Origin of the sequence: Amycolatopsis sp. cmx-4-61 (assembly GCF_046548775.1) — a bacterium.
Taxonomy (GTDB): domain Bacteria; phylum Actinomycetota; class Actinomycetes; order Mycobacteriales; family Pseudonocardiaceae; genus Amycolatopsis.
On sequence record NZ_JAEBEI010000009.1, the window covers coordinates 227108 to 283685 of the forward strand.

The window sequence follows — 56578 nt, forward strand, 5'->3', positions numbered from 1 at the left end:
CGCCGTTGCCCTGGCCCGGGGCGGTGGGTTCGCGCGAACTCTGGACCAGGGCCACGGCTGCGCCCGATGCACGTCCGCCCGCGCCGGGCGGGGGAGACAGGCCTCGCTGCGCTCGGTCGCTGCGCGATCCCGCCCGCCCGGGCGAGCGCGGCGCCCCAGCCGGTCCGTGGCCCTGGTCCTCCCCGCTCGCGCCCCACCTGCCGGCGGGGCAGGGCGACCCGGCGGGACACCGCGTCACTTGGTCGCCCTTCGACCGGCGCTCTTGCCAGGCAAGGGCTTGACAGAAGTGAGACGTCGATGAGCGAGCAGAGCGATGAGCAGTACATCGGAGGAATCGCCGCAGATGCGGCGGGGCAAGCGTCGGCCGGAGAGACCCGCAGGCCGCCGAGGGATCTGACCCCGGCGGTCGAGGGTCGCCGGCGGGCCCAGTCCGAGCTGGACGCGCGACGCGGGAACTGATCGCGCGGTGGAGGCCGGGCGCGCGGCACTGCGCGTGCTCGGCCCTTCGCGTGCTGACCGCGCTAGTCCCTCCTGGAAGGAGGCTTGTACCGTGATGCATGTCGTCCAGTACTCCGGCGGCATCGGCAGCTGGGCCACGGCCCGGCGCGTCGCCGCCCGCCACGGCATCGACAACCTGATTCTGCTGTTCAGCGACACGCTCGTCGAGGAGGACAGCCTCTACACGTTCCTCACCGAATCGGCCGCGCAGCTCGGCGCGCCGCTCGTGCGGGTCGCCGATGGCCGCACCCCGTTCGAGGTCTACTGGCACGCCCGGTTCCTCGGGAATGCGCGATTGGCGCCCTGTTCCAAAATTCTGAAGCAGCAGCCCGCGCGCCGCTGGCTGGACGCGAACGCCGACCCCGCTACCACCACCTTGTACGTCGGGATCGACGCCGGCGAGGCCCGGCGGATTCCCGGCATTCGCAAGGGTTGGGCGCCGTGGTCCGTGGAATTTCCGCTGACCGCGGAGCCGGACCTGACCAAGGACGCGATGCTCGGCGAGGCCCGTGCCCTCGGCCTGACTCCGCCCGCCGCGTACGAGGAGGGCTTCTCCCACGCCAATTGCTCGGGCTGCTGTGTTCGGGCCGGCCAGGCGCACTGGCTGCGCCTGCTGGAGCGTCATCCCGACCGGTACGCCGACTACGAGCGCCGCGAAGAGGCGTTCCGGGCCGAGTTCGGCAACGTCGCGATCCTCAAGCAACAGCGTGACGGCGTCGTGCGGCCACTCCCGCTCGCCGAACTGCGCCGTCGCACGCAGACCTCCGGCAGTCCACGAACGGAAGACGGTTCTGTCCCTGCCGGGCACCAAACGTTCAGTAACGAAGGGAAAGTCTCATGATCACCGTTGACCAGGAGAAGTTGGAAAACGTGCTCGCGGCCGAGGTGGGCCAGCACCGGGCCATGGAGCTGATCAGCCTCTTCGAGGCGGCGGGCGCCTTGCGAGCTATGCCGGACACCGCGCTCGTCACCGCCGAGCAGGCCGCGGAATGGGCAGGCCTGATCCTGACCGACGGCGACGTCGGCTGGCTCCGCCGCGAGATCCCGAAAACCCCCATTCCGGATGCCATCAGCCTGATGGCCGTCAGCCTCACGGTGCCAGACGACCCGGACACCGGTGGCACTGCCGACCTGGGCGACTGTCTTCGCCCGACCGGCGACCAAGGCGATCCCTCCTGGTATCCCTACTTTCCCGCTGTCCTGCAAGAGCTGTACGACAAAGCCACGGACACGGAAGCGTCCGCTCTCGACGCGCTGTCTGTCGCGCGGGTCTGATCTGGGTCTGCGGCGCCTGCAACTGGCGAAACCCGCATTGGTTCGATTCGTGCGCGGTAGCGCACTGACCGCACAGCGCGGCTTAGCGGCACTGCCGGCAACGCGAAGCGGTCGTCGTCATGTGGCGACTGGCTGACCGGTCCGAAGTGGACTCCCGAGAACAGCAGCCCGATCGGGACCGGGCAAGGGCGCGATGCGTCGCTTCGCGATGGCCGCAGGCGGCCACCCCTGCCCGGCCCCGGCCGTCCCACTGAACACAGCTCCGTCCACCGACAGCACCGACCAGCAGGAGCCCACGATGTTCACGTTCGACGGCCTCGACTTCCACACCGAGCCGATCACCCTCGCCCAGCTCTACTGCGGCTGCGAGAAGTTCTTTCTCGGTCACGACGTCTACGTCGACGGCCCCGCGCTGTGCCCGAACCCCGACACCTGCACCGGCCACCAGGACGGCGTCACCGCGGTCGAGGACCTGGTTCAGACCTTCGTTACCGCGTCGCGTGGCGTCCGCCAGGCGACCGAGCACGTCGCCTGACCGGCCACCGCGGGGCATTTGCGACCGCACCGGGCCGGTGCGCACACCGACTCGGAAATCTCGCAGCCCGCCGGCGGCCAGCCCGTAGCGGACTTCTGATCAGCGCCCCCGCGGTCCACGAGAGCAGGAAAGAAGACACAGATGAACTTGGAATACTTCATCATCTACTCCGAAGGCTCCGATGTCGCGGCGGCTTTCGATGCTGCCGTCGCGGAGGCGCAGTACGAACACGGTTATGGCGGCAACACCGGCAGTATCGCCGAGAAGGACTCCTTCGTCGTGATCGAGAGCAGCCCACGCTCGGAAACCGAGGCCGAAGGCCTCGCCAAAGAGCTGCTCGATGCCGAGGATGAGCGGATCGCCGACGAGTGGGGCCCGGCCGGCGCCATCGCGGTGTGCGGTCGGTACCGGACGCTGGAAGGTCTGCCTGTACCGGTCCGCGCCGAGGGTTACCCAAGCCAGAAAGCCGCGGCGCTTGCCGCGGCCGAGACGCACCTTGGCAACGGCGAGATCGTCACCAGCGCGACCCTCACCAACTACCGCCCCCGCGGCAACGAGGAACGCGTCTACGTCAACAGCCACACCACCGCCACCATCCTGACCACAGGATCGCTCGACCTGACCGGCTGGATCTTCGTCGGCTGGGCCGCGAGCTGACACCGTCGCTGTAGCCGGGTCCGGCCACGAGGAGCTATCCCGCGCGCCGCGCGCGAACGCCCGGAGCGCAGCAGTACCGCCCTGCGGGGGCAAGGCGAACCGCTTCGCGGCCGGCTTCGCCGGACCTTGCCCCCGCACCGCGGCCCCGCTGGAGATCTGCTCGTCCACGCACCACCGACAAGCAGAAGGACCCCTCGTGATGGACCTCGCCGACCAGCAGTCTCACACCGTCCGCGGCCTGTGGATCCCCGCCAGTGGGATCGACCCGGTCGAAGCCATCGACTTCGTTCGTGACGAGCGCGGCCATCTCCCGGCGCTGCGCGCTCTGCTCGGCGAGCAGATCACCTCGGTGACCGTGCTGACCACTGTGGACGTTGTTGGCGGCCGCCGGCACGCCAAGGACCGGATCAACACGCGCGCCCGCGGCGCCTGCGCGCTGCTGCAGGCCGACATCGCTTGCGGTCACGTTCCTGCCTCCGCTCTCGACCGGGCACGGGCGCGCCGCGTCCTAGCCGGTGAGCTGTCGATGCCCGATCCCCGCGGACCCGTGGTCCTGCTGGGCACCGATCTGGACTCCGGCAACTACGCCTCGTTGACGGAGGAGATGATCTCCGCCCTCGTCGCCGACACCCTCCAGCTGCTGTTGCTCGGCACCGAGCCCGGCACCGAGCTGGCCCGCGTCAGCTGATGGACCGCCACGCCGGGCACGACCGCGTGCCCGGTCCGCCAGCAGCACCGTCCGGCGCGCGTGTCGTGGACCGCGCAGCTCAGCAGCCCGCCCGGGCGGGCAAGGCCGTGCCGCTGCGCGGTCGGCTCCGCCGAGCCCTGCCCCGCCCTGACGTCGGCCTGCTCCGCCCGCGGTGTCCACGAACACCGCGACGAAGGAGCACCGTATGCCGCTCGACCGGAACGTCGTCAACAACGACGTCGTCGAATTCGCCCGCCTCGGCCAGAAGGTCTCGCTGAAGTTCCTCGTCCCGCTGCGCAACCGCGCGACCTTCGACAAGTGCATGGCCACGGTGCAGGGCGGAAACAGCTTCGACCCCGTCGAGGTCGCCCGCACGATCGGATTGCTGTTCGACGACGCGATGGACGTCGAGTTCGGCGCCGAAGGCTCCGCGGTGCTCTACATCACGACCGCGTTCTTCCCGAACCAGTGCATCGGCCCTCGCACGGACAAGCGCCACGAGCGCTACACCGACGCCGAACGGCAGGACTACGCCCAACGCGTCATCGACTGGGCCCGCACGATGGGCGCCAACGAGATCACCGTGCAGCAGCACCCCGCCACCGACCAGGACGTGGTCGGCAAGCCGGGAGAGCACCCGTACCGGATCCGCCTCTGGTGGGACTGACCGCCGACAGGCGAGGACGCCGGCCCGGTCGGCGTCCTCGCCCAGGCGCAACCACCCTCGTGTCGCCCGCTTACTTCCCGGTCGGCGCTGCGTGGACGTCCCGGAGCGCAGCAGAACCGCGGGGCAGGGGCAAGGCGAACCGCTTCGCGGCCGGCTGCGCCGGACCTTGCCCCCGCCCCACAGCCCCGCAGGGCGTGCGCCCGTCCACGCACCAGCACTCACCGGGAGAACCCGATGGCAGCTCGACGACCTTTGCGTTCGCTCCTCGCCGTCACCGCGGCCGGCCTGGCCGTCGGCCTCGCAGTGGCCGGGATAGTTCTGGCCAGTTGCGCGTCGACCTCAACACCCCGGCCGCGTCGCTCAACTTGATCGCGGCTGGACGCGACACCTGCGCCTCCCTCGGTAAGGGCACGACGGTGTCCGCGGCGGTGAAGACGGTGCTGAAGCGGTTCTACCCCGATCTCGCGAGCGTGGTCGTCGTCGCCGCGATCCACAGCTACTGCCCGCAGCATGCGGCACAGCTGAGTGTTCCGGCGCGGTAATCGCTCGGTCTCCGCGTCGCCCGCCGGGCGCGGAGATCCTCTCCGACCACCTGAATGAGCGGGACGGTGTGTCGCCCCACCGGCCCGCTCGAGGGCCCCGGCCGGCGCTGTCCACCCTCCGGCGCCGGACCGGGCCCTTGTCCATGCCAAAACCCTGGCAAGACAAGGACAATCATGTACCGCTCCGTTCGCCGACGGCTGCTTCGCACCCTGCAGCCCTACGCCCCGGGCCACACGTTCTGGCAGGCCACGGCGGTGCTGCTGCTGCCCGCGACCTACACCGCGGCCGAGCCCCCGCTGGTCGCCCGGTCCCGGGTTCGTCGAGCTCGCCACCGCTTCGAAGTGGGGCCGGCGGACACCTGATGGCCGGTTGCTCGCGGTGGTGCGCAGCACCGACCGTGACACCAGCCACCAGGTCCTCATTTCCGGCGCGCTCTCGGCCACCGATCTGCTCGGTTTCGGCGGCATCACCGACAAGCCGCACCGGCTGCGGTGGATGGCCGAACCGGGCACCGTGTCCGAGCAGCGGCTCACCGAGACGCACCCGGCGATGCTCTACGACCGCTGGACCTCGGCGCTGACCGAAGCAGCCGAGCACCGCCTGGCGCTGACCGGCCTGCCGCCGGAGTGCTGCGACCGCTTGAAGCTGACCCGCCGCCCGGACGGCCGCTACCAGCTGGTTCTCGCGCTGAGCGCGGAATCGCCGTACTTCGCCGCCGACGTTGACGACATCAGCCGGGCGCTCACCTCGATCGCCCGGTCCTACGGGCCAGGCGTGCGGCTGAGGCTGTATCGGTCGGACGTCGATTCGGTGGTCACCGACCCGCTCTACGCCGACACCTGGAACCGGCTGTACCCCAGTGCGAATGAACTCGGCGGCGGGACGTTCGTCGACCGACTGGCCGACCTGGTTCAGCGTGCCTCCGAAGCGGCACGTCCCGTGTCGTGAACCGCGGCGCCGCGGCGAGGACCGGTGTCCTGCCGCGGCGTTCGCTGACGCAGGAGGTCAGCACACCGCACGGGGTTCCGGTCAAGGCCCCGGCCAGCCCATCCCGGTGAGACAAACCCCTCGGGGTCGCGCTGGCGCGCGATCACGCCCGGATGGGCCAGCCGGCGTTCCCTTGCCCGCCCTACGGGCCCCGTCCGGCGCGCTGAGGCCAGGGCCCGTCAGCGCACCACCCGGACAGGAAGGCGGCCCGCAGCCGATGCACACGATCCGCGAACCGTACTCGTTCACCACCACCACGACACTGCGCGCCGGCCCGAAGCGGCCCTCCTCGCTGGTCATCCTCGACAGCAACGGTTTCCGGATCATCGACCACCCGATCGCCGGGGCACGCCACTCGATGCTGATGGTCGAGGAAGGCTGCGGCGACCTCGCGCGCAACAGGCCGAGGATCATGGCCACCCGGCTGCTGGGACTGCCGGAGGTCGTGCCGCCCGAACAGCGCGGCCGCGACCACGTCGAGGTGCCGCTGCTGCCCCCGGACGCCCCGGACTGCCCCGCTTACACGACGTGGACGATCGCCGGTGCGCCGCTGCTGGTCGACCAGTTCGACTCCGACAGGGCCCAGCTGACCTTCAAGCGCTCGCTGAACTCGCCCGACATCAAGACGCTCGAACTGCTGCCGGTGCAGTGGTGGCACCTGGTGCAGGTGCTGCTGTCTCTGGACTCCTGGATGCGGTATCTGAAGGGCGAGCTGGACAACGCCGCGCAGGCCGTGCGCCGGAGCGTGCAGACCGACAGCGAACTCTTCCGCGTCGTCGGCGCTTTCGTGGTGGAACGGGAGACCCGGCCGCGAGGCGGCGCGGGGAACTGACCCGGCACTGAGCGCGGCCCGCCCGGCGAAAGGCCGGGCGGGCCGTGTCCGCCGGGGCACCGACCGAAGTCGCCCTCCCGCGTGACCGGTTGGGTGCCAAATACCGCCGGCGGCGATGTTCCGGTCACCACGGGCCACCGAAGCGAGCCCTTCTCCCCGGAACGTGCACCAGATTAGCGGCACGCCGCGGTGCCCCTGGTCGCGCCCGCTTCCGCTCGGCGCAGCCCCGGTCGGGGCGGCACCACGCTGCCCGGCCGGCTGACGCCCGCCGAGGCACGCCTGGCCCGCACCGACGCGGGTGATCCGGCAGTGCCCGTCGCGCGCCGAACCCGGCCACCCGGATCACGCCGGTCGGGCGAGCGCGTGCCTGCGGACAGGCGCTGCGCCCCAGGCCGGGCGGTCGGCGGCGCCCCCGACCGGGGGAGCGCACCGACCGAAAGCGAGCGCGCATGACCACAACATCACCGGCGCCCCCGGCGCCGCCTCCCGAGCCGGACGTCTTCGAGACCGCGTGGACCGCGGGCCGGCAGATCCTCGCCACGGGTGCCGAGCACGACGAGTGGCTGGCCACCCGCCGCACCGGCATCGGCGCCTCCGACGTCTCCGGCGTGCTGAACGCCTCTCCGTGGACCTCCCCGCTACGGGTTTACCTGGACAAGCGCGGCCTCGTCGGCGAGCTGGAGCTCACCGACGAGATGGAGTGGGGGCACCGGCTCGAAGACGCCGTCGCCACGAAGTGGTCCGACGTCCACGGCATCCAGGTGCGCAAGACCGGCACCTGGCGCTCGAACGCGTGGCCGTGGCTGCTGGCCAATCCCGACCGGGTCGTGGCCAACGGTGAAGGGCTCGAGTGCAAGACCGCGGACAAGATGTTCGCCGACGAATGGGCCGAGCAGCCGCCACTGCACTACGTGATCCAGTGCGTCGCCTGCATGGCCGTCACCGGCGCACGCCGCTGGCACCTCGCGGCGCTGGTCGGCGGGAACAAGTACTTCGAGTTCGTCATCGACCGCGACGAAGACGACATCGCCGCGGTCGTCGAAAACACCCGGCAGTTCTGGGACCAGCACGTGCTCGCCGACGTGCCGCCGCGAGTACAGCGCGGAGGCGGGGAGCGCGAGGAGAAGTTGCTCGCCGTGCTCTACCCCACGCCGGACGGCACGCACATCCAGCTCACCGCGCAGCAGCAGCGGCTGGTCGCCCAGCACAAGGCCGCGATCACCGAACGCGGGAAGTGGGACCGCGTGGCCACCGACCTCTCCGCCCAGATCAAGCAGGAGCTCGGGTCCAAGAGCGCCGGCTACGTCGGCACCCGCGAGGTCATCACCTGGAACAAGACAAAAACCGGTCGGCGGTTGAACAACAAGTTGAAGGAGAACCTCTGATGGCAGGACGGATAGCCGCCCACGTCGCCCAGCGCACCGCGGACACAGCCGGCGAGCAGGACCACGAGCACGACGGCCACGCCACGGCGACGCTGCTGGACCAGATCGTGCAGTCGCGGGATCTGTTCGCGCAGGCGCTGCGCGGCTCGGACATCGATCCGGACCAGTTCGTGAGCAACGCGCTCAACCTGGTCCAGCAGGACCTGCTCGACCCGGACAAGAAGACCAAAATCATCGAGGCTCAGCCGGAGTCGGTGATCGGCGCGCTGCTCAACTGCGCGCAGTACGGGCTGCGGCCGGGCCCGTTCAAGGAGGCCTGGATCATCCCGAAGAGGAAGCGCGGCGGCATCGTGATGGCCGAGTTCCAGGCGCACTACCGCGGCCTGCAGCGCATGGCGCAGGCGCACCCGGAAGTCCTGCGGATTACCACGCGCGTGGTGTGCGAGCGGGACCGCTTCGCCGTCGAGGAGGGCACGATCAACCGGCTGACCTTCGAGCCGCTGATCGGCTCCGTGAAGGACCGCGGTAGCCGGGTCGCGTTCTTCTCGCTGGCCATGCTGGCCAACGCTGAGACGCCGTTCGTGTGGTGGCACGACAAGGACATGACGAACTTCCGCGACAAGTTCGTCAAGGCAGGGGAGCGGTCACCCTGGTTCGACGCATACGGCTACGACGCCATGGGCCGCAAGACCGTGCTGCTGCGGCTGCTCGACGAGATCCCCCGCCAGTCCCGGCTGGTCGACCTGATCGCCGTCGACGGGACCGTGCGCCGCGACCTCGACCCGGGCGCACCCGGCTACCAGGTAGGGGAGCGGCTGGAGGACCAGGAGGACGACGTCCCTCCTGAGCCCGAGCCGGTCGACCTGGACGCCGCCGCGAGCGGTGGCGCCAGCCAGGAGTCCTGACCGAGGTGGTGGGCCCGCCGGTCCGGTGGTCGCGGGCCCACCACCCTCCAGCGCCGGCCGGATTTGCTACGCCTGCGGACCGCCGTCGGCCAGCTCTGCGGCAAGGTCCTCGGCGGCGTGGCGGATGCCCTCGGGCAACGCGGTCAGCAACGCCGCCAGAGCCGTGGTGACCTCGGTGATCGTCGATCGTTCCGCGGCGGGGCGGTCCTCGAACAGGTCTGCGGGGTGGATCCGCAGCGCCAGCGCCGCCCGCAGCAGGGTGCGCAACTTGACGTTCCCGCCGGCCTCCAGCTCGTAGAGGCTGTTGCGGCTGATCCTCGCCTCGTCGGCGAGCGTGACGGGGCCGATCTCCGCGTCATTGCGCGCCTTGTTGAACCGGTCGCCAACAGCTTTCAGCAGCTGGTCGACCCGCCGGTCAAGATCGTCATCGCTGTCCGTCATCAACGGTTGAGCCTACGGGATGACACATTCGCCCATTTGCACTTCTGGCAGTACGTAACGTAGTCAGAAATGGACAGACGTGTACTTCCAGAAGTACATTCACAGGATGATCACCTCATCCTCGGCGGGCAGCGGGATGTGGTTGTCGTTGGCGATCGTGACCCGGCTCGCGGCGTATTTCGGCGATCACCAGCCGATGACCATCGATCGAACACCCGACACGGCTGTATCCGAAGCTGAGGTCAACCTCATGCAGGCGCACCTGCTGCACCGGGGCCGCGTCGTCGCCCTGATCAGTGACGAACAGCTGGCGATGGCCCTGGTCGCCTTGCTCGACAGCGTTCCCCGCGCCCTGCAGACGTTCGCCGAGACCTTCGTCGACCTGCTGCGCCAGCACACCGAAACCGACGACGCCGGTACCACCTGCCGCGAATGCGGCCAGCCTGCACCGTGTGCGACACGGCTTCTGCTGCAGGACAGAATCGGCGCGCTGAGCATCGCCGCTCAGCACCCGTGACACTGCAGTCCCCCGCGCTGATGGACTTCCACCTGCCGTTCCTTCGCGCAGGGTGAGAAGCACCGCGAGCCCCCGCCGCGGTGGATGGATGCCCCGGACCTACCAGTTCCTGGTCCGGGGCATTCGTCGTCTCTAGCCGAATTCGCTGCCTGACCCGTCGCGGTTCCGGCGGCCCGGGGCGGCGCGAACGATGACCCGACGCCGGCGTCCGGCCTGAATGCCCCGCTGGCCCGGCCCGCCGCGGGTGATCCGGCCGTGCCCGTATCCGCGGTTCCCTCCGAACCGGACCACACCGGGCGGGCGAGCGCGAGACCTTTCCCGCCGGACGCCGGCGTCGGTCCTGCGCGCGGATGCCCCGGGCCCGCCGGGGATCTTCCGCGCGCCGGTTTCGCATGGGCGCGCGCCCAGAGCAGGAAGGCATCGCCATGACAGCGGTTTCCCTCGCCCCCGAACCCATCCAGCCCGCCGCGCAGGCTCGTGCGGTGTTCACCTGCGACCAGACCGTCCTGGTTGACGCGCTCGCCACCGTCGAGCTGGCGCTGGACCCGCGACCGGCCGCACCGGAGCTGGGCGGTGTTCTGCTCGCCGCCGTCGACGGAGCCCTGTTGGTCGCCGCGGCAAGCTGGCACACCTCGATCGCCGTCCGCGTGCCCGACGCGGACGCCGACGGCGAGCTGCTGATCGACCACGCCGAGCTCAGCAACGTCCTCGCCGCGCTGGCGAAAGGCCGCTCGAAAGCCGAGATCAGCGCCATGTCCGTCACCGTCGTCGCCGACGACCCGCTGCAGCCTGTACTCGACCACGACGGCCTGCGCGTGCCGCTGATGGCCTACTCGCTGGAAGACTTCCAGCACGCTCGCGACGAACTGCCGCTGGTCGCCCAGCTCGACCACACCGGCTTCGCCGCCGCCGTCGCGCGCGTGACCAAAGCCGCGAGCACCGACGAGGTCCTGCCGGCCTTCTGCGGCATCAAGCTCGACGTCGGCGACGGCACTGTCACCGTCGCCGGCACTGACCGGTTTCGCCTGGCCGTGGCGCCGGTTCCCGCAATCACCATCCGGACTGCCAGCACCGACGGAGGCGGCGTGATCCCGGTCAAGCTGCTGGAAAAGCTCACCAAGCGGCTCACCGGTGACCGTCTGCGCATCGGCTGGGAACGCACTGACGACGCCACCTCGATCTCGTTGGCCTGCGGGCCAGTGACCGTCGTCACCCGCTCCACGACCGACTCGTTCGTCGACTACCGCGAACTGTTGCCCACCGCCGCCGTCGGCACGGTCGTGACGAACCGCGCCGAGCTCCGCGCGGTCGCAGCGCGCGCCGCGGCCATCGCCGCCGCGAAACGGCTCGGATATCAGCATCTCGAGCTGGTCGTTGGCCCGCTGTCCCTCACGGTGTTACCAGTGCTGGACGAGCGAGCCTCGGAGGTCGCCGCGCCCGGGCTGGACGCCGACGTCGACGGGCTCGGCGAGGAAGAGGACCTGGTGGTGCGGTTCAATGCCAAGTACTTCATCGAGGCCTTGGACACCTTCCCCGATGCGGATCAGATCACCCTGCACCTCGTCAGTTCCGTACGGCCCGCCGTCCTCGCCGACACCCCGGCCGCCATCCTCAACCCCGCCGCGTTCCGGCACCTGCTGATGCCGGTCCGGCGGCCCACGGGCTGACCGCTCGGGTGCCGGACCCCCCATCAGCCTCGGCCCGGCACCCGAGCTCCGCGCTGCGGACGTTTCCCGACACCTCTGTCCTACGGCGTCGACGCCCTCCGTCTTCCCCAGGCTGAGCCACCCGTGCCGCAGCTGTCGGCGCGACCGCGCCGCCGCGGTTCTCGCGGACCGGCCAGTCCAGCAGATCCGGGTGGACGGTCAAGCCCGCGCCGCTGCGCGGTCGGCTCCGCCGAACCTTGACCGTCCACACCGGACTTGCACGCCCCTTCCCGGTCCACGACAACCTCCGGACGGGAGCAACGATGAGCTACCTCACCATGATCGACGACGAAACGGCCGAGATCGACCGGCTCACCCGCCAGCGCGAGCACTACGACCCCACCGACGAGCAACAGGTGCTGGATCGGGACGCCGTTGACAGTCGGATCGCGGTGCTGACCGCGCGCCGGGACGCGCTGCGCGCCAGCATCCCCGCGCTGGAGGACCTGGACCGCGGCATCACCGCCGCCGTCGAGGAGCGTAAGGAATCGGCAGAAGACCTGCGCAACTACATCAGGGAGTCGTTGCGAAGCGACTGGCCTGCCTTCGTACTGCTCGCCGCGGTGATCACGGCTCAGGTGTACGGCGTGAACCTCTTTCCCACGAACTGGTGGGGAACTTTGGCGAGTTACCTTGCCGCTTTCGTCGGAGGGTGCTGCACCGCAGATGTGCTGTTCACCATCGTTTTCCTCGTCAAGTTCGTCAGTGTCGTCCGCGATCACCGAAGGCTGATCGCCGAACGCGACCGCACGATGACGGAGATCGACGCAGGTCGACCGGCGCAGGCCGTCAACTGGTGACGAGGTGAACGCGTCCGGCGGGTGCCCGTGCCCCGCCGGATTCGCCACCAGCCGGCGCCGAGCCGGGCACGGCGAAGTACGCAGGGGTCCGGTCTGCCCAAGCGTGTCACCGGCGAGCCGCACGAGCCTCCCCGGCCACCGGGCGTGGCAAGAGGCGAGAACAGCGAACCCGGGGGGAACGGTCAAGGCCGCGCCGCTGCGCGGTCGGCTCCGCCGAGCCCTGACCGTTCCCACCGGCCTCGCTCAGCGTGCTCCCGTCCACAGCACCGTCCGACCCGGGAGCCTCGATGTCCTATCGCCAGACCGTCGCCGAACAGACCGCCGAACTCGCGCGCCTCATCCAGCTGCGTGACCAGTGCGACGTCGCCGACTTCGACCAGTGGGTCGAATGGGGCAACTACCACTGGGAGATCAGCGATCTGACCGCCCGCCGGGACGCGCTGCTGACCAGCATCGACACGCTTGACGCTGCCGACCGAGCGATTACCGCGGCGGACGCGCGATGCACCGCGGCGTTCGCGCTGCTCACCGGCTTCGGTCGCCGCTCGCGGAGGCTCGCCCGCGTGGCCGTGCCCCTGCTGCTGGCCGTGCTCGCCGGTCACCTGCTGCTGCCCGACGCGTGGATGACCGCCGCGGTCTCGGTCGTGCTCGGGTTGTCGATCGGTGTCGGTGTTTGCCGCGTCCGCCGTCACGAGCAGCTCAGCGACGCCGCCTACGAGGCCGAAGGCGACTACGGCGACGCGCTGACCGAGCGCGAGCAGATGCTCGCCGACATCCAAGACGGCCGCCCCGCGAGCACACCAGGCCGCTGACCCGGCCGCTGCGGCGGCCGGGGAACCCGGTCCGGGCCCCGCCACGGTGATCGCCGCCGACGCTGCGCCCGATGCCCCATCGCCCCGCACCGGCCGGGTGATCCGGCAGCACCCCACGACCGGCAGCACCCGCAGGTCCGGAACACCCCGGCCGGGTGAGCGCGGCGCCCTGGCCTCCGCTGGCCGGCGGCGACCGAGCCGGCGGCGCCCCGGACCAGGGGCCTCCGCCCGCCGGACTTGTCCGGCCGCCAGCAGATCGGAGCCCGGCCATGGCCGTCATCCGCGCCAACCTCACCGTCCTGGACTTGCCGCCCACCACCTCGGAGCCCGGCTGGGCTCCTCGCGGACACCTGCGCGCCAGCTTCCGCGACCTCACGACCGTCCTGCACGCCCCGGACTTCGGGATCGACGCCACCGAGGACTCCACGATGTGGCTGCTCGACACCCCGGCCGGGCGCGCCCAGCTGTTCCACCAGCTCGACGGCACCTACCTGCTGCGCGCGCCCGCCACGCGCATCACCTGGACGATCCAAGCGCCCTCTCCCGACGTGCTGCCCTGGATCTTCGAACTGGCAGACTGCAGCACCGCCGGATTTCCGAACAGCGGGCAGGCACTACGCGTCGGCCCCGACCGCATCACCCTGATCCGCGCCTACCAACGGTTCCTCGAGCTGCGTGCGACTGACCTGCAGCAGCGGCTCGAGCTCGCGCGGCCGCCGCACCCGGCCTCGGGGAGCCGCTGGCAGCAGCTGACCTCGTACCACCAGGACCTCAGCCGGGCACTTCACCTCGCCGCCACCCCGGCCGACGTCATCGCGACCCTGCAACAGGCCGCGAACCGGTTCCCCGCCACAGCCGGACCCGACTTCGACCACGAACTGCACGACGAGTTCGTCGCGACGGTCCGCGCTCTCGCCACCGCCTCGGTCCCCGCCCAGTCGCCGCTGCCCGCCGGAGGCCCGCGATGACCGAGCTGCCGCTGGACCTCGGGCTCCCCGACGCGAGCGCGGCCGGCCGACCTGTTCACCTGGTCAGCTGGGGGCTCGGCGTCGAGTCCACCGCCTACCTGGTCGAGGTCTTGACCTCACCGCAGCGCTACGGGCTCGACCTGGCCGACATGATCGTGATCCACGCCGTGGTCGGCAGCGAGTGGCGCTCCACCCTCGCCGACGCCGAGCGGTTCGTCCTACCGATGCTTGCCGAGCGCGGGATCCGGACCGTCCAGGTGGCGCGCGGAGGCCCGTTCGAGGCGGACGGGATTGTCGTGCTCGACGACACCCGCACGCCGACTCGGCTGCATCGCCGCGGCCCCTGGACGCTGGAGGACGAGTCCATCCAGTCCGGCACCGTTCCTCAGCTGTCGCATCGTCGATGCTCGCTACGGTTCAAGGGTTGGGTGCTCGATCAGTGGATCACCCAGAACCTGCGCGGGCGCCCGTTCGAGCACGTGATCGGCTACTCGGCGGAGGAGACCAAGCGCGCCCAGCGTGACCTGGTCTACGCCACCACCACCCGCACGCCGGCGCACCCGCTGATCGACTGGGGCTGGACCCGCGCCGCGTGCTCGGCCCGGCTGCTGGCCGAGTTCGGTGTGATCTGGCACAAGTCGGCGTGCACGTTCTGTTGCTTCTCCGGCGGCCGGTCACTTCCGGCGACGCTGAAGCGGATGCGGGACAACCCCGAGGAGGCCGCGATCGCCCTCCTGCTGGAGGCCCCGGCGGTGATGTTCAACCCGAACAGCAAGCTCTATGGCACCCACAGCCTGCTCGAGCGGCTGATCGAGGACGGCAACACCTGCGCCGTCGAGCTGTTCCGCCACCGGCTGGAAAACCGGCCCTGGTCGGTCTACGACGTCCGGCGCATCTACTTCGCGGCCAAGGACGACTCGGCCCGTAAGGGCACGGCCTGGCGGTCGGTGAAGCCGCTGTTCACCGGCACCGCACCCGAGGCGCGCGCCTGGCTGGCCGCTGCCGCGCACGACCACCCGGTCGACGAGGACGGGCGGGTGTGGCTGCGCCCGCACAACGCAGCTGCCGGCTACCCGAAGGCGGAACGGTTCCTGCTGGCCACAGCGGCGGGCACGCAGGAGAAGGAGCGGGAGAACTTCTCCCGGCAGTGGCAGCGGATCACCGGCGAGGAGCCCGGCTTGTTCGAGGTCGAGTAGCTGACGACCAGCCGCTGAGCGCGCCACCAGTTCGCCGTCCTCGGTGCGTCCGGCCGGCGCGGCGGCGGAGGTGACGCCGCGGTGTCCGCGGTGTCCGGGGCGCCCGACGGTGGTCGCCGCGACCCCTGCGGCCGAGGAAGCCGGCAGCCCGGCCCGGCCGGGTGATCCGGACTCGCTCCGGACCTCCGCTGCTTGGCCCGGACCACACCGGCCGGGCGAGCGCGGCTTCCTCGGCCTTCGCCGGTCGCGGCGACCCGGCGGGTGGACGCCCCGGACCCGGGGCGTCCACCCGCCGGACATCGTCCGGCGCCAGCAGATCGGAATCCGGACATGGCCGTCCTCCGCGCCACCCTCACCGACCTGGCCCCACCACCCCTCATGTCGATGGGCGGCTGGCCCCCGCGTGCGCTCGCTGCCACCGAGTGGGCATCGCGGCAGGTCGCGTGATGGTCACCGTAAAGTTCACCCGTTTCGCCGGTGACGCGAACGCCCACGCGCTCGAGGTCGCCGAGCGCGTCGACGAGAAGTGGCACTCCTGGCACGGACACGGCGATCTCGAAGTTCCGGTCTCCGTGGTGGCAGTGCTGTCGCTCATCAACCCGCGGCTGAAGGACCGGGACAAGGTGGCGCTCAACCTGATCCGTTTATCGCCGGAGGAGTTCAGCGACACGGTTCGGCTGCTGTGGCGACGGTTCGTCCTGGCCCGCCCGGACCTGGTGAACCGGGCGTGGCCGTTGATCGAGCCGTGGCTGGGACAGCAGGAGATGACGCCCGAAACCACACGCGATGCGCACGCAGTCGCGGTGGAGGCCCTGCGCTGCGACCTGTTCGCGCTCACCGATGACCCCAAGTGGGAAGTCGATCTTCTCGGCACCGTGCTGACGTCGGTCCGCACGATGTCCGCGCAGCAGGCCCGTGGCCAGTACTACACGCCACCCGACGTCACCGACGTGATGGCACGGATGGCGCTCGACGTGCCGACACCCGGCTCGTCGATCAACGATCCGGCCTGCGGGACCGGCGGGATGTTCCGCGCGGCCGCGGCGTGGATGATCGGTGCCGGAATCGACCCGGGGACCGTACGGTGGGAAGGCAACGATGTCGACCATGTCGCGGTCGCGTGCTGCGCGATCAACGCTGTGCTGTGGGGGCTCGGCACGAACGTCTTGCTCGGCGTCGGCGACACACTGGCCGCCGACTGGCGGAAGCGCGCGATCGCCGAACGCGACGAACCGATCATCCTGATGCGCCGACTCACCGCGATGCGGTCGTTCCTCGATCTCGAGAATGCCACCGCCGCCGTCAGCGGCGCGGAAACATCTGACTCCTCGCCAACTGAAGGCTGACCCCCTCGTCGCGCCACCGGGCGGATCGGCGGCGCGCGCACTCGGCGGGCACCACCGCCGGCAGGGGGCAAGCCGCGAACCGCGTGCGGCTTGCCCCCTGCTCCCGGCGCCGGTGCCCGCCGAGTGCGCCCCGCCGACCCGGGCGGGGGACACAACGCGAAGGGAAGGTGAGCCGACGATGAGCACGTCAACCATCAAGGTCCACGCCTGGGAGCTGCACAAAACCGGCGACGGCAGCGACAAGTACTACCGGATCCTGCTGCTGAACCACGTGCTGCTGGTCAACTACGGCCGACGCAACACCCGTGGCCAGTTCTATGCCCACGTCAAATCCACCGCCGACGCCGCCCAACAGGTGGCTCGCGATCTGACCAACGAGAAGAACGACAAGGGCTACTCGCTGACCCGCGACATGACCGATTTCGAGGTTCCCACCGAACTGGCGCGCAACCTTACCGACCTGTCCCAGGGCAAGCACGTCGGCAATGTTGCTCCGGCATTCTGCAACCACCTCGTCGAAATCTTCAAGCAGACCGCAGACCAGCAGGCAACGGTTACGGGGGAGGCGTCGCGGTGAGCACCCTGGGCGACGAGATGCTCGACAAGATCGGACGTGCCCCTGCGAGTGCCGAGCCCGAACCCGCCTGGGAAGACGACGACGGTTCGGTCGTCGGCCCTTCCTCCGCTGTTCCGTCCACAGTGGACATGGTGGCCAGTCTCGCCCCACAAGGCACCCAGATCCGCCCCAACGGCGTCGCCTACCACCCGCGGTCGGTGGCAGGAGTGTTCGAGGACGTCGCTCTGCTGCGCTCGGCGCGCGAGCACCAGGAGCACGTCCTGTTCTACGGCCCGCCCGGTACCGGCAAGACCGCCCTGTGCGAGGCCGCCTTCGCCCAGGACGCCACCGACGGCCACGACGGGATGGAAACCATCGTCGGCACGGTCGACACCACGGCGATGGACTTCGTCGGCACCTTCCTCGAAGACCCAGTCACGAAAACGTGGAACTGGCAACCCGGTCCGCTGCACCTGTCGGTCCTGAACGACGTGCCGCTGCTCGTCGACGAGATCGCGCTGATCGACCCGCGCGTGCTCAGCGTCCTGTACCCGCTGATGGACGGCCGCGACGTGCTGCGCTTCCCGATGAATCCGCAGCTGGAGCCGTTGAAGGTAGGTCCGGGCTGGTTCGTCATCGCCGCGTTCAACCCCGACGTCCCCGGCGCCCGCATGTCGGAAGCGCTGCGGGACCGGTTCGAGCACCACATCGAGGTCGGCACCGACTGGGAACTGGCCGAGAACCTCGGCGTGGCCAAGGACATCGTCGCCGTCGCGCAGAACCTCGACAAGAGGCGCCGCAACGGCGATCTCACCTGGTCGCCGCAGCTGCGCAGCCTGCTCGCCTTCGCCCGGCACGAACAGCGCCGCGGCCGCGAATACGCGCTGGCGAACCTGCTGGGCAAGACCCCGCCCGAGGACCGCGACGAGATCCACGGCGTCCTGACCAAAACCCTCGGCGAAGAGATCGACCGGCTGCAGCTGGGAAAGCAGGTCGAGTCGTGAACAACGTCGACACCGCGGCGACCCCTGAGCAGGCCCGCCTCGTCGTCCGCCTCAACCGTGGGATCAACCTGCTCGCCGGCCGCGGCGACCTCATCGCGACCGTGCGCTGGAATCCGGACCCCGGCGACCCGCCCGCGTGGTTCACCCCGGCCGACGGCGAGGTCACCCTCAACGGCCCCATCGCCCTCGCCGGCGCCACCCCGGCGGAGATCAACCCGCTGACCCGGGAGGGACGACTGCGGCACCCGGTGATCGTCGGGCTGCTGTGCCACGAGGCCGGGCATGCCGCCCACAGCCAGTGGGACAGCCACTTCGCCGAGGACGTCGACGTCGTCGTCGCCCGCGCTGCCGTCCTGCTGGAGGAAATCCGCATCGAGCACCGCCAGCTGCAGCGCCGGCCCGGCGACCGGCTCTACCTGCGCGCTGCCAGCCGGCGCATCATCCTGCCCGGCGCGAGCTCCCCCTCGGCGGCCGCGACCCGCTGGCGCGCCGCCCAGGCGGCCCTGCTCACCGCCGGCCGGGCCGACGCCGGTGTGCTGACCTCCCGCGACGTGCGCAAGGTCGTCTCCGTGTGCCGCACAACGTTCGGGCGCACGGACTTCGACCGGCTACGCCGGGTGTGGCGCAAGGTGCTGACGGTGCCCGACGGTGACGTCGGTGCGCTGATGAGCCTGGCCGCCCGCTGGGTCGAGATCGTCGGCATCGAAAACCCGGCCGATGCGCCTGCGCCGCCGTGCGGCCACGGGGTGCTGCCCGACCCTGCGGCCCAGCCCAGCCCGAAGGCACCGGACAGCAGCCACGAGCAGGACCAGCCGTCCGCACCCGAGGACGCCGACGGAGCCGGCGATGAGCTCCAGGACGCACTCGCCGAGGTCTTTCAGGGCGCGATGGTGATCGTGGCCGCCTCCGGTGAGCAGGAAGCCGCAGCCGAACTGCGGCACGGGCAGCAGGGCGAGAACTCTGGCGACGACGGCCGCGAGCACGGGCGGGCGCGCGAGGCCGCGGACCAGAATGCCGCCGAACGGGAAGCTGAGAAGGTCTTCCACGGCAACCGGCGCACCGGCGCCGGCGACCCGCGCAGCAAGACGCGGCCGCCGACCGCGGCCGAACGCACTCTGGCCCGACGAACCGCAAAGGCGTTGCGGCGCGCGAAATTCCGCGAACGCGGCAAGATCGTCGTGGATTCCGCGGTACCGCCCGGCCGACTGCAGGCAAGAGAAGCCATGCTCGGCGCAGCCCAGCGCAGCATGGGCATGCCGGTCACGGCCAAGCCGTACCGGCGTGTCATCCGCAAGGACACCCCGGAGCCACCGCTGACAGTCGGCATCGCCGTCGACATCTCCAGGTCGATGGCCTGGGCGACGCCGATCCTGGCCAGCGTGGCGTGGATCGTGGCGCACGCGGCTGGCGACGTCGACGGCAGTTCGGCGACCGTCGCCTTCGGCGAGCGCGTCACCGCCATCACCCAACCCGGGGTTCCCCCGGCCGTGGTGCAGGAGTTCGACGCGCGCGACGGCTACCACGAGTTCGTCCCGGCCATGCGTGCGCTCGACGGCGCGCTGCGGCTCACGGCCGGCCAGGGCGCCCGGCTGGTGTTCGTCGTCAGCGACGGGCGCTACGGCTCCCACATCGAGCGGCAGGCCGCCGAAATCGTCGACCGGTTCACCCGCCACGGCGTCCGCGTCCTGTGGCTGGATCTGGCATCCGAACACGCCACCACGATCGTCCCAACTGGCGCGATTCCGATCCGGATCGCCGACATCGACGAGGTTCCGCGGCAGGTCGAGCACGCGCTCGTCGACGCCTTGCGCCGGGCCTGACCTCGCGACAGGGCAGCGGGGCGCGCTCCCACGGTGAAGCCCGGCTGCTGACCGACAACCAGCGCAGCAGCCGGGCCCGGGCAGCCAGCAAGGGCGCAAGGCGCCGCTGACGCGGAAACCCTTGCCCCGCCCCGAGCCCGGCTGCTGGGCGTTCGCCCGTCACCGCCTATCACCGATCGGAGCGCGCCCATGCCCGACCTCGTCAACGGCTTCGCCGGCGACCACCTGTTCCTCAGCAACTTCTACGAGCACCCGCTGACCTGGGATGGCGACGTCTACCCGAGTGGCGAGGCCGCCTATAACGCCGGCAAGACCCTCGACCCGCAGCGGCGCGCCTGGATCGCCGCGGCACCATCCCCCCGGGAGGCGAAGCGCCGCGGCCGCCGGGTGCCGCTGCGCCGGGGCTGGGACGATTTGCACCGCTACGTCGTCATGCAGCAGGTGCTCGAGGCGAAGTTCGGCGACCCCGTGCTGGCTGAGCGGCTGCTGGCCACCGGCACCGCCTGCCTGATCGAGCGCAACACGTGGCACGACCAGACTTGGGGTTGCTGCTCCTGCCCGCGGCACCAGCCTGCGCCCGGGAAGAACCTGCTGGGCCGGTACCTGATGCGCCGCCGTGCTCAGCTCGACCCGCGTCTGGCCGGCCGGTGGACCCGGGTCGCCTGCACTGGGTTCTCTCCGCTTAGTTGACGTGTCTCTTTTCTAGACCCGGATTCCTGTCCTAGGTCTTCTAACTCTTCGCGCCCTTCTGCGTCTCGTTTAGGAGAGGCGATACCTCATGTTTTTGGAGTTCTTTGATGCGCGTGGCTGGGAGGAGTGGGACCTTGCCTTCCGACCAGCGCTGCCGGACGGGATGCCGGTGCTCATCGACGATGACCTGCTGTTCGAGGACGGTCCCGGGCAGCCGCGTCCGACGGTCGTGGTGAACCAGTGGCTTCGGGAGCTGCCGAGCAGCGGCGGGCCGTCACCGCGGACGTGGGCGGTTTATGCGCGCATTGTCCGCGACTGGATGGTGTTTCTTGCCGAGCGCGGCATTCGCCTTTTCGATTCGCGCGAGCGACTTCGTTCGGGGCTGAGCGGATACGCGGCGTACCGCGCGGTCGGCCCGCTGACGGCCCGGTTCGAGGCGTCGACCTGGAACCAGCACGTGACGGTGCTGGCGAGCTTCTACCGCTGGGCCGAAGCGGAGGGTCACGCCGAGTCGCAGCCGTTCACGTACCGCACTGCTGTGACGTACTTCACGGACCAGGTGAAGGTTCAACAGGTCAATCAGGCGGTCCGGCGGACGCCGAAGGCGCACGTCACGATCAAGTACCTGGAGCGGGAGTTCGCCGACCTGTTCGTCAACGGGCTGCGGGGGCTGACGCCGGACGGGGCGGAGGACCCGACGTTCCGCGGGTGGGAGCTGGCGCGCAACGGCGCGGTCGGCGAGCTGGCGCTGGCGACCGGGCTGCGGATGCAGGAGTTCTCGAACCTGCTGGTTCACGAGATCCCGGCGCTGCCGCCGCAGCGGACGGAGCTGCCGATCCCGTTCCCGGTGCCGGAGGGCGTGACCAAGGGCCGCAAGTTCCGGACGACGTGGATCTCCTACGACGCGCTGGCCGCGGTGCATCGCTACATCGAGCTGGACCGGGCGATGGCGGTCGAGGGGTCGTCGTGGCGGCCGGCCGAGAAGCGGGGCGGGGCGCTGGTCGTGTCGGAGGCGGACGCGCGCGGCGGCCGGATCGACGGCGACAAGGTCGCATGGCCGTCGATCCGGCCCGCCGAGCGACGTCGGCTCGTCTCCGCTGGAGGCGGGTCGTTGCTGCTGGCGGTCCGGTCCGACGGTGGCCCGTTCACGGCGTGGAACACGGTGTTCGAGCGGACCTCGGCGCGGATCAAGAAGAGGTTCGAGCCGCGGTTCCCGCACGTCTGGCCCCATCGCCTGCGGCACACGTTCGCGATCCAGACGATCGAGCGCCTGGTCAGCGGCTACTACGTCGAGGTCGCGAAGACCGAGCTGGCGACCAGGGCCGATGACGCGCTGGCGCTGTATCTGACCAAGGCGGACCCGCTGATGGTCCTGCGGGACCTGCTGGGTCATTCGAGCGTGATGACCACCGAGGCGTACCTGCGTCGGCTGGACATGACGCGGGTCTACCGCGACGCCTACGAGCGGGCCACGGCCGAGGTCGGACAAGCCGCTGCTGCGGCGGCGGACCGGGAGGCGGCCGACGAATTTACCGATGACGAGGAGGAGTTGTAATGCCCGCCGAACTGGTGGAAGCCCCATTGGGCATCGCGTGCGTGTTCAGCAACGGCATGCACCGCAGCGTCGAGGTCGGCGAGACCCCGAACCCGGTCCTGGCCCGCGAGCTGCTGCTCGGCCTGGTCGGGCTGGTGCACCCGCACGGCAAGATCGACGCCGCGCAGACGGTGCAGGTGTACGTGTACAACCTGCGCAAGCTGGTGGACCACCTCCACGAGAAGGGGTTCACCGGGTCCGCGGCCGAGCTGACCCGCCCGCAGCTGGCCGGGTACTGGCTGGGCTGCGGCCACAACATCGAGCAGACGACCCGGCGGATGCTGGCCTCGCTGCACGCGCAAACCCCGGTGCTGGCCCCGGCGACGCTGGGCATGGTCCAGGGCCGGTCGTTCAACCCGCGCCGCAAGCGTGACCGGGGCTCGCTGCAGCCCTACTCCGCAGGCGAGTGGGAGCGGCTGGAGCAGGCGTGCCGCCGGACGGTGAACGCCTCGTTCGCCGAGCACCGGCGGGCATTGGAGGCGGCCGAGGCCGGGCAGCGTCCCGAGGGTGGCCGGCGGACGTGGACGCCGGAGAACGTGCGGTGGCTGCTGCGCGAGTACGGCCCGCTGACCAACGCCCAGGCGGCCGAGTTCATGGGCGTGTCACCGTTCACGATCCAGTGGAAGTGGGGCAGCGTCACCGAAGCGCGGGAGGAACTGTTCCCGTCGACACGGGTCGTGCTGGCCTACCAGCTGCTGTTCGGGGTCTACAGCGGCGTCGTCCCGGACGGGATCGCCGAGCTCGGCGTCGGCGATGTCGACTGGGCCGGGGAGAATACGGTCCTGCTCGACTACGTCAAGGGCCGCACGTCGAAGGAGAGCCTGAACCTTCCGAAGAAGGCGATCCGGCTGCTGAGCCGGTGGCTGGAGCACTCGCAGTTGATGCGCAGCCACGCTCCGGCGGAGCTGCGCGAGGACCTGTGGGTGCGGCATGCGCCGATCTCGACCGGCTCGTGGCACGGCGGGGCCGTGCACCAGGATGTCGGCAACAAGTGGATCCGGGAGATCGAGCTCCTCGGCGATGACGGCGCGCCGCTGCAGCTGCACCGGCACCGCATCCGCACCTCGTTCGAGTCGCTGCGGGACCGGCAGTCCTGGCACGGCAGCGCCCGGGCGACGATCGACCCGAACCACAGCCCGAAGGTCGAGGGCGACAACTACCTGACGGTCACGACCCCGGGCCAGCAGGACTCCGTCGACGGGATCATCGAGTCCGCCCAGGGCGATTTGGTGCGCAAGGCGCAGCCGCCGATGCTGCTGACCGACGAGCAGACCGCAGACCTGGCCGCCGGCTTCCCCAAGGTGGTCGAGAAGCTGCGCCTGGATGAGAGCGCGCTGGCGGAGCTGCTGCGCGGTGAGCGGGACGTGTTCCTGGCTTCCTGCGCCGATCAGCTCGCGAGCCCGTTCGGTCCGGCGGGCAAGCCGTGCCCGGCGCGGCCGTGGGTGTGCCTGTTGTGCCCGCTGGCGATGTTCGCGCCGCGGCATGCGGCGAACCTGCTGCGGATGAAGGCGTTCTTCGGCCGCCAGTGGCTGCAGATGCCCGCTGAGCACTTCATGGCCGTGTTCGGCCCGTACGCCTCGCGGGTCGACGAGGTGATCGCCGCCCTCGATCGCCACGACCCCGCGCTGATCGCCGCCGCGTCGACCGAGGTGGCCGATGACGACGCCGAACTCCCGCTGCGCCTTGAGGAGGCAACCCGATGACGACCCCGTTCCACGACCGCACCGAGGTGCGGGACTCGCCGTTCACGGGGCTCGATCTGTGCGCTGCCGCCGGATTCGAGTTGCCTGCAGGCATCCGCCGGCCGGTGTTCGACGATGATGTCTGGTCGTTCACCGACGTGATCGGGATGGCCCGCTACATCTCGCCGAACGCGCGGGTGCTGGACTTCAGCGCGATCACCGATCCGCGGTGGCGGCGGCTGGCCAAGGAGTACATCGCCGCGTTGCTGCTGCCGGGGCACGAGGCGGTGGCGGTGTTGCCGCAGGCACGCCGCTTCCCGTTGTCCGTGCTGACCTGTCGCGCGCGGCTGGTCGGCTTGACGCGGTTTCTGAGCTGGCTCGCCGCGCGTGGGATCAGCCGCTTGCACGAGGTCACCCAGCATGAGTGCGACGCGTACCTGCTGCACGCTCAGTACCCATCCGGCGGCCATGACGGCGCGGCGGCCGCGGCGAAGACGGGGATGCTTGCGGCGCAGACCATGCTTGAGCTGGGGATGTACTCGGAGCTGTTCACCGACGACCGCTACCAGCCCGGATTCCGTGCGTTCAAGGGCCGTGCCGCCAACAAGATCGCCGGGTACGCCCCGAGCAGGCAGAACTCCACCCCGCCGGTGCCGCAGGACGTCCTGCGGCCGCTGCTCGCGGCGGCCCTCTACGTCGCGAACACGATCGGTCCACTGGTGGCCGGGCTGGAGGCGCAGCGCCGGGAGCGGCAGGCCGAGATCGAGCGGATAACGACCGCGCACCGGGTTGACCGACGCCGGATGAAGGCCGTCCTGCGGCGGCACGCCGCTGAAGGCCGGCCGCTGCAGCGGGTTGGAGACAACGAGGTCAAGCGGCGTCTGCAGGAAGGCTGGTCATCCGAGGACCCGCTGCTGACGGTTTCGTTTTCCGCGCTGGCACAGGAGATCGGCTTCGTGCAGATCGCCGGTGGCTGGTGGGACGAGCTGCGTGCGGAGCTGAAAGCCACCGCCGCCATGGTCGGCGTGTCCTGGCCGTGGGGCCGCAGTGCAGCCGAGATCGCCCGCGCCGACGACGGTGGGCTCGTGGCGTGGACCGAGCCGCTGAGCGGCAGGGGCGTGATCGGGCTGGCGAACGTGGCGAGCACGGCCGCGCTCCTGGTGATCGCGATCGTGTCCGGGATGCGCTTCAGCGAACTGGCCGAGCTGAACGTCGGCTGCCGCAGCCGCGAGGAGGTGCGTCCGGGGCTGGTGCGTCACCGGCTGGCCAGCAAGGTCGTGAAGGGCAAGCCCGTCGGCGGGCTGCCGGACGAATGGGTCGTGGTGGCCGAAGCCCACGACGCCGCTGGGATCGCCGAGCTGCTGGCCCCCGACACCGCGTTGGGCGCACCGTTGTTCGGCCGGTTCGCGTTCGCCAGTCGCTACGAGTCGTTCAAGGCGTGGGTGAACGGCCCCGCCGGGCAGCGGCTGGGACTGGAGCCGATTCCCGATGGTGTCGTGACGATGCGGATGCTGCGCCGGACCCTGGCGATCGAGCTGGCCTACCGGCCGGGTGGGCTGCTCGCGGCGAAGATCGCGCTCAAGCACGTGTCCGTCGCGACGACCGAGGGCTACGCCGCCCGCCCGGGTGGCGCGCAGGCGAAGCTGCTGGCCGAGGTCAGCGAGCAGGAGCAGGACCGCAACCTCGAGCTGCTGCTGGAGGAGTGGCGCAACTACCAGGACGGGGTCATGCCGGCCGGGCCGGGCGCCCGCGAGCTGGTGGAGTTCTTCGACGGCGTCGACGGGCAGCTGGCCGAGTACGCGAAGTCCGCGCCGAAGACCGCGGCGACGGATCAGGAACTGCGGAACCTGCTGACGCGGCGGGCGAAGGTACTGCACCTGGGCACCGGGAACTACTGCTGGTTCTCCGATCCGTCGCGGGCGCTGTGCCTGAAGCTGGCCGGGACCCCGACCGCGGACAAGCCGCTGATCGGGATGTGCGACTCGGCGCGCTGCCCGCAGGCCACCCACCACCCGCGGCACCGTCCGGTGTGGGCGGACGCGGTGGAGAAGAACACCGTCTTCCTCGGCAACTTGGGCGCCAGCCGCAAGACCGAGCGGCGCCGCCTGGAGGTCGAGGTGGCCCGCGCGGCGCGGGTCGTCGCCGAGATCGACGCCGCCACCACGACCACCGACGACGAGGAGGGGGCGGCCTGATGCGGATCACCGACGAGCAGCGACGCCAGATCGAGGACCGGATCCGGGCGGCGATGGACCGCCTGCTGCGTGGCGAGCTCCCGCCGGGCGGCAAGTGCGACGTGAAGACCCTCTCGGCCGAGTCCGGGGTGACCCGTGCGGCGCTCTACACCACCTACCTGCACCTGAAGGAGGAGTTCGAGCGTCGCCGCGACGAACTGCGCGAGGCCGGGGTCATCGCCGACCCGCGCGAGGGTCAGATCGCGCGGCTCAAGGAGCAGGTCACCGGGCTGAAGGAGCGGCTGGCCGCGCGTGATGCCGAGGTCGAGGAGCTGAAGAACTTCCGCACGTCGGCGGTGTCGCGGCTGGCGGTCCAGCACGAGGAGATCACGCGGCTGCGCGAAGTGGTGGCGCGGCATGGCGCGGTGCGCAGCCTGTCCACGGGGCGCGGAGACGCAGCCACGGCAGCGGACGACGTTCCCGGGCCTGTGCGGTGACGACCCGGCGGCCGCGATCCCCGGGAAGCAGGAGCAGGATCGCGGTCGCCGGGTCGTCGGGCGACCTGAATCCGCTTGTACGGCAACCGAAATTGAGGCGGCCCCGGACGCGGTGCGGCTAACACCGGCCGGGGCCTTGATCGCAGAGGAGCTGCGACCCATGACGAACACTAGCGATGACGCACGCCCGCACACCGAGCGCACGGTGATCCGCACGCGGAGCCCGCACGACCCGGCCCGGCACGTCTCGGCCGGTGAGCTGCTGGCGTGGTGGGAGGCCGCGCAACGCCGCACCGTCGACGCCGCCTGCACGGGGCGGGCTGTCGACGTCGAGGACTACTGGACCGAGCTGGCGGTGGGAACCCGGCTCGCGGCCGAGGTCACCGCCGGCCGCTGGGTCGTGGTGGCCCGGCTGCTGCGGGCCGGTGCCGTCGGCGACTGGTCGGAGATCGGCGCTGCGCTGGACATGAGCGACCATGAGGCCATCGCCGGGTTCCTCGGCTGGGTGGCCGGGCAGGGTCGCCTCTACCAGGACACCGGCATCGGGTTGACGCGCGCCGATGCCGACGATCTGGAGCGGCTGGCGGTCACGGTGGACGGTGGCGGCCGGTGAGCGCCCCGGTGCACGAGGATCTGGTGGGCCAGATCCGCGAGCTGTTCGACCAGGCGCGGGCGGCGGGCCAGCCGCTGCCCGGGCGGCCGACGCTGGCGAAGCTGACCGGCGCCACCGAGCACCGGGTGCGGCTCGCGGTGGCGGAACTGACCGCCGACGAGGAGGCGACCGGTGACCAGCCCGCCAGCCGTGGCACCGAGAACCGCCAGGACGGCGCCAGCCCGGTCACCAGCACCGCCAGCGTCTCGGGCACCGAGCGCGGACACGATCACCAGCCACCCGCCGATCCGGCTCTCGCCGCCCACTTCGCCGTGGTTCCGGACGGCTCCCGGGCGACGGCCGAAACGCTGGCGGCCGAGGCTGGCGACGCCACCACCAGACCGGTCTCCGTTGCCGCCAGCGCGGCCGTGTCCGGCGCTGCGGCGGCTGCACTGCCGGGGACCACGGCGGGCGCGAAGGTGGTGTCCTGGGCGGGCTTCGTGTTCGGGTCGGTGATGTCGGTGGCCGCGAACGTGCTGCACACGTGGCTGCCCGCGGAGCGGATGCCGCCGGGCTGGGCGCCGGGGATCGCGGCGCAGATCGGGTCGGCGGTGTGGCCGATCGGACTGCTGCTGTCGGTCGAGGTCCTGTCCCGGGTGCGCTGGCCTGCGGGATTCGGGTGGCGGGTGGCCCGGTTCGGCGGGACCGGCACGGTCGCGCTCGGCTCGGCGGTGATCAGCTACGGGCACGTGCACGACCTGCTGCTCGCCTGGGGCTACACCACGGTCGCCGCGTACGTCGGACCGCTCGTGCTGGACGGGTTGATGGTGATCTCCGGGTTCGCGCTGCTGGCGATGAGCGGCAGCGCCAGCGTCGCCAGCGTCGCCAGCGCTGGTGACAGCTCGATCAGGGATGGTCGTGACCGGTGACGAGGTGGTGGGGCCGGACACGGCCCCACCACCGGCATCGTCGTCGTTCGGACGGCGGTTCGCGGGGCGTGGACCGGGCAAAGTAGCAGGCCAGGCCACCGCGGACCAGGCAACCGCTGCGCGGCCGGCGCACGCGCCGGGCCTGGACCGCGACGGCCTTGGGCCTGCGGCTCACTCCGGGTCCACGTCCGCGCTGACCAGGAGCTTCCGCATGTCCGACACCGGCCCCGCCCCTGCCCGCGACCACAAGACCACCGACGACGTCTCCAGGGACAGCCCTGGCGAGGAGACCGCCAGCCCGGGGAACGAGCTGGCGACCAGCACCACCAGCGCCGGCCAGGCCACCGCGCTGGACGGCGAGTTGCTCACCGAGGAGGAGTACCAGCGCAGCCGAGCTCGCCGGGTGGTGGCGGTGGCGGTCGCCAGGCTGCCGCCGCAGTGGCAGAGCGCCGCCACCGTCCGCCACGCCAGCCTTCGCCTGGTGGGCACGGTCGCCAGGGCACCGATCCGCTACCCGCCCGCCGTCGCCCGCGGGGTGGCGGTGTCCGCGCGGGCATGGTGGGCGTGGCTGCGGGTAGAGGACTTCTACGCCGCGGCCAAGGACGCGGACAAGCTGGCCGACCGGTTCGCCGAGATCCACTCCCACCGGGTTCGCCGCCGCTGGTGGACCCTCGGCATCCTCACCGTCGGCGCCGGCGGGCTGATCACCCTGGAGCTGATCTACGGGCCGCTGGCGTGGTGGCTGACCGCCGCCGGGGCGTCGGTGGCGTTCGCAGTCGTGGGGCGGCGCAAGGACGGCTCACCTGGCCGCAAGAACGTCTTCCCGGGCACCCGGACGCTGGCGTGGACGATCAACGGGGACGTGCTGGTGGAGGCGTTCCAGGCGGCGAAGGTGATCGGCCCGAAGGACGGCTTGGCCTTCTTCGCCCGGCCCACACGCGAAGGCGAAGGTTGGGCCGTGGTCGTCGACCTCCCGGAGGGGCGGAAGGCGTCCTCGGCGATCGCCGCCCGCGAGTCGCTGGCCAGCGCCCTCGGCGTCGACGAGACCCAACTGATCCTGGAACGGGTCCGGGGCACCGGCGGGCACGCCGGGCGGCTGGCCTGCTGGGTCGCCGACCGCGACCCGCTGGCCGAACCGCCGCTGCGCTCCGGGCTGGAGCAGCTGCCGGAACTGTCCATTTGGGACGGCGTGACGATCGGGAAGACCGCGCGCGGGCGGGCGGTGACGGTGGCGTTCTGCTGGACGGCATGGCTGATCGCCGGGCTGCCGCGCTACGGCAAGTCCAACCTGCTCCGCCTGTTCCTCGTCGCGGCCTGCCTGGACCCGCACACCCGGATCTACGCGGTGGACCTCAAGGACGGCGCGGACTTCAATCCGCTGCGGCCGGTGGCGCACCGGATGCTGATCGCGTCGGCGGAGGGCGCGGAGACCGAGCAGACCCTGTTGCGGCTGCTGGCGTTGCTGATCGAGCTGGAGACCGAGGTCCTGGACCGCTACAAGCGGTTCAAGACGATGCCGGAGGCCGACGTCCCGGAAGGCAAGATCACCCGCGCCCTGTGCGAGTCGAGCATGCCGTGGCTTGTGCTGGCGATCGACGAGTGCCAGCTCGGGTTCGAGGAGCTGGGCAGCGACACCCGGGCGGTGAAGGATCTGCGGCGGGTGATCGTGGACAAGGTGTCCTGGCTGGTCCGGAAAGGACCGGCGGCGGGGGCGACGGTGTTCCTGGCGACGCAGAAGCCGGACCGCGGGTCGATCCCGACCCGGTTGCGGGACAACATCTCCAGCCGCGCCGCGCTGCGGTTGCCGACCCAGCAGTCCAACGACATGGCCCTGGGCACCGGCAAGACCGCCGCCGGGATCGACGCCACGAAGTTCACCGAACGCCACCGCGGCGCGGCCTGGCTGCTCGCCGACGACCTCTCCGGCGTCGGCGCGTCCGAGGGCGTGATCATCCGGGCAGCGAAGCTGGACCTCGGCCCGACCCGCGCCGCCGCCGAAGCCGGACGCGAACGCCGCGCTGCGCTCGGGCTGCTGACCGGGGACGCGGCCGGACAGCGCCCGCCGACACCCGTCGAGGCCGCCGCGCTGACCGAGCTGGTCGCGGCGAGCACCGCCGCCGAGCCGGTGGACGCCGAGATCGTCGAGGACGCGGGGGGCGGGCCGCTGCCGGAGGTACTGGCGTTGCTGGCCGACGTGATCGGCGAGGATGAGACCGGGATCGTGGCCACGGCCGAGCTCGCCAGCCGGATCGGGTGGGAGGCGAAGGCCCTCGGGGAAGCGTTGCGGCGCCTGGAGATTCCCGCACCCCGGCCGTCGCGGCAGCGGATCGGCGGAACCAAGCATCCGGTGTCGGTGCAGCACGTGGACGCGATCGTCTCGGCGATCGTCGAGCACGGTGGCGACGACGGTTGGTGCCGGGGGTAGCGTGCCGCGGCCGGTCTCGCTGGCTAGATCGGACGCACCCGGGTCGGGTCAGCACAGTTGTGCCGACCCGCCCGGGTCACGTGCAGGCTCCGCTGCGTCCCCGCAAAACGCGATGACCAGCTGCGACAGCCCGGTGTGCAGGTGTGCGAGCCGGTCCCTGAGGTCCGCACGCACCCCGCACCAGCTTGCTCGGGCAGGCGCCACACGCGTGGTCACAGAAACCGGTCGATGTCGTTCCACAGATCGCCGAGCAGGTCCTTGACCTCCTCGGCGATGATCCGCACCACGACGGCACCGACGATCTTCGCGATGACCGAGCGTTCGCTGGTCACGTCCGGCCGTGGTTGGGTTCGACGGCGAAGCGGCCGCCGTCGTCGCCACGGGAATCTGTTGTTGTGCTCGGTCACCGGTCCTCCTGGTGCTCAGACCCGCGCGAAACGGGGTCGGTTTCTGTACTCAGCTGATGGCGCAGAAACCGAGGAAGGCAGCGAGGAAAGCCGGAAAGGCCAGCGAATTACACGGCGCGGAGACGCGGCACCTTCGGCAGACCGGCCTCGGGCGTACTGTCGGCAACGATCTTTTCGAGCTTGGGCCTCTTCGTGGGCTTGGCGAAGTCGCCGGTCAGGCGCCGCATCAGCCGGCGGTCCACGCCGTCGGCGGACAGCTCGTTCCGGACCTTGCGGTACTTGGAGGCGAGCAAGCCGTGCTCCTCCAACTCGGCGTAGCCGCGGTTCGCGGTGGAGACGGATATGCCGTACCACTTCTTCACGTCGTCGGCGGGGAGCCAGAACTCCCGCTGCTCGTCCAGCGCGATCAACAACATCGCCAGCCCGGCGAGGTGGAGCTTGCGGTGCCAGTCGTTGGTCCAGTAAATGAGCGGAATCTGCAGGTATGGGTCGTCCCGCTCGCCGCTGATCTCGGAGTACGGGTCGCCGTTCCCGGATTCGTGCAGCGGGTAGACGACGCTCTTGCGGCCGGCGCGCGACCGGGTGATCAGCTTGTCGTCCTCCAGCCGACGCAGGGCCTTGGACACCAGGCCGCGAGCGGCGGTCGCCTTCCTGTCGTCCAGGTCGAGGTTGAGTGCTCGCACCCACACACCCGAGTCGAGTTGGACGTCCCACGGGTCGTGGCTGCCCAGCATGCGCGCGAAGAGGTAGGCGTTGAGGGCAAGGTGGTCACCGTTGCGCACGAGTTTGGCCAGAGGGCCGGGTCTCGCGTGGCGCCCACGGCCGCCCTGCTGAAGGAAGGCCTTGCGGATCCCGACGCCCTGCTTACGCTTGGAGCGGCGGACGTACGCGGCCACCATCTCTTGCCGGGTGGCTGCTTGTTCATCGGGCTCGAACCCGTTGTCGTCGTGCATGGACCAATCATGCGCTCGCAGGACGACTCGGTGGTTTCACCAGCCCCGGGTCACTTGCCTCGGGAGACAGTGCTACTCGACAACCTCGATCGCCAGCTACGAGTGCCGGCTACGAGTACCGCGAACACCGCTACACCGGCTTGCCGCGAAACCCCTGGTGGGCTGGTTCCTGGTACAGGGACTGTGCCCCCTTCGAGGGATGACTTTCCGATTTTCTCAGACCAGACCCGATGATCATGGATTCTGGGGGGACGGCGCGCAACGCGCCAGGTCACCGGACTGGGGCACCACCCGCCCGGCAGCCGCCCGATAGGGGCTTGGTGTCGCCTGCCTGGTACAGGCATCGTTGAGCCCGTGGAAGCGCGGGAGTTTCGGGTGCGGCTGCCGTTCGACGTGCCACCAGCCCGGTACGCGGCGATCGTGCACGCGGTCGCCGCAGTGCTCGATGCCGCCGGCCTGATCACCAGATCGTCCATTTTCGTGGATCATGAAGCCCGCGACGAGGACCTGAACCGTGCGTTTGACCGGTTCAGCGCCGACTACCCCTGGGGCGATCTCTGACCGCACGTTCTTGCCGATCGGCTGGCACGCGACCGCACGGCCTGCTGGCACCGCTTAGGGGATCGCGTGCCAGCGGGCCGAGCGGTCGTCGGTGCGCAGGGACCGGACACGGTGGTGCAGCTCGGCGGCTGCGGCGGGTTTGTCGGGGGCGAGGCGGATGTAGGCGCCGAGGGCGTGCAGTTCGGTGATGTCGCGCAGCAGCTTCCAGCCGGGCCAGCTGAGGATGTCGTAGCCGTAGGCGGTCAGGAACCTCGTGCGGTCGGCTTCGGGTTCGTGGAAGTGGTCGGGGATGCCGGTGAGCAGGTCCAGCTCTCGGGGGCCGAGGCAGGTGCTGTCCCAGTCGATCAGCAGCCAGTGCCCGTCGGGGGCGCGGACCAGGTTCTCGCTGTGCGCGTCGGCGTGGACGAGCCCGTCACCGAGCGGGAACGCGGTCGTGGCGAAGACGTCGGCCAGCGTGTGGGCGCGGTCGAACAGCCAGGCGCGATCGTCGTCGGCGACGGCCGGGCGCGGGCGCTGCTGGTCGAGGTCGATCGCCTCGAACAGGCGCTGCAACGGCTGGTAGCGGGGCACCGGGAACGGCGGAGCGGGCAGCGCGTGCAGGCGCCGCAGTGGCACCGCCAGGTCCTCCAGAGAGGGGGCCGGGGTGGTGGGCCGGTGGGGCCAGAAGGTGGCGACCGCGTCGGCGGCGATGACCGGCTGTTCGCCCGACGCCGGGGCGAGCGCGACCGGCTCGGGCTGCGTGGCCAGCCATTGGGTGACCTCGATGCAGGTCTGGGCGCGGCGGCGGCGCAGCGCGGTGTCCGGGGCCAGCCGGACGACGAGCTGGTCGCGGGGCAGCAGGTACACCGCGTTGGAGCGCTGGTGCAGCAGCCGGGCGTCGGCCGGGTCGGCGCCGAAGATCCGGCACGTCTCCCGCAGCGCGGGCAGGCCGGGCAGACCGGAGTCCTCCTGGCGGGCGGGCCGGGCCATCGGCGGTTACGCCGCCGTGCCGGCCAGTGTCTTGCGGATGTGTTCGCGCAGGTCGGCGACCTCGGGCTGGCCGGCGTGCGGGGCGGCGACGGTGTCCAGGGTGCGCAGCCGGGCGTAGCCGCGGGTGGAGGACAGTCCGGTGATCGCGTCCACCGCCTCGTAGCCGGTGGCCACGGCGGCGTCGAGGTCGCCGGCCTGGAACTGCACCGTGGCCAGCGGGGGCAGGATCACCGCGCGGCTGCGCTCGTACTCCGCGCCGTACCCGGACGCCGCCGTGGTCAGCCTCTCGATGGCTTCGGGCGCGAACTCCGGGCGTGACAGCGACAGCAGGTACAGCGAGTGGCCTTGCTGGGCGGTGATCTCGGCGTCGTTGACGAACCACGCCCACGGCGGGGTGGTGGCCGGGTCGGCGGCGGCGTAGGTGTCCTGGGCGTTGCCGATGGCGCGGCGGGTGGGGTCGGCTTCGCCGAGCGCGGCACGGCACCAGCCGAGCACGGCGGAGATGTAGCCGGAGGTGATCGTGGAGACCGGGTGGCGGCGGTTGGCGGCCGTGGCCGAGGCGAGCTGGACCAGGTGCAGCGCCTCACCGGCCCGGTCGGCGTGTTTGACCGGGTTGAGGCTGTGCAGGTGCAGGGCTTGGTGGGCCATGTCCAGCAGCACGTCCACGGCGAGGTCGGGGGCGCGGGGGTGGTCGTCGGCGCGGCGGGCGGTGTCCAGGGCGTAGGTCCACAGGCGGCGGGCGGCGTCGTGGTCCTCGACGTCGTAGGCCATCCACCCGGCCATGCTGGCCAGCTCGGCGACCGCGACCAGCAGCCGGGTCCGGACCTCCGGCGTGCAGACCGCGTCCTCCAGCCGGCGCACCTGGTGCAGTTGCGTGATCGCCGCGGCGCGACAGAGGCCGCCGCCGTGGGCGAAGTCCGAGCGACGGAACCCGTCGGTGATCGCCTCGATCGCGTCGACGTCGGCTTCGCCGATGCGGGGCCGGGTCACCGGCTCGACCTCCCCGGGCAGCAACGACCCGAGCCGGGCCAGCTCGGGATGCAGACTCGAGCCCAACGTGGCGGCCGTGACCAGGGCGAGGAAGTCCCTGCGCTCCAACCAGCTCACCTCCTCCGGTGCCGCCACAACGCTACCCGGGGCCTCGTCGGGGAAGCCGAGCAAGCGGGGCGGGATGCGCAGGAGACCGGCCAGCCGGGCGGCCAGCTTGACGTGAGTCAGCCGCCGCTCGCCGCGCTCGACGGCCGAGATCCGCGACTGGGACAGATCCAGCAGGTCCGCGAGCTGCAGCTGGGACAGACCGGTGTGGGCCCGGACCGCGGCGAACACCGCGCCGAAGTCGTAGCGCGCCAGCGCAGCGCGCAGGTCCGCGTCGTCGTAGAACCCGTCCGGGATCGGCCTGCGGAACCCGGCGGCGCGGGCGCAGGAGCCGCACATCGGTTCGGCGGCGGCCAGCGCGGCGCCACAGAACCGACAGCGGTGTCGCCTCTGACCAGTCATGGCTCGCCTTCCGTTCCCGGACGGTGTTCGCGCAGGTTCACAGCGTAGATCCCCACTCGGTACCAGCCAGTCGTGTCGAGCCGCCGAAGTCAAGCCCCAGTGGGGCTAGCACCGCTGGGAATCGGCAAGCCCGGCGCGGACCAGGACGGTGGACGTCATGGCTACGCCGATCTCGATGACCGACCAGGACGCGCTTCCCGCTGGTCACCGCCACGGTGCGGGCGTGCCGGACGGGTCGACGACGGCGGCGGCCGACGCGAGCCCCCGGTGGCCCGACGCGGACCCCCGACCTGGGTCGGGCCACTGGGTTCCCACCTCCGTGCCGCCAGACGCGCGCCCGGTGCTGACCTTCCCCACCGGCGGCCACCGCTACCGCCAGTACCGGCTGGTGTGCGGGTTCTACGAGTGCGTGCACGGCCACGTCCGCCGAATCAGCTCCCGTCCCGGGGCAGGTGCGCCGTGAGCACCCCGGACCCGGCCCTGGTCCGCAGCGTTCTTCAGCGAGTCGCGCGAGGACAGATCGTGTCCACGGACGGGGTGTTGCGGCACCACGACGACGTGCTGCCGCCGCACGCGCTGTCCCTGCTCCAGGCCCTGCACCAGCACGGCTACCTCACCCTCCACCCCGGCCCGGCCGCCTCGGCCGGCCTACGGGTCGCGGCGCTGAGCGTCACCGGGACGCAGTTGCTGGACTGGTCGATCCGCCAGCCGCACACGCCGTGCCCGCTGGCCCTGCTGACCGGCCAGGACAGCGGCGCTCCGGCGGGAGCGGTGCCCGAACCGACCCGGGCCCGGCAGGCGTGATCGAGGTGCCGACGCTGATGGACGACAGGACAACCTCACCGCCTGCGGGAACGGCCACAGGATGGTGGTGGGGCACCAACCGGCCCGGCGGCACCTTCTACGCCGGACGCGCCCACGTCGTGCATCCCACCCAGAGGGCTTCCGGGCTGTGCGGCCTGCCCGTGGACGACGTCTGGGAACGGCGCCCGCCGACGCCCGAGCACCTGTGCCCGGACTGCTGCCTGCTGGCGATGGCCACCTCCTACCCGCCGTTCCCGCCCTCCCCGGCACCCCCGCTGCCGCACCGAGCCACCGGCACCGGCAGGCCCAGGCCAGCCAGCGAGACGCCGGCCGAACTGACCGCTCCAATGCCTGCTCTCGGCGCGGAGGACCCATGAACCCCATCGCAGGGCGACGTGCCGACGCAGCTGCTGCCCGCCGTCGGCGACGTCGACGACCCCACCGAGGACCTGACCGCGGTACCCGAGGACACCGCTGTCATCCGCGCTGCCGCCGTGGATGCCTTGCACAATCCCCGCCGGACCGACACTGCCCTCCTCCAGCGGGTGCTGGACGGGCTGCGACGGCTATGACCAGGAACGGAGAACGCTCAGATGCCCGAGGACGACCCTCGTCCGGCGATTCACGCCACCTCGACCAGCGCGCTGCGGACGGTCGCCGCGATGCTGGCCGTCGTGCTCCTGCTGGCCGCCGCCACGACGGTCCTGGACGCGCTGCCCATACCCCGGCCACCACACCCGGCCGCGAACACCGACCGAGCCGCCCGGCACCCCGCGCAGCTCGACACTCAACCTGTGCGCGCGGCGGCGGACAGCCGGCCGTGACCCCGCCCGATCAGTCGGCGCCGACCAGGACGCTGCTGGACCGCACCGGCCGCCTCTGGTCATGGAACCCGACTCTGCCGCGGCGTCTCGGCGCGCAGCCGGGCGTGTTCTGCCATCGCCAGCACCGGCGCACCGAACGAGAACTCGAGAACGAAGCCGAACCGCTCATCGAGGTCCGCGACCCGCGTCTGCTGGCCGTGCGCCTGGAACCGGTGCCCGCCTGCCAGATCCGGCTCCACGACCTCGTGGTGCTGCCCGGCCTCGGCGAACTGTCCCCGGTCATCGGCATCTGGCCGTGCACCGACCGGTACGCACGCCTGCTCTACGTGTGCACCGACAACGGCGACTGGGCATCCCGGCGCGCGGACAGCCCGCTGTTGCGCGCCGACATCCGATCCCCGAGCAGCCCCGCGCAGCGGACCGGTCACCCGGACCACGCCACGTCACACACCCGTTCCCAGGCACCGCGACCGCACACTCCGATCGACGAGGAGCAGCACCATGGATGAAGTCCTGGCCGGCACCCTGTGCCGTGCGGTCCACCAGCGACTGGACTACCTGGACAAGCTGGCCACCGACGCCGATCTCGTATCCCGCGCGGCCTTGGCCGACACCGAGATCTTTTCCGGACTAGAAAGTTGATCTTCTTCAGTCGCTGCCCTCCAGTTCGTTCTGTGACTTCGCCTGCTGCAACATCGCGATGGCCGCGTCCTTCGGGTTCCGCGCGTCCTTCGATAGGGCGAGAAGCACGGCGTCCTGGTCGCCGCCGAGTTGGCCGGCGATGTCATAGGCAAGCTCGGCCTCGATCCACTCGGGGTAGGGCTGGAAACTGCGTCCGGTCAGGACGGAAGAGCGATCGAAGATGAGCCACTTGTGGCCGGCGTCGTGCTCCTCGGCTGGCCGCAGCCGTGCCGCGCTGGCTGGGTCGAGCGGCACGTCCTTCATCGTGTGCTTCAGCTCCAGCCGGCTGCGTAGCGTGGTTGCCAGATGACCGGGGAGCCTCAGAAGGATCGCCTTCATCATGGCGTCGTTCCTTCCCAGGTGTTTGGCATGGACGGCATCGAGGTGCAGCTCGAGCAGCTTGGCCAGCAGGGTCGCCCGTTCCCGGGCCGCGGCGCCGTCCTTGTCCTGTTGGGCTCGTTGGTCGGATCTTCGCCAGCCCATGGTGGCGATGAACAACGCGACGCTCGATGCGATCAGGGAACCGATGAGTCCGAGGTAACCAGTCATGGCGGAAACCTAGACCTGGGATCGGCAAGACACCGCATCCGTGAATCATCAGGTGTCCTTGATGATCGGGATGCCGAGGTTGACCGGGCCAGCGGGTTGCCGGTCGCGTGTCCGGTCGAGGCTGACGAGCTTGCGACTGGCCTCGTTCAGGCTGGTGTCCAGGCCGGCGACCTCGCCGAGCCAGCCGTTTGCCTTGGCCTCCTGGATGCGGTCGCGCAGATTGGCGATGATCTCGACCAGCCGATTCCGTGCGGCTGGGTCCAGGCGCAGGCTCGGGCAGCGGATGCAGGCGTGTTCGTGTTTGCAGGGTGTTCCGTAGGGGCGGCCGCATTCCCCGAGTTCCAGTTTGCGGGTCTGAAAATGTTGTTGGAACTCGCGCCATTCGTCGTCGGTCGGCTCGCGGTATTCGGCTTCCGGTCGAGCCAACCGACGTTTATCGAGAAACATTCTGTAGTTCCGGACGAGTTCTTCGTCGAAGATCGCCATGTAGGCCTGGGTTGTGTTGATGTTGGCGTGCCCGAGGAGCCGGGCAACGATATGGACAGGCAGACCACCGGTGACGGCATCGGTGGCGAACATTCTGCGAAAATCGTGTGGTGTGTAGTTAAGTGGATCGCCTGCGGAATCGCGTAAACCGGTTCGCGCGAGTGCCTGTTTGAGTAGCTTCTGGATAGTGCTATGGCTCACCACGTCCCGGCGCCAGCCGTGTCTGCGTTGAAACAAGTGCGGCAGTGCGGGTCCGGTTGTCCGTTCGTAGGAGTCATAGCGGGCGACGAGGGGAACGATGCCATCATTCTGGCCGCGGATCCGGTTGATGATGGTAGCCAGGACGCTGGCCAGTTCGGGGCTGACCAGCAGAAGTCGTTCCTCATTGCTTTTGGATGGCACGATCTGCAGCATTGGCACGATCTCGCCGGTGTCGGGGAGCCGATAGGACACCAGAGCGAAATGAGTGATCTCGGCCAACTCTTCTACTCGCACGCCTGTGTGCCGGAGCGTCTCGACGATCGCCCAGGACCAGAAGGCCTCGTCTTCCGAACGCGTGAGGTCGATCCGCTCCGCGGTCGCGACCTTCTCAACCTGAACCGGAGGTGTCTCTGTCTGGCGGCGGTCGTCGATGTAGGACTGTGGGACGGTGCGTTGGTAGGTGGTTCCGTTGTGTTCGAAGGTTTGCCCGATCTCGACGGCATTGGCCTCGGCGAGCAGCGCAGCCTGCAGCGCACGATGTTCTTCAGTAGATTCCGCCAGGACGGGGAGATGTGGGAGACGGTCGCGGACCCGCTGGTGCATCTGCGCGGTGGTGCGTTTCTTGAGCTTCTCGATGCCGTCGGTGTCGCCCTTGCGGACCGGGCTGGGGACGGCGCAGGCTGCCCAGGAAGGATCGTCTAGTGCCCACTCTTGGAGATCGAGATAGAAGGCTCGAACCTGCGTCAAAATGCCGAGGTAGCCCTGTCGAGGCCGGGTGCTGTGGTCCGCGCCGACCACGACTCTCAGCCGCTGTTTCCACGCTTCGGCGATGTGCTCGGGCAGGTGCAGTGACTCGACACCGGGGTGGTGGTGCTCGATGTCAGCCCAGAAGTTCCCGATGAGCTGGGTAACCAAATTGCGCAAGGTGCTGTAGTCCACGCTCGGCCGGCGCTCGTCGAGGTAGCGGACGAAGATGTCGCGAACCTCTTGGGACTGGAGGCGGTAGGAGTCGACCAGTTCGGCTGTGGGCCGTTGTCCGAACCGCAGCGCATCTCGAAGGGTCGCGTGCTCTCCCAGGTTTGCGATGCCGCGCAACACACTCCACGCCAGGTTGATGGTCGCGCCTCCACCGTTGGACTTCCGGGTGGCCCACGTGCGGTAGGCGAAGAGGTCTTCAGCGGTGAGTTCGTCAAGGTCGCGCCCGGTGTGCAGGACGATCTTGCAGATGACGGCCTGCACCTCACCCAGGCGGCGACCACGTATTCCGAACGTTGCGGCGTTGTCCTCGACCTTGGCGAACAAGTCTGGGCGGAACACCAGCCGCGCGTAGGTGAACAGGGAGTGTGCTTGGTAGGCAGCCAGGAAGGCGTAACTGGGGAGCACGACTCGGCAGAGCAGCAGGCAGGCCAGTCCGCGCATCACTTTCCTTCGTTGCACGGCGTCGGCCAGCTGGTCACCGGGGAGGATCGTGTCGGCCCAGTCGGTGCCATCGTCGGCCCCCGAGGCCAGCCAGCGGCTCTGCCAGCCGTCGCCGGGATGCTGATGCAGCCATTGCAAGACCTGCCGGGCTCCGTCGAGCCGATCAGGCCTGGCCCGCTTCATCGCCTCTTGCCAGATGGGCAGCCCCGGGAACAGCTCCAGGATCTGATCGATGGACAGGTCGTCGACGGGTCCGACCCGGCCGGCTGTTTCGAGCAGCGCGTCGTGCCGCTGGAAGTTGTGGCGCGCGCGGACGGACGGCCGTTCGGTCCGCTCTTCGATGGAGGTCATCACTGAGGGGTCCCTCCGAACAGAACGGTGAGGTCGCTGGCGTCGTAACCGACGGCGACTGACTGGGTCGGCTCCTGAATCTGCTGTTCGCGGTCGACCAGATGGCGCTGAACACGGCGGACCACCTCTGCCTCGTCCTCGATGAGGTACACGTCTGCGGTGGTTGACAGGTGAGCGTGACCGAGGATGACCTGCACATCCCGGAGCGAAAGCGTCTTGTCGCGGGCCATGCGCAGCGACGCGGTGTGCCGGAGGTCGTGCATCGTCCAGTTCGTGCCGAGCAGATCGTTGGCTCGTTTGAGCACTGCTCGCAGTGCCTCGTAGTTCAAGGGCTGCCGCCGCAAACCGTCTCCGCGGTCGCGGCGGCGCAACGTCCACCACAACGGATCATTCGGTGCCAGCGATTCCCCCAGATCGGCCAGGTAGAGGCGGATCCAGACGAAAGCCTCCGGGCTGGCCGGTAGCCACTGCTCGGCGCCGGTGCCCTTGCGGCACACCAGCACTCGTTGATCGCCCCAGTCCAGGTCCACGCTCCGGATGCCGAGCAGTTCGCAGGCTCGCGCTCCGTTGCTGACGTCCAGGGCGAGCAACGCTCGGTCCCGGTTGGACCGTAGCCCGCCGAACAGTTCGTTCCAGCGCTCGTCCGGGATCTCCCGCGGCTGGCGCTTGGGAACTTTCGGGTTGTAGCGCAGCCTGGCGTCGGGCCGGAATGGCTCGAGCGGGTTGTGGTGCGCGTTAGGTCGTCGCCGGCCGCGGGCGCGGTCCCGAGGGACGGGGTTGATCAGCGGCCCCTCGCCGATGTCGATCCAGTACTCGTAGAACGAGCGCACCACCGCGTTCGAATGCCGCGTCGTGCGCGGCTTGTACCGGTCATCCAGGTACTGCTTGCGGGTGATCGGGTTGACCGTGCCGGCGGTCGCCGCCGACTTGGTCCGCGGGGACCGCCGTAGCTTCTCGGCCTGCTTCAACCACAGCACCAGATCTCGCCCCTCGGTGGGCGTTGCCTTGTCCCATGCCACCTCGACGACTCGCAGCCATCGCCACCAGCGCAACAGGTCATATGCGTAACTGCGTACCGAGCCTGGCCGGTTGTCCCGCGCCACGAAATCCGCGAGAAACCGCCTGATGGGGACCACCGGCACGCCCTCGGGGTCGACTACCAGCCACGGCACGACGCCCTCGGCTGCAACGACTCGGCCCCACCGGGGAAGCCGAATGGCTCGGATGTCTCGCTCCACCGCATCGAACAACCCACGCCACCTCTCTTGTTGAAGGTGGGTGAGGTCTACCGACCACGACGAGACAAGCACACACATCACCGCGGCGTGTCTCCCGTTAGTCCGGTCAACAGGTCATCAGACTGACCTCGGCGTGGCGGGCACTGCTGGCCGCCCACCAGCCGGACGAGCACGGCCGATGCCCGGAGTGCTCGGGATGGCGACGGCCCCGCCGCCATCCGTGCTCGGTGTGGCGCATCGCCCACCAGCACCTGATCGCCGCCGACGGCTCACCCCCCGACTGCGCCGGCAGGCACGCAGCGGCCACCGGCCGACCGGCCGTCGTGACGCTGGAGGCGACATGACCCGGGGGCGCGCCGTGTCCCACCGCGCGCGGCGCGCCCCCGGCCCCGCGGAGACGCACAGGTCCCCAAAACTGTCAGACCCCTCTGAAAAGGTAATCAAGTGAACACACTCCGACATGACGATGCCCGCGCCGCAGAGTTCCGCGATGCCCTGGTGGACACGCTGCTCACCAACAAGATGATCACCTCACCCGTGGTGGAGCGGGCGTTCCGCACCGTGCCGCGGCACCTGTTCGTCGCCGAAGGCACTCCGCTGGACGTCACCTACGCCGTCGACAACTCGGTGGCGATCAAACGCGACCCGGACGGCGTGGTCATTTCCTCCACCAGCGCGGCCTACATCCAGGCCCGGATGATCGAGCAGGCCGGGCTCGGTCCGGGCATGAGCGTGCTGGAGATCGGGTCCGGCGGCTTCAACGCCGCCCTGCTGGCCGAGGTCGTCGGCCCGGACGGCCGGGTGGTCAGCGTCGACATCGACCCGGAGGTGACCGACCGCGCCCGCGAACTGCTGGAGCAGACCGGGTACGGCGACCGGGTCACCGTCGTACAGGCCGACGCCGAGAACCCGCTGCCGGGCCTGCACGAGCCCGTGGACGCGATTCTGGTGACGGTCGGGGCTTGGGACCTCGCCCCGGCGTGGCTGGAGCAGCTGTCCGCCGACGGCACGATCGTCGTCCCACTGCGGATGAACGGCGTCACCCGCACCATCGCCTTCCGCCGCGAGGGCGACCACCTGGTCAGCACCTCGGCCGAGGTGGCCGGGTTCGTCCCGATGCAGGGCGAGGGTGCCCGCGACGAGCGGGTCTTCCTGCTGCCCGACGCAGGCGGCAACCACGTCAAGCTGCGCTTCGAAGGCGACGTTCCGGCGGACATGAGCCTGCTGGACGGGGTCCTGAAGACCGAGCGCACCGAGGTGTGGTCGGGCGTCACGATCAAGCACGGCGTCTCCTTCGCCGACCTGCACCTGTGGTTCGCCGCGTTCCTGCCCGGCTTCTGCAAGCTGGCCGTGGATGAGGGCACCGAGATGGCCGCCGAACGCAAGAGCTGGTTCCCCTTCGGCGCCGTGCACGGCGACTCCTTCGCCTACCTGGCCGTCCGGCCGCTTCCCGAAGGCGGCGGATCGGAGTTCGGCGCGCGCGCCTACGGCGCGCACGGCGACGCCGCCGCCACCGCGATGGTCGACCAGATCCAGGCATGGGACCGCCAAGCCCGCGACCGCGAACCCGCCTTCACCTACTGGCCGACCGGCTCCGACCGTCCCGAGTTCGGCAAGGACACGGCCGTGCTGGTCAAGACGCACGGCGTGGCCACGATCTCCTGGTCATCGGCGGCCGACGCCGCTCGGTGACCGGGGTGTCCTGCACAACCCTGAGAAGTGAAGGAGGGAACCGAATGTCAGCAGCACTGGCAATCGAGCACACGGCCCCCGAGGTCGATGTGGTCGACGACGCGGAGTTCGAGCTGGACATGCGCGTGGTGGAGTCCACCACCAAGCTCGTGATCATGATGTGCGACACGAGCGACGGGTGCGGCAGCACCTGTAGCACCAGCGCGTGCACCACGTTCTCCAACGACCCGCTCTGATCCAACCCTGCCGTCGGCGCCCGAGCCAGCCTTGGGTGCCGACGGCCAGGCGCTGCCCTTGATCGTGACCGGTGAGGAGAGCCAATCGCGATGACCGTGTCCCCGCGCTATGAGCACACCGGCCTTGTTCTGGCCCGCGTCACCACCGATCCCGGTGATCTCGACCCACCGACACAGCTGAACCCCGCCGACCCGGCCGTGGTGGAACGGGAAGGCCGTGCGTGGCTGGGGAAAGTGTGGGCGCGCCCGGATGTCCGGGACGCCGTGGCGCTGGCCAGCCCCGTCCTCGGTGCGCGTCTCGACCAGATCCTCGCCGACGAGACCGCCTCGCTCACGGCCAAGGAGCTGCGCCGCGCTGTCGTGTCCGTGGCGACCTACCTGCTGCGCTGGCAGCGGCGGGCGACGCCCTTCGGCCTGTTCGCCGGAGTCGCCGCGGTCGGTGTCGGCGCCGCGACGGCCGCCGTCGGCACGTGGCACCGGGCCGTGGCGCGGGTGGACGGCGAATGGCTGACCACCCTGATCGACCGGCTCGAACGGCGCCCCGACCTGCGCCCACGCCTGACGGTCGTGGTGGACGACGCGCGGTTCGTGCGTGACGGGCGCGTGATCGTGCACCGCCGCGCCGAGGTCGGGGCCTCCACTCCGGGGCCGCTGCGGGAGTCTTCGGTGCGGCTCACCCGACCGGTGCGGTTCGTCCTGGCCGCGGCCGGTTCGCCGATCCGCTTCGACACCCTCGCCGACCGGCTGATCGCCGAGTTCCCCTCCGCGTCCCGCGGCAAGATCGACACACTGCTGCACGGGCTGGTCGACGCCGGCGTGCTGATCACGAGCCTGCGGCCGCCGATGACCAGCGCCGACGCCGTGGCCCACCTGACCGGCGCCCTGCGCGCGGCCGGAGCGGGCACCCTCGACGACGTCGCCGCCGATCTGCGCGAGCTCGACGCGATCAGCGCCGAGCTGGCCCGGCACAATCACACCAGCAGTCCTGACCAGGCAAGGGAAGTCCGGGCGGCGGTCGCAGCCCGGATGACCGCCCTGGTTCCCGGAGCCGGCCCTGTGGTGGCCACCGACGTGCGCATCGACGCGACGATCACCGTCCCGGAGCGGGTGCTCGACGAGGCCGCGCGGGCTGCCACCGTCCTGCTGCGGACCGGCACGCAACCCTTCGGGACGGCAGCGTGGCTGGACTATCACGCCCGGTTTCTCGCCCGCTACGGTCCCCGCGCGCTGGTGCCGGTGCGGGACCTGCTCGCCGATTCCGGCCTCGGATATCCCGCCGGCTACCTCGGTGCGCCCCGCGCCCGGCCCGCGTGGCGGGTGCTGACCGACCGCGACTCCGCCCTTCTGGCGCTGATTCAGCAGGCCACCCTGACCGGAGCGTCGGAGATCGGCCTGACCGACGCCGACGTCGACGCGCTGACCGTCGGAGAGCACACCGACGCCGTTCTGCCCGAGCGGATCGAACTGGGTGTCGAGGTGACCGCCGCGTCGGCCGCGGCGATCGACCGCGGCGAGTTCGGCCTGCGGGTCACCGCCGCGCCGCCCGCGCACACCAGCATGGCCGGCCGGTTCGCCTACCTGCTGGACCAGGCCGACCACGACCGGCTCGCCGCGACCTACGCCGCAGGACCGGCGGGTCGGACCGGGCCGGGAACGGTGGCGGTGCAGCTGTCCTTTCCGCCGCGCCGCCCGCACAACGAGAACGTGGTGCGTGTGCCGCCGCTGCTGGGCGAGGTCGTGTCGCTGTCGGAGCACCCCGATCCGACGCGCCCGGACCTCACCGTCGTCGGGGTGGACGATCTGGCGGTCACTGCCGACGCCGAGCAGATGTACCTGGTGCAGGTCTCCACCGGCCGGCGGGTGATCCCGCGGATTCCGCATGCCCTGGACACCGCGGCGCAGAGCCCGCCGCTGGCCCGGTTCCTCGCCGAGGTCGCCGACGCCCGCAGCGCGGTGTTCCGCGGCTTCGATCTCGGCGCCGCCCGCGTCCTGCCCTACGTCCCGCGTATCCGCTACCGCCGCACCGTGCTCGCCGCCGCTCGCTGGATCCTCTCCAGCATCGACCTCGAGGCCCCATCCAGAGCCCACGACAGGCAGGAGGCGTTCCGGGCGTGGCGGCAGCGGTGGCGGGTACCGGCGCGGGTGGTGCTGGTTCACGGGGAGCTGCGCCTGCCGCTGGATCTCGACCAGGAACTCGACCGCGCCCTGCTGCACGCCCGCCTGGAGCGCACCGACCGGGTCGAACTGCACGAGGACAGCCCGCCGGACGGGCAGGGCTGGATCGGGCGACCGGCCGAGCTGCTGATCCCCATGACCACGCTCGCCCAGCCTGAGCGGCCGCTGCCCGCCACCACGGCACCCGGTGCCGCCCTCCAGCCCGGGGACTCGGCCGTGGTGCACGCGCAGCTGGTGGGCAACCCGGCCCGGTTCGACGAGATCCTCACCGCGCACCTGCCCCGGTTCGTCGCCGAACTCCACGACCCGGGCGGCCCGGTCGAGTCGTGGTGGGTGCGGCGGCACCGCGACATGATCCGGCCCGAGACCGATCAACACATCGCCGTGTTCCTGCGCCTGACTGGCCCCGAGCAGTACGGGCCGATCGCCGCCCGGCTGGCCGCGTTCGCGGCCGACCTTGACTCCCGGGGGCTTCCCGGCCAGCTGACCCTCGCCCCGGCGTCGCAGCACCCCGCCCGCTACGGCGACGGCCCCGCCCTCACCGCGGCCGAGCACGTCTTCGCCACCGACACCACGGCCGCCATCGCCCAGCTCGCCGCGGCGCAGACGTCCGGGATTCCCGCCCAGGCCGTGGCCGCGGCGTCGATGGCGCACCTGGCCGCGTCCCTCGCATCCGATCCCCAGACCGGGTACCGGGCGCTGCTCGGATGCCTGCCGCAGGAACACGGGCCGCTGGACCGGCAGCTTCGCGACGGCGCACTTGCGGTGGCCGACCCCGCCGATCAGTACCGAGCGGTCCGAGCGCTACCGGGCGGCGACGCGGTCGCCGCCGCGTGGCAGGCCCGCGACACCGCGCTGCACACCTATCACGATGTCCTTGCCCAGCAAGGGCGCGAGCCGGGCGTGGTGCTGCGCACGCTGCTGCACGAGCACCACATCCGCGCTGTCGGCGTCGATCCGACGTTCGAGAAGGAGACCGGACGCCTCGCCCGCGCAGTCGCGCTGCGCCTCCTCGCCCTGGCCGGTGCCCGATGACCCCCGCCACGACCCCACGCCCAGAAGGCGACGAGGTGACGCTGACTCTCGACGAGGTGGCCGGCCAGTCCCTGGCCCGCGGGGCGGTCGGGACCGCGCTGCTGCACGTCGAACGCGCCTGGACCGGCTCCGGCAGCTGGACCACCGCGCAGAGCCACATCCGCCGGGTGGTGGCGGGGCCGGTCGACGCCGCCGACCACGCCGGCCTCTACTACGGCGCGCCCGCGGTCGCGTTCCTGCTGCACACCGCCGCCGACCGCCACCCCCGCTACCGCGCGGCCAGCCAGACGATGGACGAACACGTCCTGCGCCTGACCCGGCGACGCCTGGCCACCGCCGATACCCGGATCGACCGCGGAGAGCACGCCACCTTCGCCGAGTACGACCTGTTCTACGGGCTCACCGGCATCGGCGCGCTGCTACTGCGCCACCACCCCGACAGCGACGAGCTGGCCGGAATCCTTCGGTACGTCGTCACCCTGGTCACCCGGCCGCGCCACGAGGACGGCGCCGAGCTGCCGGGCTGGTGGGTGGCGCACGACCCGGACGAGATCCTGCCGACCCCCGGCGGGCACGCGAACTTCGGCATGGCCCACGGCGCGGCCGGACTGCTGGCCTTCCTCGCCCTCGCCACCCTGGGCGGCTGCGTGGTCGACGGCCAGCGCGACGCGATCGCCGTGCTCACGGCCTGGTTGGACCGGTGGCGCCAGGACGGACCGGACGGGCCATGGTGGCCGCAATGGATCACCCGCGAAGAGCTGCGTGCGGGCCGCCCCGTCCATGTTCACCCGGGTCGTACCGCATGGTGCTACGGGACGGTCGGCATCGCCCGCGCCCAGCAACTGGCTGCTCTGGCCACCGACGACGTGCACCGTCAGGACGCCGCCGAGGACGCCCTGGCCGCGAGCCTGGCGGACCCGCAGCTCGACCGGATCACCGAGCCGGGCCTGTGCCACGGCATCGCCGGGATCTACCAAACCGCCTACCGCGCCTGTCTCGACGCCCGCAGTCCCGCCCTCGCCCGACGGCTCCCAGCCCTGGCCGACCGACTCGCCGGGCACACACCGTCGTGCGGCGACGAGGACGGCGACCCGGCGAACGCGAGCGGGCTACTGACCGGACGCGCCGGGACGGACCTGGCGCTGGAGACCGCGCGGCGCAGCACGCCGCCTCACACGGGATGGGACGCATGCCTGCTGATCACCTGACCACCACGTCCCGGACGACCGTGCCCACCGGCCTCAACGCCGCCGTGCTGGCGGTGCTCGCCGGTGCCGACCCCGGCACCGTCGCGGCTCGCCACGCCCTGGGCCCGGCCGACCTCGACGACGCCGTGGCGACCTACCAGGCCGCCGGGCTCGCCGCGCTGGAACGACGTGCCGAAGACGCCTGGTACCAGGTGCGTGTCCAGTTCGCCGACTGGTCGGCCGCCGAGACGGTCGCCGCCACAAGCCTCGGCTCGGCCCTGGACCGGCTCACCACCGAAGGGGCGGTGGCCGGCTGGTGGTTCCTGCGCAAGCACCCCTGCTGGCGGCTACGCCTGCTGCGCGCGGACGCAACGGTCGTCGACGGCGTGCTCGACGAGCTGACCGGCACCGGCGTGATCGCGCGGTGGTGGCCGACGGTGTACGAGCCGGAGACCGCCGCCTTTGGCGGCTCCACCGGCATGGACACCGTCCACGACCTGTTCTGCGCGGACAGCGCCGGCGTGCTCGACTACCTGCGCCAGGACGCGCCCGGCCTCGGCCGCCGGGAACTGTCCATCTTGCTGCTGAGCGGGCTGATGCGATCCGCCGGGCTCGACGCGTTCGAGTGCGGTGACGTGTTCGACCGGGTCGTCCGGCTGCGTCCCGCACCCGCCGAGGCGGACATCGCGCGCATCGACACGTTGGCCGACAACGTGCGTGTCCTCCTGTCGATCCCCGACCTGGCCGACAGCGCGCTGTTCGCCTCCGGCGGCCCGGTTGCGCACGCCGCGCCCTGGCTCGCCGCGTTCGGCACCATGGGTCGGCAGCTCGGTCACGATGCCGCGGAAGGACATCTCGAGCGCGGCCTCCGGGCAATCCTCGCCCACGTGGTGATCTTCCACTGGAACCGGTTCGGTCTCTCGGCCACCAGCCAAGGCATCCTCGCCCGCGCGGCGACCACGGCGCCGCTGCCTCGGAGCTGACGATGAATTCCACGTCGAGCTTGTCCACGTTGGACGCTGTGGTCCGCCGCTTTCCGCTGCTGGGCCGTCCTCGGCCCTCGTGCCCGGCCTTGCCGGGGCGGGTCCAGGAGATCGTCGACATCGCCCGTGCCGCCGGATACGACGACGCTGACGGATTGGCTGACGGCGCGAGCGTCCTGAACAAGGCGGCACTGATCGCCAGCGACTGCGGTCTGCCGGACCTGGCCCGCGACCTGTGCTGGAAGCACATCGACATCTACCGCGTCGCGGATCGATCGCTCACCGTCCTGCAAGCCCGCCACATGCTCGAACCCGTGCTCAACCTCGCCCGGCTGCAGCTGCGCGCCAGCGACGGCGACCAGGCGCTACGTCTGCTCAAGGCAATGTTCCAGGCCGTCAGGACCAGCACCGACCTGGTCGTCGACGGGCGCACTCTGCCGCTGACCGACCTGGCCGGGACCCGCACCGAACTCCACAAGCTGCGCGAATGGGTGTGGCTGCACCTCATCGGGGAGGGGGTCCGGGCCTTGGTACTCGCGCGGAGGTGGGACGACGCGGTCGCCCACGCCCATGCTCATCGAGGGATCGGCCTGCACCTCATGGATGGCCGCCAGGCCACGATCGTGGCCCACTGCCTGAACGCAGACCTGGCAGCGGCGCGGGCGTCGCTGGCGGAAAGCACCCCGGAGCAGCCGTGGGAACTCCAGGTCGCCTCCTGCCTGAAGGTGATGTGCGCCAACCCGGACAGCACCTCGAGACGAGAGGCCGTCACCGCGATGATCACGCGGTTCGTCGAGCGCCCGCCGATGCCCGGCTACGCCTTCTTCCGCGCACAGCTCGGGCTCACCGTGACCACGCTCGCCGACACCGTCGACTCCGACGCGGCCAGCCGAGTGTTCACCCAGGTGGTCGGCGAGGTGATCGAGTCGGAAGACGGTTACGCCGCAAGGGAAGTACTGCGGTACCGCGACATACCGGCCGCAGTGACCGAGGAGCAGCGCGCAGAGCTCACCGACCTGGTGAACGCCTCCGGGCTGGGGATCGGAACACTGCCGGAATCCCTTCGGCAGAGCCTGCTCGACGCAACCCGCGCCGCAGCCCAGGTGCTACACGTGGCGCTCCAGCAGCCCGACCCGGCCAGCCGAGTCGCCATCCCAGCGCGGTTCGCGATACCGCCCACCATCCCGGCCCGTGAAGACGGAGGCGAGAACGATTAGCGACACCAGCGCACCGATCGTGTGGGTCAAGGGCGAGCGAGCCGGGCTCGGCCCGTTCTCCGAAGATCTCGTCGACCGGTACCGGCTCCCACCGTCTTGGCGTTGTTGCGGAGCGGCGGTTACAGCTCAGGAAGAGGTCTGCTCGGGTTCGGTAACTCTTCCCCGGCCTCCGCCGCGTTGGCTCGCAGAGCACGATCGACGTCGCTGGCCCACATAACGATCTCGGTCGTCGATACACCCTCGATCCAGACGTCCTTCTTGGTGAACTCCGCACGGCCTGGGACCGCATCGGGGATACGTTCGCGCAGCTCGGCAGCCGACCATCCAGTGGGGTCTTCCCAGTGCTCGGTGAAGTTGCGGAGAAGCAGGATCATCCGTTCGTTCGGTATTTCGGGCAGCCGGTCGTTGGGAAGCTTCAGGACGCACTTGCGCAACTGAGCGGCAGCCGCGAGGAAAAAGTACTGGTCGGCACCGAATGTCCAGGCCACCCACCAGTTCATGCCGTCACCGACCTCGTGCTCAACGTAGGATGCCCAGTCGTCGGGAAGGGTGCCTGCGTCACGCCGATCGATCCAGAACTGGTTGAGAAGCGCCTCGTTGTACTCGCTGGCGGCCTCGTCGAGCCGGTCGCCCTGTCGCATGACGATGAAGGACCACATGACCGCCTCGCGGCGGTAGGTCCTCTCGTCCACGCTGTCGCTCACATTCCTGCCTTTCACCCTGGTAGCGGCCGCTGCGGCTCTGGTTCAGGTGTTGTAGCCGATGCCCTTCGGGATCCACATTTCTTGGTCGAGCGATCCGAGATGCAGTCGCGTCACGCCGCCGACCAGATGGCGGGCCTCTGTGGTGGCGACCTCCCACACGGCTTCATCGACACCGTCCGGGCGTGCTGGGTTCCAGGCGGTACTACGCGCTTCGTCCCGGCCGTGTAGTTCCCAGCTTGTTGCAGGCGCAGGGAAGTCTGCGACCGGGATGAGCAGGCGACCGTCCAGATGTTCAATGCCGCGGTCGGTGACTGCGAGGTCGCCGACAAGCCGGCGAAGCGGGCCAGCGATTGGGGCATCATCGGGCAGCGTCGCGTCGAGTGCGCGCTGGACGTTACGTAGCGCGAGGCTCCAGTTAGGACGGTTGTTGGGCTGGTTGTAGCCGTTCTGACGGAGTCTGTCGCGGACTCGGGCCGTAACGTTGACGATGCCGTCGTCCTGGCGCCAATCCTCGGACATCAGGCTGAACGGATGGGCACTTCCAGCGGGGTACGCGGTGATCCTGATGACGTTGTCCGAGACTGGCTGACTGTTGACGAAGGTGGCGCCGTAGCTGAAGTCGAGCCAGATGCCGCGGGGGTCGACGTTGGCTTGTGCCCGGACCGTGCCACGGTCGATCGCGTTAAGCCGGGCCGCTTCGGCAAGGGCGGCCGCCACATTGTCGAAGGTCGCATCGTCCATTGCGGCGACCAGGCCGTGGTGCCAAACGCGTTGCTCTTCTGCCTGCTCGTCGACGTTCTGCTGCAGGGCGTCAATGCGCGCGGCCAGTTCGTCAGTCCGGCGCTGGAGGCTCTCCTCGACCTCAGCGGCCGCTTCGCGGACTGCCCGTCGGTTGGCTCGGATTACGCGGCCGGTGAAGCGGCGTTCCAAGACGAAGAGCGCAGACGCGAGCAGGACGGCGGTACCGGCGTTGGTCAGGATGCTGGGCCAAATCCCCTGCCACTGCCACCAGTCCTGGCCCTTGACCGCAACGGCGAGGATGCCCAAGCCCAGCAACACCGATAAGACCATCCAGCCGATCCCCATCCGGCGTGGTGTCTGGTCGCGTTCATCGCTCACGGATGGTGACGATAGGCGCCGGCTCCGAAACAACCTCGAGGGGCACTGCCCGCCGAAGCATCCCCACCGCTTGCTCCTTTGAAGTAGCACGATGTAGGGTGATACTTCAAAGGAGCAAGGCTGGAAGTGGCCGCGTTCTTCGACGAAAGGGGTCGACATGGTCGCCCAGTCAGCCAGGTTTACGACCGACACGTGCATGGGGAACGTCATCGAGCTGCTGAAGTTCGCGCAGGCGAAGTCCGACCCGGAGAAGCGGGCCGAGATCATCACCAGGGCGCAGCACTTCCTGGCGTGGGGTCTGCGCTCGGCGATGACGGAGTGCCAGGAAGCGGGCGCAGCATGGCGCAGCCTCGGGCCGGCCATCGGCATGCCGCACAACGTGCTCTACCGGCAGTATCGGGCTGGCGGCCCGGTCGTCGCGGCGGAGCCGCGGTACACCCCGGAGCTGCAGGTCGCGCGTGGCTTCCGGACTGTCGGCGATGTCGATGACCGGTGGCGCGTGATCAGCGAGGACGACGCGGCGGATCCGAACTTGAAGTCGGCGACGTTCTTCTTCGACCCGGTCGTCACCGAGGGCCGGCCCCACCCGTTCGCCGGTCAGCAGCTCGAGTTCAAGTACGCGACGTGGCCGGCGGAGGCCGCGGAGGCACTCGGGCGCGGTCGTCCCTACCCCCTCTGGAACCCGGAACTGGGTCGCCGGCCGATCCACATGGCCGAGCCCGTCTTCGACGAGCTGTTCGGGCCGCCCGATGTGTCCAGCCCCGAGCGGGTGCGGTGGGAGCGGGAAGCCGCTCGGCTTGCCCAGCTGCGCAAGGAGGCGGGTCAGCACCTGGGTTCGGAGCACTGAGAGCCTGAGATGCCTGGCGCTGCGGGCTGCATCGCTGAACCGGGCGCCAGGCCCGCCGAAGTATGATCGACAGCAAGCGCACAGAGTCGGAATCGGGACACGAAGCCTTGAGCATCCGGTCGCTCCTCACGCGGCAGCCAGCCGCCGGAACGGGACACGCACTCATCTAGACACGGCGAGTGCGGCGACAAACCGCACACCGCCCGCGGGGGCTTCCGCCCGGCAGCGAACCGTGGCTGGCCGACGAACTGCGGCGGATCGCCGCGAAACTCGCCGCCGACCGCGGCATGGAGGTCGCGATCAGCGGCGCCGCTGCCGGGGCCGACCTGCTCTGGGCTGAAGCCGCCCGCGACGTCGACGTTCCGGTGTGGCTGTACCAGCCCTACCGCGGCCACGACGGCCGTTGGCAGCAGGACTGGCGCGATCGGCTGACCTCCGCCCGCGGCTACGCCGCCCGTGTCGACACGCTCGGCACCGAGCTCAGCGTGCGGGTCCTGCACGCTCGCAACGACTGGATGATCCGCGACTGCGACGCGATCGTCGCCGTCGTCGACCCCGACCGCCGCTCCGGCGGAACCTGGCAGGCCCTGCAGCGGATCCCGGCGACGATGCCGCTCATCCGCGTCGACGTTCGCGGACGCCGCACCACCCTGCGCGAGCCTGCCCCGGCTGCGGCGCGCTGAACCGCCTCACAGCGGCAGAGCCCTCGGTACGGGGCAAGGCAGATTACTGGCGCGGCCGGCTCCATCGACCTTGCCCCGCACCGAGACCGCCCGCTGGCCAACGGCTCGTCAGCGCACCACGAGCCGAAGGACAACCCCGATGCGCGAAGAACTCGACACCGTCCGCCCCGAACTGATACCCGCCACGGCGGGCAAGCAGTGGAGGTACTGGATCGGCCTTGGTTGTCAGGTCATGCGCGAAACGCAGCACCTGACGACTTCCTCCCCGTGCACGCGCCGAGTGGGCGTGGCTGCAGCTCAGTGCAGCAGACCCGCGGGTCCGGGGCAAGCCCACTGTCCACGAGAGACACCGCCGCACTCGTACGCCGGCTTGCCCCGGACCCACGGGGCCCGCTGACGAGGCCGCATCCACCGCCCACCCGGGCGTGGCCACCGAGGAGGACCGTGTTGAAGTACTTCATCTCCACCCATCGCACGCAAGGCCAGCGAGCCAACGATTTCAACAGCATTCCGGACGTCGAACTCGTCGACCTCGCGAGCAAGTCCCACGACGACCCCGACCACCCCATCTGCGGATGCGCACGCAGCTTCGTCGGCTTCGACAGCCGCCTGGCCACGACGACCGCCGAGATCGTCGAATCCGACATGACCACGACGGAGTACGTCGGCCGCTTCCACGCCATGCTCCTCGCCCTCGGCTTCGAGGACAGCCCCGAGCTGCGTGCTGACGCCGCCAACGACGCCACGGAGCTGCTGCGGATCGCGGCGCAGTGGCCTGTCGGCACCGTCGTCGAGCGCCGCGGCGACGAGATCCGCGTGCGCCGGTTCCCCGACGAAGCCTGAGCGGGCCGCACCCCTTACTTCCAATACATCGCTTGAAGGAGTCCTCATGCCCAATTCCACCGAGGCGCGGCGCGCCCGCGGGTTCCTCCAGCACGCCGCCGAACCCGCCACTCCCGTCATCGCGCGCTACATCGCCGACGTCGGGCCCGTCGACGCGGCCCACCACGTTGCCGAACGGACCGCCCCCACCGAGGTCCTGGACGAGTGCCGCCGCGACGTGAGCTGGCGGCTCGTCGACACCAGCCTGCGGACCGCAGCCAGTCTCGGTGGCCGGTTCGTGATCCCCGAGGATGACGATTGGCCAGCGGACGTCTTCGCCGGTTTGAGCACCCTGGCTGCCGACGGCGGCACCCTTGGCGATCCGCCGCTGGGCCTGTGGGTCCAGGGCGACGTACGTCTGGACGAGCTGGCGGCCGCGCCCTCGGTCGGGATCGTGGGCTCCCGGGCCGCCACCGAGTACGGCGAACACCACGCCGCCGAGCTCGCGTACGGGCTGGCCTCCCGGCGCGTGCCGGTGTTCTCCGGTGCCGCCTACGGCATCGACGGCGCAGCGCACCGAGGCGCGCTCTCCGCCGACGGCGTGACCGTCGCCGTGCTTGCCTGCGCGATCGACGCTGGCTACCCGGCGGGGCACGTCGGTCTGCTGGACCGGATTGTCCGCTCCGGCGGCGCGGTCGTCAGCGAGTACCCGCCCGGCACGCCACCGGCGCGCCACCGTTTCCTCGCCCGCAACCGGCTCATCGCCGCCGTTACCGCGGCCACCCTGGTGGTCGAGGCCGGGCGGCGCAGCGGCGCCCGCCACACCGCCCGCCTGGCCAAGAAGCTCGGCCGGCCCGTCCTCGCCGTGCCGGGTCCCGTGTCATCGGCGACATCGGCAGGGTGTCACCAGCTGATCCAGGACGGCACCGCGCGCCTGGTCACCTCCGTCGATGACGTCGTCGCCGTCATCGAGGAAGGCGACGACGCCGACACGGAACCGGACGCGGCCGTCCCTGCAGATGAGGCCCGCCGACGCTAGCGCACGTCCCTGCGGCGGCCCGGACCTGACGCGACCTGCGGACGGCAGGGAGCGCCACAGGCCGCCGCCGGGACTCGCGACGAAGGCGAGGCATTCCAACCGAGTACGGCAGTCGAGTGGTGCAACGTAACCACTGGCACGCGGGAGCGGGACTACTTCTCACGGCAGTGGCAGCGCATGACCGGCGAGGACCCGGCTTGTTCGAGGTCGAGTAGCAGGAGACCCGCCAGCGAGCGCGCAACCTGTCCGCCATCCTCCTTGCTTCTGGCCGGCGCAGCGGCGGAGGGACGCGCCGGTCCCGGGGAGTCCACCCGCCGGACGTCATTCGGCGCCAGCAGATCGGAATCCGGACATGGCCGTCCTCCTCGACACCCTCACCGTCCTGGCCCCACCACTGCTCACGTCGATGCACGGGTGGCCGCGCGTGTGCTTCCTGCCACCAAGTCGGCACCGCGGCAGGTCGCGTGATGGCCACCGTCAAGGCTGGCCGGGACAGCAGGAAATACGCCCGCGACCACGCGCGATGCGCACGCGGTCGCGGTGGAAGCGCTGCGCTGCAACCCGTCACCGTGCTGACCCCGGTGCGGCCGACGGGATGTCCCGTCGGCCGCACCGGGGTGAACGACGGAGTGCAGCACGCCGTCCGGGACATCGGCAAGGGCGCTGCGCGTCGCCTGCGGCGATGACCGCAGGCGGTCACCCATGCCGATGTCCCAGCCGCCCCGCTCGGCCTGCGCTCGTCCACCCAGCGCACCGAGGAAGGGCCGGTCATGCCCGTCACCACCGATTCCGTTCCGGATACCGCAGAGGCGTCCTGGAAACCTCCACGTCCAGCGCAGATTCCCGCCCTGCACGCGCTGCTGCAGGAATGGGTGATCAATCCGTACGCGTTGGCGATCACCTGCGGTTCCCTCGCCGAGGGGCGAGGCACGATCATCCCGGCTGCGGCGACACCGCTGGAGGCCGCGGTCATCCTGCACGCCGAAGAAGCCGGCCGGCTGCGCGACGCGCAGCTGTTCGCGGTCGACGCCGCGATGACCGCGAAAGCCCGCGGCACCGGCGCGCTGCTGCCGGACTGGTCGATCCGGCCCGAAGACCTGCCCTGCGAACAGGGCTTTCTGGTGTTCGAGACCCCGATCGGGCATGCCGAAGACGGCTACGGCACGAACGTGCCGATC

General features: G+C 70.6%; 58 protein-coding genes (1 of these 58 only partly in view). 49 read left to right on the plus strand and 9 right to left on the minus strand.

All coding sequences use genetic code 11. The features are described 5' to 3' along the window. The first annotated feature begins 550 nt into the window (after positions 1-550). The 12 genes from ACLJOU_RS25830 (at position 551) to ACLJOU_RS25885 (ending at position 8972) form a co-directional block, all read left to right on the plus strand. Complete coding sequence (locus ACLJOU_RS25830; RefSeq protein WP_410570646.1) at positions 551-1339, plus strand: hypothetical protein; 789 nt, start codon at positions 551-553, stop codon at positions 1337-1339. Next, positions 1336-1773, plus strand: coding sequence for a hypothetical protein (locus ACLJOU_RS25835; RefSeq protein WP_410570647.1), 438 nt, complete (start codon positions 1336-1338; stop codon positions 1771-1773). Before ACLJOU_RS25830 ends, ACLJOU_RS25835 begins: the two co-directional genes overlap by 4 nt. Before the next feature lie 298 nt (positions 1774-2071). After that, positions 2072-2308: a hypothetical protein gene (locus tag ACLJOU_RS25840; protein WP_410570648.1), complete on the plus strand. Its 237-nt coding sequence runs from the start codon at positions 2072-2074 to the stop codon at positions 2306-2308. Positions 2309-2449: 141 nt separating this feature from the next. Next, complete coding sequence (locus ACLJOU_RS25845) at positions 2450-2965, plus strand: hypothetical protein (RefSeq protein ID WP_410570650.1); 516 nt, start codon at positions 2450-2452, stop codon at positions 2963-2965. Between the two features lie 199 nt (positions 2966-3164). Then, positions 3165-3653 (plus strand): hypothetical protein, encoded by a 489-nt coding sequence (locus ACLJOU_RS25850; RefSeq protein ID WP_410570652.1) that lies wholly within the window; start codon positions 3165-3167, stop codon positions 3651-3653. A gap of 205 nt (positions 3654-3858) precedes the next feature. Continuing rightward, on the plus strand, positions 3859-4320 hold the full coding sequence (locus tag ACLJOU_RS25855) for a hypothetical protein (RefSeq protein WP_410570654.1): 462 nt from the start codon (positions 3859-3861) through the stop codon (positions 4318-4320). A 326-nt stretch (positions 4321-4646) separates the two neighbouring features. Beyond that, positions 4647-4862, plus strand: coding sequence for a DUF732 domain-containing protein (locus ACLJOU_RS25860; protein WP_410570656.1), 216 nt, complete (start codon positions 4647-4649; stop codon positions 4860-4862). Between the two features lie 174 nt (positions 4863-5036). Beyond that, a complete protein-coding gene (locus tag ACLJOU_RS25865) occupies positions 5037-5225 on the plus strand; it encodes a hypothetical protein (RefSeq protein WP_410570657.1) in 189 nt (62 codons plus the stop codon). 19 nt (positions 5226-5244) lie between these two features. Further along, entirely contained in the window at positions 5245-5811 is a 567-nt protein-coding gene (locus tag ACLJOU_RS25870) for a hypothetical protein (RefSeq protein ID WP_410570658.1), read from the plus strand. 256 nt (positions 5812-6067) lie between these two features. After that, positions 6068-6682, plus strand: a complete 615-nt coding sequence (locus tag ACLJOU_RS25875) for a hypothetical protein (RefSeq protein WP_410570660.1) — start codon at positions 6068-6070, stop codon at positions 6680-6682. Positions 6683-7131: 449 nt separating this feature from the next. Then, complete coding sequence (locus ACLJOU_RS25880; protein WP_410570661.1) at positions 7132-8067, plus strand: YqaJ viral recombinase family protein; 936 nt, start codon at positions 7132-7134, stop codon at positions 8065-8067. Further along, entirely contained in the window at positions 8067-8972 is a 906-nt protein-coding gene (locus tag ACLJOU_RS25885; RefSeq protein WP_410570662.1) for a recombinase RecT, read from the plus strand. The genes ACLJOU_RS25880 and ACLJOU_RS25885 overlap by 1 nt, the downstream gene beginning before the upstream one ends. A gap of 66 nt (positions 8973-9038) precedes the next feature. Here ACLJOU_RS25885 and ACLJOU_RS25890 read toward each other — a convergent pair whose 3' ends face one another. Continuing rightward, positions 9039-9416: a hypothetical protein gene (locus tag ACLJOU_RS25890; protein WP_410570664.1), complete on the minus strand. Its 378-nt coding sequence runs from the start codon at positions 9414-9416 to the stop codon at positions 9039-9041. A gap of 103 nt (positions 9417-9519) precedes the next feature. On the opposite strand from ACLJOU_RS25890, the gene ACLJOU_RS25895 reads away from it, so the two are divergent. From ACLJOU_RS25895 to ACLJOU_RS25980, 18 genes are all read left to right on the plus strand, one after another. Then, on the plus strand, positions 9520-9930 hold the full coding sequence (locus ACLJOU_RS25895; protein WP_410570666.1) for a hypothetical protein: 411 nt from the start codon (positions 9520-9522) through the stop codon (positions 9928-9930). 350 nt (positions 9931-10280) lie between these two features. Then, on the plus strand, positions 10281-11597 hold the full coding sequence (locus tag ACLJOU_RS25900) for a hypothetical protein (RefSeq protein WP_410570667.1): 1317 nt from the start codon (positions 10281-10283) through the stop codon (positions 11595-11597). Between the two features lie 302 nt (positions 11598-11899). Continuing rightward, on the plus strand, positions 11900-12436 hold the full coding sequence (locus tag ACLJOU_RS25905; RefSeq protein ID WP_410570668.1) for a hypothetical protein: 537 nt from the start codon (positions 11900-11902) through the stop codon (positions 12434-12436). A gap of 287 nt (positions 12437-12723) precedes the next feature. After that, positions 12724-13248: a hypothetical protein gene (locus ACLJOU_RS25910; protein ID WP_410570670.1), complete on the plus strand. Its 525-nt coding sequence runs from the start codon at positions 12724-12726 to the stop codon at positions 13246-13248. Positions 13249-13517: 269 nt separating this feature from the next. Next, on the plus strand, positions 13518-14216 hold the full coding sequence (locus ACLJOU_RS25915) for a hypothetical protein (RefSeq protein ID WP_410570671.1): 699 nt from the start codon (positions 13518-13520) through the stop codon (positions 14214-14216). Further along, on the plus strand, positions 14213-15412 hold the full coding sequence (locus ACLJOU_RS25920; RefSeq protein ID WP_410570673.1) for a hypothetical protein: 1200 nt from the start codon (positions 14213-14215) through the stop codon (positions 15410-15412). Before ACLJOU_RS25915 ends, ACLJOU_RS25920 begins: the two co-directional genes overlap by 4 nt. 422 nt (positions 15413-15834) lie before the next feature. Continuing rightward, the gene (locus ACLJOU_RS25925) at positions 15835-16758 is read left to right on the plus strand and encodes an N-6 DNA methylase (RefSeq protein WP_410570674.1); all 924 of its coding nucleotides are present in this window, start codon (positions 15835-15837) and stop codon (positions 16756-16758) included. Positions 16759-16936: 178 nt separating this feature from the next. Next, positions 16937-17335 (plus strand): WGR domain-containing protein, encoded by a 399-nt coding sequence (locus tag ACLJOU_RS25930; protein ID WP_410570676.1) that lies wholly within the window; start codon positions 16937-16939, stop codon positions 17333-17335. Continuing rightward, the gene (locus ACLJOU_RS25935) at positions 17332-18318 is read left to right on the plus strand and encodes an AAA family ATPase (protein WP_410570678.1); all 987 of its coding nucleotides are present in this window, start codon (positions 17332-17334) and stop codon (positions 18316-18318) included. The genes ACLJOU_RS25930 and ACLJOU_RS25935 overlap by 4 nt, the downstream gene beginning before the upstream one ends. Next, positions 18315-20138: a VWA domain-containing protein gene (locus tag ACLJOU_RS25940; protein WP_410570679.1), complete on the plus strand. Its 1824-nt coding sequence runs from the start codon at positions 18315-18317 to the stop codon at positions 20136-20138. The genes ACLJOU_RS25935 and ACLJOU_RS25940 overlap by 4 nt, the downstream gene beginning before the upstream one ends. A 189-nt stretch (positions 20139-20327) precedes the next feature. Continuing rightward, the gene (locus tag ACLJOU_RS25945; protein ID WP_410570680.1) at positions 20328-20828 is read left to right on the plus strand and encodes an NADAR family protein; all 501 of its coding nucleotides are present in this window, start codon (positions 20328-20330) and stop codon (positions 20826-20828) included. A gap of 169 nt (positions 20829-20997) precedes the next feature. Then, a complete protein-coding gene (locus ACLJOU_RS25950; RefSeq protein ID WP_410570681.1) occupies positions 20998-22383 on the plus strand; it encodes a tyrosine-type recombinase/integrase in 1386 nt (461 codons plus the stop codon). Further along, complete coding sequence (locus tag ACLJOU_RS25955) at positions 22383-24125, plus strand: hypothetical protein (RefSeq protein WP_410570683.1); 1743 nt, start codon at positions 22383-22385, stop codon at positions 24123-24125. Before ACLJOU_RS25950 ends, ACLJOU_RS25955 begins: the two co-directional genes overlap by 1 nt. Continuing rightward, positions 24122-26299 carry a hypothetical protein gene (locus ACLJOU_RS25960; RefSeq protein ID WP_410570685.1) on the plus strand — a complete coding sequence of 726 codons (2178 nt, stop codon included), beginning with the start codon at positions 24122-24124 and terminating at the stop codon, positions 26297-26299. Before ACLJOU_RS25955 ends, ACLJOU_RS25960 begins: the two co-directional genes overlap by 4 nt. Then, on the plus strand, positions 26299-26775 hold the full coding sequence (locus ACLJOU_RS25965; protein WP_410570686.1) for a hypothetical protein: 477 nt from the start codon (positions 26299-26301) through the stop codon (positions 26773-26775). The genes ACLJOU_RS25960 and ACLJOU_RS25965 overlap by 1 nt, the downstream gene beginning before the upstream one ends. Before the next feature lie 160 nt (positions 26776-26935). Beyond that, a complete protein-coding gene (locus tag ACLJOU_RS25970; RefSeq protein ID WP_410570688.1) occupies positions 26936-27388 on the plus strand; it encodes a hypothetical protein in 453 nt (150 codons plus the stop codon). Next, positions 27385-28296 carry a hypothetical protein gene (locus tag ACLJOU_RS25975; protein ID WP_410570690.1) on the plus strand — a complete coding sequence of 304 codons (912 nt, stop codon included), beginning with the start codon at positions 27385-27387 and terminating at the stop codon, positions 28294-28296. Before ACLJOU_RS25970 ends, ACLJOU_RS25975 begins: the two co-directional genes overlap by 4 nt. 211 nt (positions 28297-28507) lie before the next feature. Then, entirely contained in the window at positions 28508-30721 is a 2214-nt protein-coding gene (locus tag ACLJOU_RS25980) for an FtsK/SpoIIIE domain-containing protein (RefSeq protein ID WP_410570691.1), read from the plus strand. Between the two features lie 514 nt (positions 30722-31235). Here the strand turns inward: ACLJOU_RS25980 and ACLJOU_RS25985 are convergent. After that, complete coding sequence (locus tag ACLJOU_RS25985; protein ID WP_410570693.1) at positions 31236-32081, minus strand: hypothetical protein; 846 nt, start codon at positions 32079-32081, stop codon at positions 31236-31238. Positions 32082-32435: 354 nt separating this feature from the next. Here ACLJOU_RS25985 and ACLJOU_RS25990 point away from each other — a divergent pair, with 354 nt between their 5' ends. Continuing rightward, positions 32436-32642 carry a hypothetical protein gene (locus ACLJOU_RS25990; RefSeq protein WP_410570695.1) on the plus strand — a complete coding sequence of 69 codons (207 nt, stop codon included), beginning with the start codon at positions 32436-32438 and terminating at the stop codon, positions 32640-32642. 54 nt (positions 32643-32696) lie between these two features. On the opposite strand, the gene ACLJOU_RS25995 is transcribed toward ACLJOU_RS25990, so the two are convergent. Further along, positions 32697-33611 carry a phosphotransferase family protein gene (locus tag ACLJOU_RS25995; RefSeq protein WP_410570696.1) on the minus strand — a complete coding sequence of 305 codons (915 nt, stop codon included), beginning with the start codon at positions 33609-33611 and terminating at the stop codon, positions 32697-32699. A gap of 6 nt (positions 33612-33617) precedes the next feature. After that, positions 33618-35108, minus strand: a complete 1491-nt coding sequence (locus tag ACLJOU_RS26000; protein ID WP_410570698.1) for a helix-turn-helix domain-containing protein — start codon at positions 35106-35108, stop codon at positions 33618-33620. Between the two features lie 157 nt (positions 35109-35265). On the opposite strand from ACLJOU_RS26000, the gene ACLJOU_RS26005 reads away from it, so the two are divergent. From ACLJOU_RS26005 to ACLJOU_RS26035, 7 genes are read left to right on the plus strand one after another with little or no spacing between them, the layout of a single operon-like run. Next, positions 35266-35571, plus strand: coding sequence for a hypothetical protein (locus tag ACLJOU_RS26005; RefSeq protein WP_410570699.1), 306 nt, complete (start codon positions 35266-35268; stop codon positions 35569-35571). Between the two features lie 59 nt (positions 35572-35630). Beyond that, positions 35631-35912, plus strand: coding sequence for a hypothetical protein (locus tag ACLJOU_RS26010; protein WP_410570701.1), 282 nt, complete (start codon positions 35631-35633; stop codon positions 35910-35912). Between the two features lie 17 nt (positions 35913-35929). After that, entirely contained in the window at positions 35930-36289 is a 360-nt protein-coding gene (locus tag ACLJOU_RS26015) for a hypothetical protein (RefSeq protein ID WP_410570702.1), read from the plus strand. 18 nt (positions 36290-36307) lie between these two features. Next, positions 36308-36484 carry a hypothetical protein gene (locus ACLJOU_RS26020; RefSeq protein ID WP_410570704.1) on the plus strand — a complete coding sequence of 59 codons (177 nt, stop codon included), beginning with the start codon at positions 36308-36310 and terminating at the stop codon, positions 36482-36484. Positions 36485-36505: 21 nt separating this feature from the next. Next, positions 36506-36736, plus strand: coding sequence for a hypothetical protein (locus ACLJOU_RS26025; protein WP_410570705.1), 231 nt, complete (start codon positions 36506-36508; stop codon positions 36734-36736). Next, entirely contained in the window at positions 36733-37245 is a 513-nt protein-coding gene (locus tag ACLJOU_RS26030; protein WP_410570707.1) for a hypothetical protein, read from the plus strand. Before ACLJOU_RS26025 ends, ACLJOU_RS26030 begins: the two co-directional genes overlap by 4 nt. Then, complete coding sequence (locus ACLJOU_RS26035; protein WP_410570709.1) at positions 37238-37378, plus strand: hypothetical protein; 141 nt, start codon at positions 37238-37240, stop codon at positions 37376-37378. Before ACLJOU_RS26030 ends, ACLJOU_RS26035 begins: the two co-directional genes overlap by 8 nt. Positions 37379-37384: 6 nt before the next feature. Here ACLJOU_RS26035 and ACLJOU_RS26040 read toward each other — a convergent pair whose 3' ends face one another. Genes ACLJOU_RS26040 through ACLJOU_RS26050 form a run of 3 tightly spaced genes read right to left on the minus strand, consistent with a single transcriptional unit; the run spans position 37385 to position 41673 of the window. Further along, positions 37385-37966, minus strand: a complete 582-nt coding sequence (locus tag ACLJOU_RS26040; RefSeq protein ID WP_410570711.1) for a hypothetical protein — start codon at positions 37964-37966, stop codon at positions 37385-37387. A gap of 48 nt (positions 37967-38014) precedes the next feature. After that, positions 38015-40423 (minus strand): tyrosine-type recombinase/integrase, encoded by a 2409-nt coding sequence (locus tag ACLJOU_RS26045; protein ID WP_410570713.1) that lies wholly within the window; start codon positions 40421-40423, stop codon positions 38015-38017. Then, entirely contained in the window at positions 40423-41673 is a 1251-nt protein-coding gene (locus ACLJOU_RS26050; RefSeq protein ID WP_410570715.1) for a tyrosine-type recombinase/integrase, read from the minus strand. The genes ACLJOU_RS26045 and ACLJOU_RS26050 overlap by 1 nt, the downstream gene beginning before the upstream one ends. Before the next feature lie 432 nt (positions 41674-42105). Between ACLJOU_RS26050 and fxlM the strand changes: the two genes are divergently transcribed. The 6 genes from fxlM to ACLJOU_RS26080 all read left to right on the plus strand — a co-directional run bounded on the left by fxlM (position 42106) and on the right by ACLJOU_RS26080 (position 50186). Next, the gene (fxlM, locus tag ACLJOU_RS26055; RefSeq protein WP_410570717.1) at positions 42106-43353 is read left to right on the plus strand and encodes a methyltransferase, FxLD system; all 1248 of its coding nucleotides are present in this window, start codon (positions 42106-42108) and stop codon (positions 43351-43353) included. Between the two features lie 44 nt (positions 43354-43397). After that, positions 43398-43589 carry an FxLD family lanthipeptide gene (locus tag ACLJOU_RS26060; protein WP_410570719.1) on the plus strand — a complete coding sequence of 64 codons (192 nt, stop codon included), beginning with the start codon at positions 43398-43400 and terminating at the stop codon, positions 43587-43589. Positions 43590-43679: 90 nt separating this feature from the next. Continuing rightward, positions 43680-46799 (plus strand): lantibiotic dehydratase, encoded by a 3120-nt coding sequence (locus ACLJOU_RS26065; protein WP_410570720.1) that lies wholly within the window; start codon positions 43680-43682, stop codon positions 46797-46799. A gap of 35 nt (positions 46800-46834) precedes the next feature. Continuing rightward, on the plus strand, positions 46835-48007 hold the full coding sequence (locus tag ACLJOU_RS26070) for a lanthionine synthetase C family protein (RefSeq protein ID WP_410570722.1): 1173 nt from the start codon (positions 46835-46837) through the stop codon (positions 48005-48007). Next, positions 47989-48969, plus strand: a complete 981-nt coding sequence (locus tag ACLJOU_RS26075; RefSeq protein WP_410570724.1) for a thiopeptide-type bacteriocin biosynthesis protein — start codon at positions 47989-47991, stop codon at positions 48967-48969. Before ACLJOU_RS26070 ends, ACLJOU_RS26075 begins: the two co-directional genes overlap by 19 nt. A 29-nt stretch (positions 48970-48998) precedes the next feature. After that, the gene (locus ACLJOU_RS26080; RefSeq protein WP_410570725.1) at positions 48999-50186 is read left to right on the plus strand and encodes a hypothetical protein; all 1188 of its coding nucleotides are present in this window, start codon (positions 48999-49001) and stop codon (positions 50184-50186) included. A gap of 119 nt (positions 50187-50305) precedes the next feature. Here the strand turns inward: ACLJOU_RS26080 and ACLJOU_RS26085 are convergent, their stop codons facing one another. Beyond that, positions 50306-50890, minus strand: a complete 585-nt coding sequence (locus ACLJOU_RS26085; protein ID WP_410570726.1) for a hypothetical protein — start codon at positions 50888-50890, stop codon at positions 50306-50308. A 42-nt stretch (positions 50891-50932) separates the two neighbouring features. After that, positions 50933-52009 carry a hypothetical protein gene (locus ACLJOU_RS26090; RefSeq protein WP_410570727.1) on the minus strand — a complete coding sequence of 359 codons (1077 nt, stop codon included), beginning with the start codon at positions 52007-52009 and terminating at the stop codon, positions 50933-50935. Positions 52010-52205: 196 nt separating this feature from the next. On the opposite strand from ACLJOU_RS26090, the gene ACLJOU_RS26095 reads away from it, so the two are divergent. From ACLJOU_RS26095 to ACLJOU_RS26115, 5 genes are all read left to right on the plus strand, one after another. After that, on the plus strand, positions 52206-52856 hold the full coding sequence (locus tag ACLJOU_RS26095) for a hypothetical protein (protein WP_410570729.1): 651 nt from the start codon (positions 52206-52208) through the stop codon (positions 52854-52856). Positions 52857-53035: 179 nt separating this feature from the next. Beyond that, positions 53036-53539, plus strand: a complete 504-nt coding sequence (locus ACLJOU_RS26100; protein WP_410570731.1) for a DUF1273 domain-containing protein — start codon at positions 53036-53038, stop codon at positions 53537-53539. 444 nt (positions 53540-53983) lie between these two features. Further along, positions 53984-54382, plus strand: coding sequence for a hypothetical protein (locus tag ACLJOU_RS26105; protein ID WP_410570732.1), 399 nt, complete (start codon positions 53984-53986; stop codon positions 54380-54382). A gap of 46 nt (positions 54383-54428) precedes the next feature. Next, on the plus strand, positions 54429-55400 hold the full coding sequence (gene dprA / locus ACLJOU_RS26110; RefSeq protein WP_410570734.1) for a DNA-processing protein DprA: 972 nt from the start codon (positions 54429-54431) through the stop codon (positions 55398-55400). A gap of 770 nt (positions 55401-56170) precedes the next feature. Beyond that, positions 56171-56578: the 5' portion of a hypothetical protein gene (locus ACLJOU_RS26115; RefSeq protein ID WP_410570735.1), read on the plus strand. The gene runs 183 nt beyond the window's last position; only the first 408 of its 591 coding nucleotides appear in the window; it begins with the start codon at positions 56171-56173; the stop codon falls past the right edge of the window.

Excerpts from the sequence above, each read along its gene's own strand:
- ACLJOU_RS25835 (WP_410570647.1), top strand. The coding sequence starts at position 1,336 with ATGATCACCGTTGACCAGGAGAAGTTGGAAAACGTGCTCGCGGCCGAG.
- ACLJOU_RS25840 (WP_410570648.1), top strand. The coding sequence starts at position 2,072 with ATGTTCACGTTCGACGGCCTCGACTTCCACACCGAGCCGATCACCCTC.
- ACLJOU_RS25845 (WP_410570650.1), top strand. The coding sequence starts at position 2,450 with ATGAACTTGGAATACTTCATCATCTACTCCGAAGGCTCCGATGTCGCG.
- ACLJOU_RS25850 (WP_410570652.1), top strand. The coding sequence starts at position 3,165 with ATGGACCTCGCCGACCAGCAGTCTCACACCGTCCGCGGCCTGTGGATC.
- ACLJOU_RS25855 (WP_410570654.1), top strand. The coding sequence starts at position 3,859 with ATGCCGCTCGACCGGAACGTCGTCAACAACGACGTCGTCGAATTCGCC.
- ACLJOU_RS25865 (WP_410570657.1), top strand. The coding sequence starts at position 5,037 with ATGTACCGCTCCGTTCGCCGACGGCTGCTTCGCACCCTGCAGCCCTAC.
- ACLJOU_RS25875 (WP_410570660.1), top strand. The coding sequence starts at position 6,068 with ATGCACACGATCCGCGAACCGTACTCGTTCACCACCACCACGACACTG.
- ACLJOU_RS25880 (WP_410570661.1), top strand. The coding sequence starts at position 7,132 with ATGACCACAACATCACCGGCGCCCCCGGCGCCGCCTCCCGAGCCGGAC.
- ACLJOU_RS25885 (WP_410570662.1), top strand. The coding sequence starts at position 8,067 with ATGGCAGGACGGATAGCCGCCCACGTCGCCCAGCGCACCGCGGACACA.
- ACLJOU_RS25895 (WP_410570666.1), top strand. The coding sequence starts at position 9,520 with ATGATCACCTCATCCTCGGCGGGCAGCGGGATGTGGTTGTCGTTGGCG.
- ACLJOU_RS25900 (WP_410570667.1), top strand. The coding sequence starts at position 10,281 with ATGCCCCGGGCCCGCCGGGGATCTTCCGCGCGCCGGTTTCGCATGGGC.
- ACLJOU_RS25905 (WP_410570668.1), top strand. The coding sequence starts at position 11,900 with ATGAGCTACCTCACCATGATCGACGACGAAACGGCCGAGATCGACCGG.
- ACLJOU_RS25910 (WP_410570670.1), top strand. The coding sequence starts at position 12,724 with ATGTCCTATCGCCAGACCGTCGCCGAACAGACCGCCGAACTCGCGCGC.
- ACLJOU_RS25915 (WP_410570671.1), top strand. The coding sequence starts at position 13,518 with ATGGCCGTCATCCGCGCCAACCTCACCGTCCTGGACTTGCCGCCCACC.
- ACLJOU_RS25920 (WP_410570673.1), top strand. The coding sequence starts at position 14,213 with ATGACCGAGCTGCCGCTGGACCTCGGGCTCCCCGACGCGAGCGCGGCC.
- ACLJOU_RS25930 (WP_410570676.1), top strand. The coding sequence starts at position 16,937 with ATGAGCACGTCAACCATCAAGGTCCACGCCTGGGAGCTGCACAAAACC.
- ACLJOU_RS25945 (WP_410570680.1), top strand. The coding sequence starts at position 20,328 with ATGCCCGACCTCGTCAACGGCTTCGCCGGCGACCACCTGTTCCTCAGC.
- ACLJOU_RS25955 (WP_410570683.1), top strand. The coding sequence starts at position 22,383 with ATGCCCGCCGAACTGGTGGAAGCCCCATTGGGCATCGCGTGCGTGTTC.
- ACLJOU_RS25960 (WP_410570685.1), top strand. The coding sequence starts at position 24,122 with ATGACGACCCCGTTCCACGACCGCACCGAGGTGCGGGACTCGCCGTTC.
- ACLJOU_RS25965 (WP_410570686.1), top strand. The coding sequence starts at position 26,299 with ATGCGGATCACCGACGAGCAGCGACGCCAGATCGAGGACCGGATCCGG.
- ACLJOU_RS25970 (WP_410570688.1), top strand. The coding sequence starts at position 26,936 with ATGACGAACACTAGCGATGACGCACGCCCGCACACCGAGCGCACGGTG.
- ACLJOU_RS25980 (WP_410570691.1), top strand. The coding sequence starts at position 28,508 with ATGTCCGACACCGGCCCCGCCCCTGCCCGCGACCACAAGACCACCGAC.
- ACLJOU_RS25985 (WP_410570693.1), bottom strand. The coding sequence starts at position 32,081 with ATGCACGACGACAACGGGTTCGAGCCCGATGAACAAGCAGCCACCCGG.
- ACLJOU_RS25995 (WP_410570696.1), bottom strand. The coding sequence starts at position 33,611 with ATGGCCCGGCCCGCCCGCCAGGAGGACTCCGGTCTGCCCGGCCTGCCC.
- ACLJOU_RS26000 (WP_410570698.1), bottom strand. The coding sequence starts at position 35,108 with ATGACTGGTCAGAGGCGACACCGCTGTCGGTTCTGTGGCGCCGCGCTG.
- ACLJOU_RS26005 (WP_410570699.1), top strand. The coding sequence starts at position 35,266 with ATGGCTACGCCGATCTCGATGACCGACCAGGACGCGCTTCCCGCTGGT.
- ACLJOU_RS26015 (WP_410570702.1), top strand. The coding sequence starts at position 35,930 with ATGGACGACAGGACAACCTCACCGCCTGCGGGAACGGCCACAGGATGG.
- ACLJOU_RS26025 (WP_410570705.1), top strand. The coding sequence starts at position 36,506 with ATGCCCGAGGACGACCCTCGTCCGGCGATTCACGCCACCTCGACCAGC.
- ACLJOU_RS26035 (WP_410570709.1), top strand. The coding sequence starts at position 37,238 with ATGGATGAAGTCCTGGCCGGCACCCTGTGCCGTGCGGTCCACCAGCGA.
- ACLJOU_RS26040 (WP_410570711.1), bottom strand. The coding sequence starts at position 37,966 with ATGACTGGTTACCTCGGACTCATCGGTTCCCTGATCGCATCGAGCGTC.
- ACLJOU_RS26045 (WP_410570713.1), bottom strand. The coding sequence starts at position 40,423 with ATGACCTCCATCGAAGAGCGGACCGAACGGCCGTCCGTCCGCGCGCGC.
- ACLJOU_RS26060 (WP_410570719.1), top strand. The coding sequence starts at position 43,398 with ATGTCAGCAGCACTGGCAATCGAGCACACGGCCCCCGAGGTCGATGTG.
- ACLJOU_RS26065 (WP_410570720.1), top strand. The coding sequence starts at position 43,680 with ATGACCGTGTCCCCGCGCTATGAGCACACCGGCCTTGTTCTGGCCCGC.
- ACLJOU_RS26075 (WP_410570724.1), top strand. The coding sequence starts at position 47,989 with ATGCCTGCTGATCACCTGACCACCACGTCCCGGACGACCGTGCCCACC.
- ACLJOU_RS26095 (WP_410570729.1), top strand. The coding sequence starts at position 52,206 with ATGGGGAACGTCATCGAGCTGCTGAAGTTCGCGCAGGCGAAGTCCGAC.
- dprA (WP_410570734.1), top strand. The coding sequence starts at position 54,429 with ATGCCCAATTCCACCGAGGCGCGGCGCGCCCGCGGGTTCCTCCAGCAC.